The organism is Bradyrhizobium archetypum (genome assembly GCF_013114835.1).
GTDB lineage: Bacteria > Pseudomonadota > Alphaproteobacteria > Rhizobiales > Xanthobacteraceae > Bradyrhizobium > Bradyrhizobium archetypum.
This window is the reverse complement of the sequence record NZ_JAAVLW010000002.1, coordinates 1-57,671: the sequence shown is the minus strand read 5'-3', so window position 1 is coordinate 57,671 and position 57,671 is coordinate 1. Positions and strand designations below refer to the sequence as shown.

Sequence of the window (57,671 nt, the reverse complement as noted above, 5' to 3'; positions counted from 1 at the left end):
CCGCTTGTCCGGCACCTGGTCGGCGAGCCGGTAACGCGGCTCCAAAGTGGCGTAGATGAAGCCCAGCGCGCCGACGAAGAGCAGCGCGATCAGGCTGAACATGCCGGGACGGCTCACCATGCGCACCGCAATCCAGTAGCAGAAATTGCGTAACGCCTGCACGCCGGCGTCGGCGCTCTGGAACTTGACGGCAAAAATCTTCTCGTTGCGGACGAACAGCACGCCGAATACGGGCACCAGCGACAATACGGCAACCAGCGCGATGATGGTGGCGGCAAGGCCGGCCTCACCGAATTTGCGGATCAGTTCGGAATCGGAGAACTGCAGCGCGATGAAGGAGATTCCGGCGGTTCCGTGCGTGAGCACGCAAGCCGGGCCCACCACCCGCACGGCGTTGGTGAAGGCGGTGATCTTGTCCTGCCCCGCAATCAGCCGGTCGCGCGCCGCAAACGTGAGCTGCATCGAGTCCGAGAAGCTGATCACCATGATGAGCGGTGTCATCACGTTCAGAAACATGTTGAGATTGAAGTTGGCCCAGCCAAGGCCGCCGAGCGCAAGCAGGATCGCAATGATCGGCGGGAACGCCGCCACCACCATGAACGATATCTTGCGGAAGAAAATAATCGCGATGATGCAGCCGGCCAGAATGCCGAGAATGTTGTAGGTCAGCCCGTCGCGCTTGACCGCGTTGCGGATCTCGAGCTGCATGACGGGAACGCCGGAAAGCTGCGCGTTGAGGCCGCTGCCGGAGAGATCCTCGGCCATGATCTTCCTGATCTCGCCGACCACCGTGCCGAGGTCGTTGGAGGAAACGACCTTTGGCTCCAGCGACAATACGATCAGCGCCAGTGTGCCGTCCTCCGACAACAGCTTGCCGCGAATGATCTCGTTGGATTTGACGGTCTCGGCGAATTTGTCATAGGCCGCGCCCTGCGGCAGCTCCGGCGGGAACAACGCTGCCGGCAGCTTGCCCGGCTCCGGCGCCTGTCGCGCGGAAAACAGCGAGACCAGACCGCGCACGCCCTCGACCAGTTGCAGGTCCGTGACCATGTCGCGAAGCTTTTCGAGATTCTCGCGGGCCAGGAGCGTCTTGCCCTCGACGACGACCAGCACGTCGAATTCGGTCGCAGGAAACCGCTTGGTCACGGCTTCGTATTGCCGGTAGTCCTTGGAATCGGAACGGAACAACTGGCTCAGCGAATCGTCGATTTTGATCCGCTCGATGCCGAAAAGCGCGGCCACGATCAGCACGGCGAGGACGATCATGGACACGATCGGCGCCCTGACCGCGATCAGGCCCATGCGCTCCAGCCCGAAGGCGATGCTCTTGCCCGGCGGCGGCTCCTCAATGGCTTGGACGTGGACGTGACTTTCGGAGTTCTTGTCGAGCATACCCTGTCCAGTTCTCACGTCGGCCTGTTTGTGCAGCTTAGTCTTATGCAGTTTGACGGCGCGATTGCGGCTTTGAGAACCCTGTCCGATCGGCACTAGCCATTGAAATCACGCGGTAAATTAACGGGCGCCGTTTTACAGGGCCGAACCCCATCCGGCAAGCATGCGCACCAGTGCAAATCGGCCCGAAGATGACGAAAATGCGCGTTAAGTCTCTGATTTGCCACACCGGCAGGCGCCGCTTGGTAGCGTTCCGGCTGGCAACGGCAACGCCGGCCGTAACGGCGCGGCGCAGCGACGGCCGGTCAATTTTCCGGGAAGCGGTGGAAGCCTGAGAAAATTGCGCCAGAAGTATCACCGCGATCAGTCTGTTTTCTCGTCCGCCTCCATCGCGGCGCGGAGTGCTGCGCTGAATGCAGCGTCGAACAGGCCGCGGTACTGGGCCGCATTGACGTTGGAAATGTGCGCGGTGTCGCGGAAATTGGCCTGCCCGTCCCGCACCAGGTAGCAATATCCCTGCTCGCAGACGACCGACAACGGATCCACCATCACGAGATGCGGATTATCGCGGTACCGACCAAGCACGCGCGCGATTTCGTTCCGGAAGGTGCTCATAGTCAGATCGGGACCGGCCTCGACCTTCCATTCGCCGATAGCCCTCCCTGCGCGGATCTGATTTTCGATCCACCGCTGCGGCAGGTCGAAGCCGATGTTCAGTAACGGCATGATCAGCACGACAGTCTTGCCCGCCGAAAGCAGCCTGTCCGCGAGCGCTGAAATTTCAGCCGCATTGCTCCAGTTGCTGCCGAGCACGACGATGCTCGGCTCCGCCTGCGCCAGCACGAAATCAAGCGTGCTGCGATTGAATTGCCGGCACGGCGGCTGATCGCTCGCATTGACGGCCGCATCATCGACAAAGGCCCTGCACCCGCTTTGCGTTGCGATCAGGCCGTGGATGCCGCTATCGAGCGCCGCCTGCGAAATCGGTTCGAGGTACTGGTTGGCAAAGGAATCGCCCCACAGGATCGCGGCCGGCCGGCCCGCGGCTGGCGCGCTGCCGAAACTGCAATAGGTCTCGGTGGCTTTCTTGGTGGAATTGGCATTCCTGAAACATTCATCGCGCGGCGTGTTGGTTCTTCGCGCGAGTTCAGCCGGCAACAGGTAGTCCGGCAGCCTCCCCGCGAAGCCATGATTCAGGAACGCGAGCGACACGAACCCGGCGAATACCGCAAATGAGACGCCCGAAGCGGTCAGCAGCCGCCGCGGTGTCCAGAATTCGCGCTGCGTTCGCACCGGCTGCTCGACGTAGCGGTAAGAGAGCGCGCCTGTTACCAGCGAGGCCAGGATCATCGTCGTCTTCTGCGCACCGCCGACCTCGTAGCCGCGCACCGCCAGCCAGCTCAGCGCGAATACCCAGATCGGCCAGTGCCACAGATAGATCGAGTAGGACCAGTCGCCGATGCGCTGAACCGGCGATAATCCGAGCAGGCTCCCCTCGCCTGCTCCCTGCCGCGCCGCGACGATCATCGCTGCGCCCAGGATCGGCAGGATGGTGAGCATGCCGGGCCAGCGCGCTTCGGGCAAAGGATAGACGGTGCAGCCCGTAACCAGCGCCCAGCCGGCGAGCGCGACGAGCGGCGATTCCAGCCATGACGCTTTCGCGCCTTCGGATCGGCGGCGGATTTCCGCGGCGGCGATCAATCCTCCCGCCAGCGGCTCCCAGGCTCGGGCGCGAAGGGAGAAGAATGACGATCCCATCGCATCATGCTGGCTCGCCGATAAACACCAGGCGAGCGACAGCGCGGCGAAGATTTGCAGCGCGAGTGTCACGGCGCTGAATGACGATTTGGTGCGGGAAGCCAGCCGCCAGACCAGCCACGCGATCAGCGGCATCCAGATGTAGAACTGCCACTCCAGCGAAAGCGACCAGGTGTGCAGCAAGGGCTTGGTCTGCGCGGCCATCGCGAAATAGCCGTTGTCGCTGTTGAAGGCGAAATTCGACACGAAGGCCAGCGCCGACAGCGCCTGCAGCAAATGCTTAAGATATTCGCCCGGCAAGGTCACGAACCAGCCGATGACGACGGAGACTGCGACTGCAACCGCCAGCGCGGGGTAGATCCGGCGCATCCGCATCATGGCGAAGGTCCATAGCGAAAAGCGGTCGAGCTTCAGGTCGTTCAGCACTTTCGTCGTCATGAGATAGCCGGTGATCACCAGGAAGATGTCGACGCCGACGAATCCTCCGGCAAATCCCGGTATCTGAAAGTGGAAGCCGACGACGGCGATCACCGACAGCGCACGAAGCGCGTTGATGTCCAGCCGGAACCCGTCCGGGCTCGCATGCTTGCCCCGCCCGTCTGTTGCCCCCGTCTTCTCCATCGCCTGTCTCTGCCCGCTCCGCGCCCGCTTATATCAGGCGCGAATTGGCGCACAGTGGCGACGCGGCCACAGGTTGGAACGTTTTCGACTTTCAATCGACCGGCTTGGCGGCGATGAGCGCCGTTCCGCTTTCGTCCTTCAGCGCCACGCCGGTGACCTGGCGCGCAATCCCCTCACGCACCAGCCAGGCGATCTTGAAGGCGGCTTCATCGTAACCGAGGCCGGCACCGTGGATGTTGGAGACGCAGTTGCGCTTCTCGTCGGTGAGGCCGATACGCGGCGCAAAGGTCAGGTAGGCACCGAGGCTGTCGGGCGCCGACAGGCCGGGCCGCTCGCCGATCAGCATCACCACCATCCGCGCGCCGAGCACCGCGCCGATCTCGTCGCCGAGCGCCACGCGCGCACCTGAGGCGACCACGACATCGCCGAAACGAACGCTCGCCTCCCTCAGGCGCCGGAGGAGATGGCGAACCAGTTCAACCGCATGACCATTGACGGCCGCCGGCGATAGCCCGTCGCCGATCACGACCACAAGCTCGCTTGCGCCACCACTTCGCTTCTCCAGCGCACGCCGCGAATCCGGATCGAGCATGCGTCCGAGATCAGGACGGCGCAGATAGTCGCGCCGGTCATGCGCCTGACTGGAAACCTCGCTCACCTCGAGGCCGAGACCGGCCAGTTCGGTGACGAGGCGCTTCGCGTCGAATGCGGCGTGAACGGCATCGCGCGCGCGTGCATGGTCGAGCGTGAAGGCGAGCAGCGCGTCGGTCGGCAAACTCGCGCCGGAGCGGCCGAGCCCGACGCGCGCCGGCGTCAGCTCCCGCAAGGCTTCGAGCGGGCGGGATGGCGGCGCCGGCGTTTTCATGGCTTGCTACTCGGCAGGGACCGAGGCCTCGCGCAGGCGGATCGAGTAGTTCGAGGCGTTCTGCTGGCCACCGGACGCCGCACGCGCGAACTTGATCAGGTGATGCGCGATCGTGGCTGAACCGATCAGCCCCTCGAGATCGCCGCGCCTGAGCCGCCCGATCGCGAACTTCCAGAACACGCGCCTGTAGTCGCTGAGCACGCCGACCTGCCAGAAGATGTTGCGCAGCATGATCAGCGCGCGCCTGATGTTGGGCCAGGTCTTCATTTCGGGCGCGACCGGTACCTTGATGCGGTTGGCGTAGGTGTAGTCGCATTGATACTGGTAACGCGCATAGAGCTTCTCGGGCTCGTAGGCGATCTCCATGCACCGTTTCCAGGAACTGATGACCTGGTCGTAGGGCATCAGGAATTCGACGTTGGAGTCGCGGCTGTCGTCGTCGTTGATCAGGCGGCCTTCGCGCTCCAGCCGGTCCCACAGCGGCGTCTTCGGCAGCGCCTGCAGCAGATTGATCGTCAGCAGCGGAATCCGCGAGTCATCGACGAACTTGAGCAGCGCATCCGCGGTGCCCGGCTTGTCGGTGTCGAGCCCCATAATGATGCCGGAGACGACCTCCATTCCGTAGGAATTGATGGTGTGGATGCCTTCGAGAATCGGGACCATCATGTTGTGGTCCTTGTGCATTGCGTGCAGCGCATCGGGATCCGGCGTCTCGATGCCGCAGAACACGGTGACAAACTGCGCCTCACGCATCTTCTCGAGGATCTCGGGCCGCTTGGCGATATTCAACGTCGCCTCGCAGGCGAGCCGCACGACATAGCCCGTCCTCTTTTGCCATTCGACCAGATGCGGCAGCAGTTCCGACGCGGCCTTTCGGTTGCCGATAAAATTGTCATCGACGAAATAGATCGTGTCGGTCATGCCGCATTCGCGCAGCCTGTCCAGTTCGGCGACGATCTGCTGCGGCGTCTTGAGGCGCGGGTTGCGTCCATAGAGTCCGGGGATATCGCAGAACTCGCACTGGTAGGGACAGCCGCTCGAAAACTGGATGCTGCCGAGCAGATATTTCTTCACTTCCGCCAGCTCATAAGCCGGAATCGGAAACTCGGTCATCGCCAGCCGATCCTTGGTGGTCAGCACTACCTGCTGCGCGGGCCGCGACGGATCGCGCGCCAGCCGCGCGATCAGCTCATTGGTGGCGTCGCCGAGTTCGCCGACATGCAGATAATCGAACGAGGGATAATAGTCCGGACAGGCGCTCACCGACGGCCCGCCGATCGCCACCGCGAGATCGAAGGCATGCGCGCGGCGGCAGATGTCGTTCATCTGCTGGCGCTGGATGTGCATGCCGCTGACGAACACCGCTTCCGCCCATTCGAAGTCTTCCTTGCTGGCGGGGCGGATGTTTTCGTCGATGAAGCGGACCGGCCAGTTCGCAGGAAGATAGGCCGCGATCAGCAATAGGCCCTGCGGCGGCATGAACGCCTGCACGCCGTCGGTCAGGGAATAGGCGTGCTCGAATGTACCGAAGGAAGACGTATAGCGCGGGAAGACGCACAGGATACGCCGTACCGTTGCAATGCCTTCAGCTCTCATCAAATTTCCTCAAGGCTGACACGAATTTAAGCACGACATTGAAAGCTGGGCCAGAAGTTCTTCCATATTATGACAATGACTCCTTGTGACAGTGACTTCTAACTCGTTGTGGGTTCAATTGGTTTCAGGAAAATGCGGGAAGCCGCCGGTTCTGGGGTCGGCCGGAATCAGGCGATCAGCCGGGAGGCAAATTCGGGGAGCAGACCCGCGTTGCTCGCAAGCCGGAAATCGCCATCCGCGAGGCCGGAGCGAACCAGCCAGTCGTCGAACTCCGGCGCCCGCTTCAATCCGAAGAGGTCCCGGATATAGAGCGCGTCGTGAAATGAGGTCGACTGATAGTTCAGCATGACGTCGTCGGCGCCCGGCACGCCCATGATGAAGGTGACGCCGGCGGCGGCCAACAGCGTCAGGAGATTGTCCATATCGTCCTGGTCGGCCTCGGCATGGTTGGTGTAGCAGACGTCGACGCCGAGCGGCAGGCCGAGCAGCTTACCACAGAAATGATCCTCCAGCCCGGCGCGGATGATTTCCTTGCCGTCATAGAGATATTCCGGGCCAATGAAACCGACCACGCTGTTGACGAGCAGCGGATCAAAAGCGCGCGCCACCGCGTAGGCCCGTGCCTCGCATGTCTGCTGGTCGAGATTGTGATGGGCGTTGGCCGACAGCGCCGAGCCCTGCCCGGTCTCGAAATACATCACATTGTCGCCGACCGTGCCGCGGCGCAGCGACAGTCCAGCCTCGCGCGCCGCGCGCAACAGCGCGAGATCGACGCCAAAGCTGCGGTTCGCGGCCTCGGTTCCCGCAATCGACTGGAATACCAGGTCGACCGGCGCGCCCTGCCCGATCAATCCAAGCGTCGTGGTCACATGGGTGAGCACGCAGCCTTGCGTCGGGACCTGCAGCCGCGTGATGATGCTGTCGAGCAGCCGCAGCAATTCTCCGATCACGGCCGGATCGTCGCTGGCCGGATTGATGCCGATGCAGGCATCGCCCGAGCCCAGCAGGATGCCGTCGAGGATCGATGCGGTAATGCCCTGGGTATCATCGAAGGGATGGTTGGGCTGCAGCCGCACGCTCATCCGCCCCTTGAGGCCGATCGTGTTGCGAAAGGCCGTGGTCACCGCGCATTTGCTGGCAACCAGGATCAGATCCTGGTTGCGCATCAGTTTCGAGACGCCGGCGGCCATTTCCGGCGTGATCCCGCGCGAAACCTTTGCCAACGACTCGCTTGTTGCCGCATCGGACAGCAGCCAGTCGCGGAAGCCGCCGACGGTCAGCGAGGAGATGGGCGCAAACGCCTGCGCCGCATGGCTATCGATGATCAGCCGGGTGACCTCGTCGTCCTCGTAGGGGATCACGGCCTCATTGAGAAATTGCTTGAGCGGCACGTTGGCGAGCGCCATCCGTGCCGCGATCATCTGTTCAGCGGTCTCGGCCGCGACGCCTGCGAGGCGGTCGCCCGACCGCGGCGGCGTCGCCTTGGCGAGCAGTTCGCGCAAGTCACCAAACAGGTAGGACGTTGCACCGATGGCGTGGCGGTAGACCATGCTGACTTTCCCGCGCCTGTATCCGCGCCCGGTTGTCTCGCTAGTCTATGCCGTGCGGACAGCCAAAGCTACAGGCCGCGATCCATGACAATATTGGCATCATCCGTACGGCGGACAGGACGGCTATCTGCGTCCCGCCTCCGACTAATCCAGCGTACCGAAATGGCGGATCGCAAAGCTTATTTCGTAGGCGACCGCGCCGAGCGCAAACAGCATGTGGAACTTTGGATTGCGCGTTCTCGCGGCGACAGCCGACATCAGGATGAACGCACCGGTCGCGACGAGATAGTCCAGTCCCAGCGATCGCAGATGCGCTTCACCCTTGATCCAGGTATCGACCACATCCAGCGCTTCCGTGAACGCCGCAAAGCCGAAGAACCAGCGGCGACGGGAGAGAAAATAGTCCTCGTATCCCTTATAGTCGTCCAGATCCTGAGGGAACAGCAGAACGCTGAGAAAATAGTACATCGAGGCGTACACGCAAACGAAGAAGTAAAGTCCATACGTCCAGTGCTGGATGGAGCTGAGCCGAAACTCCCACCACCAGAACGTAACCACATTCAACAGCGCCCAGGTGACCCAGCCGAGATGCACGGGCCAGATCGGGTAGCGACTGGGGTGCTGGACCAAAGCCGCGATGCCGCTGACCAAACGCGTAACACTGAGCCCAAGGATCAGGGCGATCAGGACACGCACGTGAAGATAGAGATCAAGATTGCCAGGCAAGGCAGCGCTTTGAGTCATGGGCCCCAATTCTCGCGCATAAGCGAGGCGATGCAGCGCCTTGCAGCAACCACCTGTCCTGCGCGCATGATGACGATGGCTTTGCGATTGCGTCTTGCCGGTCGCCGTTGGCCACCATCTAACTTGATTCGCTACAGCGGTCCGATGCGAATTGCGTTGGTTCTGAATGGTTGCGGCCGGCGGGACGAAGCACGTCGGGTTGCGAGCAGGCTGCGACGGATCAAGCGAACGCTGCATTCAAGATCGGACGGATGGCCCCCACAGGAGACGCTGGTTCCGCTTTAGACCGCCGCCGGGACCGGGCGTCGCCGCCAAAAATCGGCCACCTTCAATTGCAGTGGCATACCGAAGCTCGTTGCAGTCGCGCCGGTCTGCCGAAACTTGCCGGCAACGCAACCCATTCCAATGTTGTAATTATATGAAACTACAGATCATTTAGACTTAGTTGCAGCACCGTAAATTTCGCGCATTAAGACATTCTCCATCAAAATTCAGCACACTTTGCCTATGCTGGCGGCATTCACCGGTTACACACCGGCGCGCCGATGCGGCTGACCCGTAAAAACCCTATTCGCTCTCTGGTGGCGCCATGGCATCCCAGTTTTCGCTCGCAGCCAAGCTGTATTCGATCTTCGCGCTGTTCGCGCTGCTGGTCGCCGCCATCACGGCCTTGTCGGATTACAACACCCGGCAGAATGCCGAACTCACCGAAGCGGTCTCGGTCGCCAGCCGCGCCGCGCTCAATGTCGAGCGCATCAATTCGCTGGTCTATGCGGTCGTGATGGAATCGCGCGGCATCTACATGTCGAGCGAGCCGGCGGTGGTGAAGAAATACGGCGACGGACTGCTCAAGTTCAACGAGCGCATCCTCGATGTCGTGAAGAACTGGGAAGCGCTGGTCCAGGCCGACGACGCCCAGCAGTTCGCCACATTCAAGAAGCGCATCGAACAGTTCGTCGATTTTCGCAAGGAGCTGGTTCGCCGCGGCGTCGAAATCAATGGGGCTGCGGGGCGTGAATGGGGCGACAACGACGCCAACCGCCAAGTGCGCACCGCGCTGAACAAGGATCTCGAGGCACTTTCGAAGGTTTATGCCGAGCGCAGCAAGAAGCTGGCGCAACAGACCGACACCAACCACACCATGGCCTTTGTGCTGACGTGCCTCGGGGTCATGGCGCTGGCGGTGGTCGTGATCGGCGTCCTGATCATCGCACGCTCGATCGCGCGGCCGCTGTCGGCCATCACCTCGACCATCAAGCAGGTCGCCGATGGCGCTGAGGGCATCGAGGTTCCGCATACCGGACGTGCCGACGAGATCGGGGCGCTGGCCCGCGCCATCAAGATTTTCCAGGAGGCGATGGATCGCAACCGCAACCTCAATTCGCAGGTGCTGGAGGACTCCAAGGCGCGCGACGAGCGCACCCGCCACATCGAGGCCTCGGTCGATGCCTTCCGCGAAGCGATCGGCGGCGTGGTCCGCGCCGTCACCGACAATGCCACGGTGATGCGCGACACCGCCAAGACCATCGCCAGCGTTTCATCTGACGCCAGCGGGCGCGCCGTGGCGGCCTCGGGCGCGACCGAGCAGGCTTCCAGCAACGTCTCCGCCGTCGCCAGCGCCGCCGAAGAGCTCTCCGCCTCCGTCGAGGAAATCGGCCGTCAAGTGCGTCAATCGGCCGGCGCCGTCGAGCAGGCGGGCCATCGCACCGAGAAGTCGGTCGCGGAAATTGAGGGGCTTGCGGCCGCCACCCAGCGCATCGACGGCGTGCTCAGCCTGATCCAGGCGATCGCCGAGCAGACCAATCTTCTGGCGCTCAACGCGACCATCGAAGCGGCGCGCGCAGGCGATGCCGGCCGCGGCTTCGCCGTGGTCGCCCACGAGGTCAAGGCGCTGGCCGAGCAGACCGCGAAGGCGACCGCCGAGATCGGCCAGAATGTCGGCCTGATCCAGACCTCGACCAAAACCTCCGTCGAGGCCGTTCGCGAGATCGGCAACGCGGTGCGCGAGATCAACGAGGTAACCTCCATCATCGCCAGCGCGATCGAACAGCAGGATTCGGCGACCCGCGAGATCTCGTCGAACGCACAACTGGCGGCACAGGGCAACGGAACGCTGGTGGTCAACATCAGTTCGCTGAGCGAGGCGATCGGCACGACCAGCACGGCGGCAGCCTCTGTCCTCACCGCCTCCAGCGAGCTGACGGCGACCGCCGAGACGCTATCACGCGAGGTCGAGAAATTCTTCCGCAATCTGCGCGCGGATTCGTCCGAACAGGTGCGCAAGACCGGGACGTGATTGAGCGAACGCCAAGCATCGCGGTCACCCTGAGGAGGCCGCAACACGGCCGTCCCGAAAGCCGACGGCCGCCAGCCGGGTCGTGCATCCTTCGACGCTCGTTGCGCTCGCACCTCAAGGTGACGAAAGAGTGAAGCTAGCGCTTTCCTCGTCATTGCGAGCCCAGCGAAGCAATCCACGTCTCCGCGTTGGATGGATGGATTGCTTCGCTGCGCTCGCAATGACGAGTGGAGGGAGCCTAACAAACTCACGGGATGATGGAATCACGTTTCTTCCTCACTCCACCACCAGCCTTCGTCACTCCACCAACACCACATCCACGGCGACATTAAGCTTCTGCTTGCGCGATCCGACGATGATGCCGTCGACCGGTGAGACGTCGGAAAAGTCGCGTCCTACCGCCAGAATAATGTGATCATTCGCAATAGTGACATCGTTGGTCGGATCGAAACCAATCCAGCCAATCTCGGCGCCGCACCACACCGATACCCAGGCGTGGGTGGCGTCGGCGCCCTGCAGGCGCGGCTGGCCCGCCGGCGGGATGGTGCGCAGGTAGCCGCTGACATAGGCCGCCGGCAGTCCGAGCCCGCGCAGGCCCGCAATCATCACATGGGCAAAGTCCTGGCAGACGCCGTGACGCTTCTCGAATACTTCGCGCAGCGGCGTCGAAATCACCGTTGCCTTCGAATCATATCTGAAGTCATTGCGAATCCGGCGCATCAAATCGGCGGCGCCTGCGACAATGCCGCCGCGCGGCGGAAAGCTTGCGGCAGCATAAGCGGTGACGGGCGCCTGCACCGGCGCGAGCGAACTTGCGAAGACGTAGCCGACCGGCGAAGCAGGGCCGAGGCTGTTGGCTTCGAACGAGGCGTCGCGGATGTCTTCCCATGGCGGGCTCGGCAGGGAGCGGTCGAGCGCGTTGCGCGAGATCGAAACCCGCGACCTTGAATCGATCCGCAGGTTCCGGTGCGCGGTCTCGATCAGCACGCTCTCGGTATGCGTGCCGAAGAAATCCCGTCGCACCGCGCGCTCGGCCGGCCGGGGCCGGATCTCGACCGTATGGGATATCAATTGCTGTCCGTCGCCGCTGCGCGGCTCGAGCCGCAGCGAGCACCGCGCAAAACTTACCGGGCTTTCATAAGCGTAGGTTGTGACGTGACGGATGTCGTAGATCACGCAAGGCCCGTCAGCTTCTCCGGCCGGCTCGCATGCGGTCCGTGCGGGAAATAATGCAGGCCGATGGCGTCGGCTAGCGCGAGCAGGGACTGCTCGAGTGAGAACAGGGTTGCGACATCAAGCGCTGCGGCCTCCGCCGTTGTCAGCGTCGCCTGCAATGCAACAGCCAGCCGCTGCGGCCGCTCAATCAGGCCGTGCTCCTTCAGGCTCGGCAGCGCGGCGATATGGTCGTTGAGCGCTGCCACCTGAAACGCAACCGAGCGCGGATTGTAGGGGTCGAGCACTGCAAGATCGCGCACCGGCGCCAGTGCGGGTCCGACCAGATAGCGCGAACGATAAGTGATCTGGCAATCCACCAGCGTCAGCAGCATGTCGAGGTCTTCCTCGCCGGCTTCGTCATAGGCGAACTGCCGCGCGAATCGCGTGGTGTTGATGGCGCGCTCAACGCGGCGGCCCATGTCGAGGAAGCGCCAGCCGGCGGCGCGGTTCATATTCTCCTGCGCGAGGCCGGCGAGGCTCGCCAATTCCTGCAGCGTCAGTTCGGCGGCGCTGACGATGCTGTCGTCATCGTCGACCTGCAGCGCGAGGCGCTCCACCATCTCGGTGATGATCTGCCACGCATCCGGCGAAAGCCGCTCGCGCAACGAGCTCGCGGTCCGCTGCACTGATCGCACCAGCGAAAGCGCGGACCCGAACCTTTCCTCGCTCTGCAGCGCTTCGGCGATCACCCTTGCCGGATTGGTCCGCGTCGTTTGCGAGGTGGCGCCCCAGCTCACGAGAATGCGCTGGATGGGCTCGACCGAATGGGGCGCCGTGGCAGCGCCGCTAGCCGGATCGCGCGTCGAGGTGCCGAGCGCGCGGATCAGCCGCAGCGTCGCCTCGGCGCGCTCGAGATAGCGGCCAAGCCAGAACAGATTGTCCGCGGCGCGGCTCGGCACCACGCCGGCGATCCGCCTGATCCGTACGGTATCCGCGCCCGGCAACAGCGTCGCCGACGCTACCGCTTCGTCGGAGACCACCCAGACATCCGCCGACCGCGCGCCGTCACCCATCGACACCGCGCGGGCATCGGGTTGGTAGGCGATCCGGCAGAAGCCGCCCGGCAGGATGGTCCAGCCTTGCGGGGTGGCCGCGGCAAACACCCTGAGCACGAACGGCCGCGGCGCGAGCCGCCCGTCTTCCCACACCGGCGTCGTCGACAGCCGCACCAGTTCCTGACCGACATAGTCGATGCCGCGATCGGTGATCGCCTGCCGCAGCCGGTCGCGCTCTGCGGGCGGCAGCTCGCCGGCGACTACCGGTCCATGGTCGGAAAAGCCCGGAACGCCGCGGCCGTAGGCGCCCTCGATTACGAAATCCTCCAGCCGTGACAACACTTCCTCGCGGGCCGATTTCTGCCCGCACCACCAGGTCGCGATGTGCGGCATGATCAAATTCTCGCCGAGCAACCGCCGGCACAGGCTCGGCAGGAAGCCGAGCAGCGCCCTCGTCTCCAATACGCCCGAGCCCGGCATGTTGGCGACCACCACGCCGCCCTTGCGCAGCACGTCGATCAGGCCGGGCACGCCGAGATGCGAGGAAGCATCGAGCTCGAGCGGATCGAGGAAGTTGGAATCGACCCGGCGCAGCAGCACGTCGAGCCGCTTCAACCCGGCGACGGTGCGGATATGGATGCGGTCGCCGCTGACGGCGAGGTCGTCGCCTTCGACCAGAAGAAAACCGAGATAGCGCGCGAGCGTCGCGTGCTCGAAATAGGTTTCGCTGAAAGCGCCCGGCGTCAGTAGTCCAATCCGCGGCTCGTCCCGGTCCGCGCTGGCGCGAAGCGAGTCGCGGAACGCTTCGAAGAACGGCGCCACGCGTTCGACGTTCATCGACTTGTAGAGATTGGAAAAGGCACGCGACAGCACCAGACGATTTTCGAGGGCGTAGCCGGCACCCGATGGCGCCTGCGTGCGGTCCTTAAGCACCCACCAGCGTCCGTCGGGGCCACGGCCGACATCGGCCGCATAGAAATGCAGGTAACGGTTGCCCGGCGGTTTGACGCCGCAGACCGCCCGCAGATATTCGTTGCTTCCGGCAATCGCGGCCGCCGGTACCGCACCCTCGGTGATCAGCCGGCCATCGCCATAGAGATCGCGCAGCACCATTTCGAGCAATTGCGCGCGTTGCGCGATGCCCGCGGTGAGCTGCTGCCAATCGGCTTCGTCGATGATCAGCGGCAGATGGCTGAGCGGCCACAGCCGGTCGGCGGTCTCGCCCGGCGCGCGATAGGTGACGCCGGCTTCGCGCAGGTGGCGGTCGGCGGAGGCGAAGCGGCGCTCGATATCAACCGGCGAAAGCGCCGCAAAAGCATCGAAGAAGCGGGCCCAAACCGCCCGCGGCGCGCCATCAGATCCGATATATTCGTCGGGAATGCCGGGCAGCCGCGCATAGTCGCGGGTCCATTGCGCCATCCGGCGCTGGCCCGGACGGGCCCTGCTCTCCTGATTGTTCCCTTGGCCTGACATTCCGACTCCCCGAGACCGTCGCTTCCGATTAGATCAGGAGCGGCGTCCTCAAGTCGAGCGTCAAAGGGAATTCAATTGTGCGTTCCTCGGGCGGCGGGTCAATTCGGCCCGGGGTGTGGCCGTGATCCTGAAACCGCGCCAGCCGCCGCGCCTCCGCCTCATAGGAATTGACCGGCTTGGTGTCATAGTTGCGGCCGCCGGGATGGGCGACGTGGTAGACGCAGCCGCCGAGCGAGCGGCCGTTCCAGGTATCGAGCAGGTCGAATGTCAGGGGCGCATGGACTGGAATGGTCGGGTGCAGCCCCGAGGCCGGCTGCCACGCCTTGAAGCGGACGGCCGCGACCGCCTCGCCCGGACGGCCGGTCGGCGTCATCGGCAGCCGCCGGCCGTTGCAGGTCACGACATGGCGTCCCTCGACAAAGCCGGTCGCCTTGACCTGCAATCGTTCCACGGAAGAATCGACATAGCGCACGGTGCCGCCGGCCGAGCCTTCTTCGCCGAGCACATGCCAGGGCTCCAGCGCCTGGCGCAGTTCCAGCGCGACGCCACCATGGTGGACGCGACCGAACGCCGGAAAGCGGAATTCGAGCTGGGCCTGGTACCATTCCGGCGAGAACTCGTAACCGGATAGCCTGAGCTCATCCAGCACGCCTAGAAAATCCTCCCAGAGGAAATGCGGCAGCATGAAGCGGTCGTGCAGCGCGGTGCCCCAGCGCACGAATTTACCCTGCTGCGGCTCGCGCCAGAGCTTTGCGATCAGCGCGCGGATCAGGAGTTGCTGCGCCAGCGACATCCGCGGGTCCGGCGGCATTTCAAGCGCGCGGAATTCGACCAGCCCGAGACGGCCGGTCGGTCCATCGGGCGAATAGAGCTTGTCGATGCAGATTTCGGCGCGGTGGGTATTGCCGGTGATGTCGACCAGGATATGCCGGAACAGCCGGTCGGTCAGCCATAGCGGCGCCTCGATATCCGGCGGCGGGACATGCGCGAGCGCGATTTCGAGTTCATAGAGCCCGTCATGCCGCGCCTCGTCGATGCGCGGCGCCTGGCTGGTCGGGCCGATGAACATGCCGGAGAAGAAATAGGACAGCGATGGATGGCGCTGCCAGTACAGGACGAGACTCTTCAGCAGATCGGGACGCCGCAGGAACGGCGAATCCTGCGGCGTCGAGCCGCCGACCACGACATGGTTGCCGCCGCCGGTGCCGGTGTGACGGCCGTCGACCAGAAAGCGGTTGGCGCCGAGGCGGACTTTCGCGGCGTCTTCATAAAGGCCAAAGGTGATATCGACCGCCTCGCGCCAGCTCTGCGCCGGCTGGACGTTGATCTCGATCACGCCGGGATCGGGCGTGACCTTGATGATTTCGATGCGAGGATCATAAGGCGGTCCATAGCCCTCGACATGAACCGCGGTCTGCATCTCCTCGGCGGTCGCCTCCACTGCTGCGACGAGTTCGAGATAGTGTTCGACCTTCTCGACCGGCGGCATGAACACGCACAGCACGCCATCGCGGATCTCGACGGCCACCGCCGTGCGCACCGGCTTGGCTTTGCGCTTTGCCTTCGGCTCGTGCGCCAACTTCGACGCGCCCCCTGCTCCATGCTGCTCGTCCTCGGCCGCAAGCTCCAGCCGCGCTTCCATCGGGTCCTGTTCGACAACGTAAGGATATTCTTCCGGCGGAACGTGCGGCAACGACGCCATCGGCAGTCGTAGCCCGAGCGGGGAGTCGCCCGGGATCAGGAACAAATGGCTGCGCCGAAGCCGCCAGTGCTCGCTCATCCAGCCGGAGCTATCCGCGTCCACGTGCTGGATCGGCAGCACAAACCCTCTCGGCTTGTCGAGCCCCTGATCGAATACCCGCGCCATGCGTGATCGTTCTTCGGGATCGGCGAGCTTGGAATCGCTGGGGTCGACGTTGACAGGAAGTGCGGCCTCCTTTTGCAGCCAGTGCACGGGGTCTTCATAAGCCGGCATCAGATAATCACTATCGAGGCCGAGCCGCTTCGCGACACCTTCCATCATGCGCCGGGCGTCCGCGACATCGGCTTTGCGCGGGTTGTCGATCTTGGCGATCAGGTCGGCATTCTTCCAGACCGGCACGCCGTCCTTGCGCCAATAGAGACCGAAGGCCCAGCGCGGCAGGCTTTCGCCCGGATACCATTTGCCCTGCCCATAATGTAATAGCCCGCCCGGCGCAAAACGCGCACGCAGTTTGCGGATCAGCTCATCCGCCAGCGCCTGCTTGGTCGGGCCGATGGCGGCGATGTTCCATTCCGGCGATTCCAGGTCGTCGACGGACACGAAGGTCGGCTCGCCGCCCATGGTGAGGCGCACGTCATCACGCCTCAGATCGGCGTCGACCTGATCGCCGAGCGCATCGAGACGCGCCCAGGCTTCGTCGGAGAACGGTCGCGTGATCCGCGGCGCTTCGCGGATGCGCTTCACGCTCATCTCGACGCCGAAATCAACATTGGCGAAGCCGGCGCTGCCGGAGACCGGCGCCGCCGAGCGATAATGCGGCGTGGCGGCGACGGGAATGTGCCCCTCGCCCGTCAGCATGCCGGAGGTGACGTCGAACCCGATCCATCCTGCCCCGGGCAGATAGACCTCGGCCCAGGCGTGCAGATCGGTGAAATCATTCTCGACCTCGCGCGGGCCGTCGACCGGATCGATGTCTGGGCGCAATTGGATGAGATAGCCGGAGGCAAAGCGCGCGGCGAGGCCGAGATGCCGCAGGGCCTGGATCAACAGCCATGCGGAATCGCGGCACGATCCGGAGCCGCGCGCCAGCGTCTCCTCCGGCGTCTGAATGCCCGGCTCCATCCGGATAAGATATTTGACCTTCTTCGCAAGCTGCGCGTTGAGTTCGACCAGGAAATTGACTGAACTGTCGGCCTCCCGCGGCAGCTCCTTCAAGTACGCTGCGAACAGCGGCCCCTGCTCAGCAGTGACGAGATAGGGCGCCAGCTCGGTCTGGAGATCGGCGGGATACTGAAACGGAAAGGAATTGGCGTAAGGCTCGACAAAGAAATCGAAGGGATTGACCACCGTCATTTGCGCGGTGAAGTCGACTTCGATTCTGAGTTCGCTCGCCTTCTCCGGAAACACGAAGCGCGCGAGCCAATTGCCCTGCGGATCCTGCTGCCAGTTTACGAAATGGTTTGATGGCGTGACTTTAAGCGAATAGCTCAGGATGGGCGTGCGCGTATGCGGCGCCGGACGCAGCCGCACGGTTTGCGGGCCGAGATCGATCGGTCGGTCGTATTTGTAGTGCGTGACGTGATGCAGTGCGACGAAGATCGACACGGACCGGAGACTCCAGCGGCTTTTTTAAGCAGAACACCGGTTCCGGGTGGGATCAAGCACTAACAACGGGCACGGGGTGCCTGAAGTAAGGGCGACGCCGCCTCCCCGTCATTGCGAGGAGCGATAGCGACGAAGCAATCCATCGTCCCGCTTGCGGCGCTATGGATTGCTTCGTTGCGCTCGCAATGACGTCAAGGCAGCGTGCCTCCACTCACATCGTAGCCCCAAGCACCCACGGGGCGAACTCAGCGCTGCCGAAGTCGAAACTCTCGCTTTTCGTCGGCTGGCCCGACGCCGTTTTCAGCATCAGCTCGAAGATGCGCTGGCCGCATTGCTGCACGGTCTCCTCGCCGTCGAGGATGGTGCCGCAATTGACGTCCATGTCATCTTCCATGCGCTTGTACATCGGCGTGTTGGTGGCGAGCTTGATCGACGGCGCAGGCTTGCAGCCGAACACGCTGCCGCGGCCCGTGGTGAAGCAGACGAGGTTGGCGCCGCCCGCGACTTGGCCTGTCGCCGCAACCGGGTCGTAGCCGGGCGTGTCCATAAAGACAAAACCCTTCTTGGTGATGGGCTCGGCGTAATTGAGCACGTCGACCAGGTTGGTGCTGCCGGCCTTAGCCATCGCGCCGAGCGACTTCTCCAGGATCGTCGTGAGGCCGCCGGCCTTGTTACCGGGGCTCGGATTGGCGTTCATCTCGGCGCCTTCGCGCCTGGTGTATTCCTCCCACCAGCGCATCAGCCCGACGAGCTTCTCGCCGACCTCGCGGCTGACCGCGCGTCGGGTCAGGAGATGCTCGGCGCCATAGGTCTCCGGCGTTTCGGAAAGAATCACCGTGCCGCCGTGACGCACGAGCAGATCGCTCGCCGCTCCCAAGGCCGGGTTGGCCGACACGCCCGAGTAGCCGTCGGAGCCGCCGCATTGCAGGGCCACCGTCAATTCGCTCGCGGGCACGGGCTCGCGCTTCACTTTATTCGCATCCGTCAGCGCCTCCTTCACGAAGGCAATTCCGACCTCCACCGTCTTGCGGGTGCCGCCGACTTCCTGGATGTCCATTGCACGGAGCCGCCCGGCAAGCTTCTGCTCCTCCATCAGCCCGCCGATCTGGTTGACCTCGCAGCCAAGCCCCAGCACGATCACATGGGAGAAATTCGCGTGCCGCGCATAACCGCCGAGCGTCCGCCGCAACAACGCCAACGGCTCGTTCTGCGTCATGCCGCAGCCGGTCTTGTGGGTCAGCGCCACCACGCCGTCGACATTCGGGTAGTCGGCCAGCGGATTATCGCCGGTGAACGGATTCTTCTTGAACATGTCGGCCACGATGCCGGCGACATGGGCGCTGCAATTCACCGAGGTGAGGATGCCGATATAGTTGCGCGTCGCCACGCGGCCGTCGGCGCGGCGGATGCCGTCGAAGGTTGCCGGCAGATCGAAGTTCGGGACTGGCTTGACGTCGACCCCGTACGCATAGTCCTTGGCGAAATCGCCCATGCCGCAATTCTGCGTATGCACATGCTGGCCCGGCGCAATCGGCGCGATGGCAAAGCCGATGATCTGGCCGTAGCGGCGCACCGGCTCGCCCACGGCGATCGGCCTGATCGCGACCTTGTGGCCGGCCGGGATCCGCTCGGTCGTGGTGACGCCGTCCGCCACCACCATCCCCGGCGGCAGGCTCGCGCGCGCGATCAGCACGCCGTCGTCGGGATGTAGGCGGATAACGGGGGCCGGGGTGGTCATGGGGAAGTCTCCTGAAATCAGCGAATAGCGAATGGCGAGTAGCGAATAGTAGATACCGTTACGCCGCTCTCCATCCTCTATTCGCCATTCGCTACTCGCTATTCGCGTTGCTTACGCCTTGCCGGCTGAATCCTTGCGGGTCTGGTTGACCTGCATCCTGGCGTAGGTGGACATCAGGCCGACCTCGTTCGACAGCGTCACCAGTTTGAAGCCCATGTTGATCGCGCGCACCGCGCCTTCGGCGCCGGAGCAGTGGATGCCCGGATTGAGGCCGCGCTTGCCGCACTCCTTCACGATCTTCTCGTAGATCTGCAAAATCTCCGGCTCGTCGCGGTCGAGCTTCGGCACCAGGCCATAGGAGAAGCCAAGATCGGAGGGGCCGATATAGACGCCGTCGATACCCTCGACATCGAGGATCCCTTCCATGTTCTCCACCGCCGTCCTGGTCTCCATCATCGGCAGCAGCACGATCTCGTCATTCGCGGTCTTCTGGTACGAGCCGGCGGTGCCGTACATGCCGGCGCGGATCGGGCCGTTGGATCGGACGCCCTTCGGCGGATATTTGGCATAGGAGACGAGGTTCTTGGCTTCCTGCGGCGTGTTGACCATCGGGCAGATCACGCCATAGGCGCCGCCGTCGAGCACCTTGCCGATGATGCCGGGCTCGTTCCAGGGCACGCGGACCATCGGCGTCACCGGATGGGCATTCATCGCCTGGAAGCACTGGACCATCGAGAGGTAGTCCTGCACACCGTGCTGCATGTCGACGGTGACGCTGTCGAAGCCGCATTGCGCGATCACTTCGGCCGAAAAGCCGGACGGGATCGCGAGCCACGCGTTCACCACGGCCTTGCCGGAGGCCCATGCTTTTTTGACGTTGTTGGTTGTCATTGATCGCTTTTCCTTTGTGATCGTTGCAATTGCTGGATTCGTGGAGTGGATTAGCTGGTCGCGCGCTGGATCGCGGCCTCGCTGACGCCGACCTCGCGGGCGGTGTTCACGATCGCGGCCCAGGTATCGTCAGGCAGTGGCACGCCGTTCTTCGTCCGCTCGGCGCGCGTCTTGCGCTCGGGATCGCCTGGCACCAGCACGGACTCGACGCCGGCAATCGGCTTGGTCTGGCGGATAAAGTCGGTATAGCGTGAGACTTCGTCATCGAAGAAATTGCTTGTGTCGATCACCTTGGGATCGACATAAAAGGAGAGCATGCCGTTGGCGAATTGACGGCCGCCTGAAGTTGCGCCGGTGCCGGTCAGCGCGCCGCCGAGCAGTTCGCAGATGAAAGCGAGCCCCGAGCCCTTGTGCTCACCAAAGGCGCGGATCGCGCCCGTTCCCTTGGTGTGGTCGCGCGGCCCGTCCGGTGTGTAGGGACCGTAGAGCACGGACGGCTCCTCGCTCAGCGTGCCATCGGCGTCAACCAGCGCACCGGGCGGCAGCTTCTTGCCGCCGCGGCTGGCCACCAGCACCTTGCCCTCGGCGACAATGGAAGTGGCAAAATCGAGCACGATCGGATCCTGCTCCTGGCGCGGAATGCCGACGCAATAGGGCGCAGTCGAGAGCCGCTTCTGCACGCCGCCGAACGGCGCCACCAACAGCGAGCCCGCGGCGTTGACGAAGTGAACCGACACCAGCCCTTCGGCGGCGGCCATCTCGGCCCAGTCGCCGACGCGGCCGATATGCCCGGCATTGCGCAGCGCGATCGCCGACAGCCCGGCCTTCTTGCACTTCTCAATGCCGGTCCGCACCGCGAACGGCGTCACGGTCTGGCCGTAGCCGAACTTGCCATCGACTACCGCGAGCGACGGCGTATCGACAATGATCTCGGGGGTCTGGTTGGGAACGACATTGCCGGTCTTCTTCCAGCGGATATAGACCGGCACGCGGATCACGCCGTGGCTGTCATGGCCAGTGAGATTGGCGGTCGTCAGATAGGTCGCGATCCTTCTGGCTTCTTCGGGCGAGGATTCCGCATGCGAGAAAACCTCGGCAACGAAATCGATGAGATTGTTGACTTGTATGATGACCATATCTGGATTTTAGCCCTTGTCCTCGCGTCGGGAGGTCCGGTTGATCAGCGGCGAACCCCAAAACTCCCACGCCGGTTTTCATGACCGGCTTGGCTGGCACTTTGAGCTAAAAATCGCGCGCGTGTCTACCGCTTCAGTCGCATTTGACAAATGATTGCAATCATTTGCACGGCCGCTATGCATCGGGCCATTAGCATCATGCAAATTTGCGCTTACTCGTCGGCTTCGACCTCGCCCTCGCCTGCTACCTCCATCGCGGCGAGGCTGCGCTCCAGTTCGCCCAGCATGTCCTGCAGTTCGGCGAGCTTGCGCGCGCCATAGCGATGGGTGATCTCGGCGTAGATCGCCTCCGAGGTCGGCGCCACGGCCTCGATCAGCTTCAATCCCTTGGACGAAATCGACACCTCACCGCGCCGCAGATCGGCCTTGGCGATCCGCCGCTCGATCAGGTCGCGCGCTTCGAGATCGCGGAGAATGCGCGACAGGCTCGGTCCCAGCAGAAAGGCCACCCGCGCCAGCTCGGTTACCTCGATGGTGTCGACCGCGGTCAATGCGCGCAGGATCCGCCATTGCTGCTCGGTTAGGCCATGGCTGCGCAAGGAGGGACGGAACTGCCGCATCACCGCTTCACGGGCGCGCAAGAGCGACATCGGCAGCGAGCGGGAGAATTCGCGCATCGGCACGCGGCGGGGCTCGGGTGTTCCCTCCTGCTCCGAGCGCGATCCGTTCGGCGATTTCCTGCCTGCCATTTTCAGTGGTCCTGCCTTCGGGGAATCCTCGATCCAAGGGAAGGATAAAGTTTTGCGGCGCAACAAGCACCAAATCAGTTTGCGCCGGATAACTTAACATGTTAATCAAATTTCAGCACCTGCCTTTTGCTGATCGAGCCGGACGCCCATGGCCCTTTCCCGAGACAAAATCCGAAGTGCTGCCGAGCGGCTCGATCGCGCCGAAAAGACCCGCACGCAGATCCGCCAGCTTTCGCTCGAACATCCCGCCATAACGATCGAGGATGCCTACGCTATTCAGAAAGCCTGGGTCGAGATGAAGCTCGCGCGGGGACGCGTCGTGAAGGGCCACAAGATCGGCCTGACGTCGAAGGCGATGCAAAGCGCGCTTAATATCGACGAGCCCGACTCCGGCATCCTGCTCGACGACATGTTCTTTGCCGATGGTGGGCTGGTGCCGTCGGAGCGGTTTATCGCCACCCGCGTTGAGGCCGAACTGGCCTTTGTGATGAAGTCGCGGCTGGCCGGGCCGGACTGCACGATGTTCGATGTGCTCAACGCCACCGACTTCGTGGTTCCCGCGCTGGAGATTCTGGACACGCGGGTCGAGCGGATCGATCCGCAGACCAAGGCTAGCAGGAAGATCTTCGATACAATCGCTGACAATGCGGCGAATGCCGGCATCGTGCTCGGCGGGCGGCCGATCCGCCCGCTGGATGCCGATCTGCGCTGGATCGGCGCGCTCTGCTTCCGCAATGGCCAGCTCGAGGAAACCGGGCTTGCGGCCGGCGTTCTCAATCATCCCGCCACGCCGGTGGCCTGGCTTGCCAACAAGATCGCACCGAACGGACTGGCGCTGGAAGCCGGACAGGTGGTGCTGGCGGGGTCGTTCATCCGCCCGATCGAGGCCCGCAAGGGTGACACGATCCAGGCCGACTATGGCCCTTACGGCTCGGTGAGTTGCTACTTCGCCTGACGCTTCCAAGAGAGTTGGAGCCATCGCAACATGCCGCACTTCACGATTGAATATTCGGGCAATCTCGATCGCCATGTCGACATAGGCGCGGTGGTGGAACTGGTTCGCAAGGCGGCGGTCGAGACCGGCATCTTCCCGCTCGGCGGCATCAGAGTCCGTGCCATCAGATGCGAGCATTATGCGATCGCCGATGGCCGGCAGAATTATGGCTTCCTCGATATGGTGCTCCGCCTCGGCGAAGGCCGCGACCTCGCCATCCGCAAGAAGGCGGGCGAGCATATCTTCAACGCCTTGTCGGCCTATCTCGATCCGCTGTTTGCGAGCGAGAAGTTCGCGCTATCGTTCGACATGCAGATCAACGACAAGGAAACAAGCTGGAAACGCAACAACATCCACGAAGCTCTGAAGGTGGAGAGTATCAATGGATAAAGTGACACCTAAAGACGCCTTTCAGGCCAACCGCGACCGCGCAGCCCCCCTGCTCGCCAAGTTAAAGAGCGAGGGGATCGGGCACATGATCGACGGCAAGACTGTGCCGTCGGCATCTAGGCAGACGTTTGAGACCAAGTCGCCGGTCGACGGCGCGGTGCTGGCGTCCGTCGCGCGTGGCAATGCCGAAGACATTGACCGCGCTGCAGCCGCAGCCGCGACCGCCTTCAAATCCTGGCGCGAGGTCTCGGCGGCCACGCGGCGGAAGCTGCTGCATCGCGTCGCCGACGCGATCGAGGACCATGCCGACGATATCGCGGTGCTCGAATGCATCGACACCGGCCAGGCTCACCGCTTCATGGCCAAGGCCGCGATCCGGGCGGCAGAGAATTTCCGCTTCTTCGCCGACAAGTGCGGCGAAGCCCGCGACGGCCTCAACACGCCCTCCGAGGAGCACTGGAATATTTCGACCCGGGTGCCGATAGGGCCGGTCGGCGTGATCACGCCGTGGAACACGCCGTTCATGCTGTCGACCTGGAAGATTGCACCGGCGCTCGCGGCCGGCTGCACCGTCGTGCACAAGCCGGCGGAATGGTCGCCGGTCACGGCGGACCTGCTGGCGAAGCTTGCGAAACAGGCCGGCCTGCCCGACGGCGTGCTCAACACCGTCCACGGTTTTGGCGAGGAAGCCGGCAAGGCGCTGACCGAGCACCTCGCGATCAAGGCGATCGGCTTTGTCGGCGAGAGCACGACGGGTTCGGCGATCATGGCGCAGGGCGCCCCTACCCTGAAGCGCGTGCATTTCGAACTCGGCGGCAAGAATCCCGTGATCGTGTTCGAGGACGCCGATCTCGACCGCGCGCTCGATGCCGTCGTCTTCATGATTTATTCTCTGAACGGCGAGCGCTGCACTTCCTCCAGCCGGCTGCTGGTACAAGAGTCCATCGCCGGAAAATTCATCGAAAAGCTCGGCGCGCGGGTGAGGGCGCTGAAGATCGGCCATCCGCTCGATCCCGCCACCGAAATCGGGCCGCTGATCCATGAGCGGCATCTTGCCAAGGTCTGCAGCTATTTCGACATCGCACAGAAGGACGGCGCCACCATTGCAGTCGGCGGCCGGCCGCATGACGGTCCCGGCGGTGGCCATTACGTGCAGCCGACGCTCGTCACCGGCGCGCACTCGAAGATGCGGGTGGCGCAGGAGGAAGTGTTCGGCCCGTTCCTGACCGTGATCCCGTTCAACGACGAGAACGACGCGATCGAGATCGCCAACGGCGTGCAATATGGCCTGACCGGCTACGTCTGGACCGGCGACATGGGCCGCGCGCTGCGCGTCGCGGATGCTCTCGAAGCCGGCATGATCTGGCTGAACTCCGAAAACGTCCGCCACCTGCCCACCCCGTTCGGCGGCATGAAAGCCTCAGGCATCGGCCGCGACGGCGGTGACTACTCGTTCGACTTCTACATGGAAACCAAGCACGTCTCGCTCGCGCGCGGGACGCACAAGATTCAGAGATTGGGAATCTAATTCACCGTCGTTCCGGGGCGCGAAGCGAACCCGGAACCTCGGGATTCCGGGTTCGGTCCTGCGGACCGCCCCGCAGTGACAGCGAATCCGAGGAAACCACATGCCCGTTCCGACCCATATTTTCGACCCGCCTTTCAACATCATCCGCTGCAGCCATGCCGTGCTCGACGTTGTCGACCTCGGCAAAAGCCGAGCCTTCTACGAGAACACCGTCGGCCTCCATGTCGAGGACGCCGATGACAAGGCGGTGTACCTACGCGGCAGCGAGGAACATCAGCATCACTCGCTGGTGCTGCGGAAAGCCTCTACTGCCGCCTGCAGCCGGCTCGGCTTCAAGGTCGGCAATGACGGCGACCTCGACAAGGCTGCCAGCTTCTTTTCCGAGAACGGCATCGCTTACGGCTTCGTCGACCAGCCGTTCCAGGGCCGTACGCTGCAATTCACCGATCCCGCCGGCTTCCAGCTCGAGCTCTATGCATCGATGGAAAAACGCCCGCATCTGCTCCGGCGCTACGACCTCTACAAAGGCTGCCATCCGCAGCGGCTCGATCATTTCAACGTCTTTGCGCCGGAGGTGCAGAACACCGTCAACTTCTACGCACGGCTCGGCTTCCGGCTGACCGAATATGGTGAGGAGGACGGCCCGAACGGCCGCATTGCGGCTGCCTGGATGCATCGCAAGGGCAATGTCCATGACCTCGCCATCACCAATGGAAAGGGCCCTCGCCTGCACCATATCGCCTATTGGACGCCGACCGCGATGAACATCCTGCATCTCTGCGACGTCATGGCCTCCAGCGGCTATCTGAAGAACATCGAGCGCGGCCCTGGCCGCCACGGCATCTCGAACGCGTTCTTCCTCTATATCCGCGACCCCGACGGCCATCGCCTCGAACTCTACACCAGCGACTATTTCACCGGCGACCATGACCACGAGCCGCTGCGCTGGTCGCTGAAGGACCCGCGCCGGCAGACGCTGTGGGGCGCGCCCGCGCCACGCTCCTGGTTCGAGGAGGGTTCGCCTTTCGCCGGACAGGCGGTGCGCGAACCGGCCTTCGTCGCCGACGTCACGATTGCGGATTGATCGGATAGCGTATGGCTCATCCCCGCCTAGCCACCTACACCGTCAACGGCGCGCCGAAGTACGGCGCCGTGACCGACGCCGGCATCGTCGATCTCTCCGCGCGCTTCGGAAAGGAGTATCCGACACTGCGCGAGGTGATCGCGGCCGGCGCGCTGATGAAGCTCGCCGACGAAGGCGCGCGGCACGCGCCGGATCACGGGTTGGATGCGATCGCCTGGCAGCCGCCGATCCCCTCGCCGGAAAAGATCATCTGCATCGGCGTCAACTACCCGGATCGTAACGCCGAATACAAGGACGGGCAGGACGCGCCGAAATATCCGAGCATGTTCATGCGGACGCCGCGCTCCTTCGTCGGCCACAATGCGCCACTGGTCCGTCCGCGCGCTTCCACGCAGCTCGATTACGAGGGCGAAGTGGTGCTGGTCATCGGCAAGCCCGGCCGGCATATCAAGGAGGGTGACGCGCTGGACCACATCGCTGCCATCACGCTCTGCAACGAGGGCACGATCCGCGACTGGGTGCGGCACGCCAAGTTCAACGTCACGCAGGGCAAGAACTTCGATTCCACCGGCAGTCTCGGGCCGTGGATTGTGCCATACACCAGTGAGAGCCAGATCGCTGACATCCGTTTGACCACGAAGGTCAATGGCGAGACCCGGCAGGACGACCGCACCGGGCGGTTGATCTTCGGCTTCCGATACCTCATCAACTACCTCTCGACCTTCACCACGCTGGTGGCAGGCGACGTCATCGTGACGGGCACGCCGACCGGCGCCGGTGCGCGGTTCGACCCGCCGTGCTACCTCAAGCCTGGCGATGTCATCGAGATCGAAGCCGAGGGCGTCGGTGTGCTGAAGAACGGCGTGATCGACGAAGCCTAAACTGCAAGCGAGTGGATAGTGCAATGACCTCAACTTCCGGCGGCGAAGCAATCGTCAACGGCCTCGTCGCGCATGGCGTCGATACCGTGTTCGGCCTGCCCGGCGCGCAGATCTATGGCCTGTTCGACGCCTTCCATCAGGCGCAGTTGAAAGTGATCGGCGCACGGCACGAGCAGGCCTGCGGCTACATGGCCTTCGGCTATGCGCGCTCATCGGGCAAGCCGGGCGTATTCAGCGTGGTGCCCGGCCCCGGCGTGCTCAATGCGAGCGCGGCATTGCTCACCGCGTTCGGCTGCAACGAGCCGGTGCTCTGCCTTACCGGACAGGTGCCGACAGCGTTTCTCGGCAAGGGCCGCGGCCATCTGCACGAGATGCCGGATCAGCTCGCGACGTTGCGCACTTTCGTGAAATGGGCCGAGCGCATCGAGTATCCCGATGCGGCGCCTTCCGTGGTGTCGCGCGCGTTCCAGGAAATGCTGTCGGGACGCCGCGGCCCGGTATCGGTTGAGATGCCGTGGGACGTCTTTACGCAGCGCGCGCAGGTCGGCCCTTCAGAGGTGTTCGATCGCTTCCCCGCACCGCAGCCCGATCCCGACCGCATCAAGGCCGCCGCCACGCTGATCAAGGATGCGAAGCGGCCGATGATCTTTGTCGGCAGCGGCGCGATCCATGCACGTGAGGAAATCCTCGAACTTGCCGAGATGATCGACGCGCCGGTGGTGGCGTTCCGCAGCGGGCGCGGCATCGTCTCCAACGCGCACGAACTCGGACTGACCATGGCGGCGGCTTACAAGCTCTGGCCGAATACCGACTTGATGATCGCGATCGGAACCCGCGCCGAACTGCCGACATCCGGCTTCCGCTGGCCATATCAGCCGAAGGGACTGAAATCCGTCCGCATCGACATCGACCCGGCCGAGATGCGCCGGCTTGCATCCGATGTCGCTGTTGTCGCCGACGCCAAGGCCGGCACGGCCGATCTCGTCGCCGCCGTGAAGAAGGTGGGCTATGCGAGGACCAGCGGCCGGCGCGGCGAGATCCGCGAGGCGACCGCGGCGGCGCTTAGCGAGATCCAGAAGGTGCAGCCGCAGATGGCGTATCTCAACATCCTGCGCGAGGTGTTGCCGGCGAATACCATCGTGACCGACGAGCTGTCGCAGGTCGGCTTTGCCTCCTGGTACGGCTTTCCAGTCTATGAGCCGCGCACCTTCATCACCTCGGGCTATCAGGGCACGCTCGGCTCGGGCTTCCCGACCGCGCTCGGCGCCAAGGTTGCCAACCCCGACAGGCCGGTGGTCGCGATCACCGGCGATGGCGGCTTCATGTTCGGCGTGCAGGAACTGTCGACCGCCGTGCAGTTCAAGATCGGCGTGGTGACGCTGGTGTTCAACAACAACGCCTACGGCAATGTCCGCCGCGACCAGCGCCAGCATTTTGACGGCCGCGTGGTGGCTTCCGATCTGGTCAATCCGGATTTCGTGAGACTAGCGGAATCATTTGGCGTGGCGGCAGCGCGTGTTACTTCGCCGGATCAGTTCAAGCCCGCGCTGCAAAGGGCGCTGGCCGATGGCGGGCCGTATGTGATTTCGGTGGAAGTGCCGACGGATTCCGAAGTGAGCCCGTGGGCGTTCATTCACCCGCCGAAGCCGTGATTTAGGCACGCCGTTCCGGGGTTCTTCCCTTCTCCCCTTGTGGGAGAAGGAAGATCACCGCACCTTGCGGAATGTCAGATTGATCCGCTGCCGCCCCATGACGGGATGCTCGCCGTCGGCGAGCGGCGCGACGCCGTGGAAGAACAGCCGCGACGGGCCGCCCCAGACCACGACGTCGCCATGCTCAAGCCGATAGCGTGCAGTCTTGTCGGCACGCTTCGGGCCGCCAAACAGGAAGGTTGCCGGCAGCCCGAGCGAGACCGAGACGATGGGCGCACCAAAATCAAGCTCGTCCTTGTCCTGATGCAGCGACAGCTTCGCGCCTGATACATAGCGGTTGATCAGGCAGGCCTCCGGCCCGTAGCCGTCGAACCCGGCGTCCGCCGCAGCCTCGGCCGCTAGTCTGCGCAGCACAGGCGGCATCGCCGGCCACGGCTGTCCGGACCCCGGGTCGATGGCGTCATAGCGATAACCGGTGTGGTCCGACACCCAGCCGACACTGCCGCAATTGGTCATCGCGACCGACATGCGGTGCCCGCCCGGCGTGACCAGATGCCGGAACGGCGCCTGTTTGACGATCGAGCGCAGTGCCGGAAGCAGCTCGGCTTCGAACGGCCTGGCAAAACCGCGCAGCAGCACCGCGCCCTCCGCCATCGCCTCGCGCGATGCGCGCGTGTCGCCAACGCTCTCGAACAAATCCGCAGTCAATTCAGCCCGCACTCATTTGGCGTCGTGAAAGATCACGCCGAGGGTGTGGCGATGGCCGGAACGGATCCGGCTGACGCCGTGGCGCAGATTAACGCGATAGGGCCCGCGCGTCCCCTGCACCGGCCGATGATGCACAGCAAACGCTACGGCATCGCCCTGCCTCAGCGGCACGACCTCGGGTCGCGACTGCATTCGCGGCCGCTGTTCCGTCAGCACGAACTCACCGCCTTCGAAATCGCGCCCCGGTTCCGACAGCAGGATCGCGACCTGCAACGGAAACACGTGCTCGCCGTAGAGATCCTGATGCAGGCAGTTGTAGTCGCCTTCGCCATATTGCAGCAGCAGCGGCGTCGGCCGTGTCTGCCCGGCATCATGGCAGCGCTTCAGGAACGCTGCGTGCCGGTCAGGGTAACGGATGTCGATTCCCATCGTCTCGTTCCAGCGATTGGCAATGCCGCAAAGCCGCGCATAAAGCGCGGGCCGCAACTCCGCAATCAGCTTCGGCAGCGGATAGGCAAAGTATTTGTATTCGCCGCGGCCGAAGCCGTGGCTTCCCATCACGATTCGGCTGCGGAAATGCTTGTCGTCGGGATAGAGCGCCGCCAGCACGGCGCATTCGTCCGGCGACAATAATTCCTTCAGGACGGCGCAGCCCTGCGCGTCGAGCTCGGCATTTACCTGCGTCCAGTCGATGGCGTCGACGCGGCCGGCGATGTTGGGCGGATGGTCGATATTTCTGGCGGTTGCTCTCATGGCGGGCAGTCTCGCAGATGGCCTCGGAGCCAACCACCCGATTTCCGACGAGTTCCATCCCCGTCATTGCGAGCGCAGCGAAGCAATCCACACCTCAGTTCGGGAATAGCTGGATTGCTTCGTCGCTTCGCTCCTCGCAATGACGCGGTTAAAGCGGGCCGTCAGCCCAACACCGGCATCGTGATCACATCATAGCCGTGGCTGATCTTCCGCTTCAGCACGGGATCCTCCAGTTCGAACTCGAAGCGATCGGCTGGGCGGATGCCGCCCTTGGCCGCAAAGGTGCCACCGAACATGGCGCAGCCGTCTGGCAGGCCTTTGCCGCCGAAGCCGCGCGCGATCAGTTCCTTCACCGGCAGCATCGCATCCAGCGTGCCCTCCTGGTAGAGCACGCGGGCGCCGCCGATCGTGGCCCAGGAGCGCAGGATCAGCCGGTCCCAATGCGCGATGACTTCCTCCAGTTCCCACAGCACCGGGGCCACCGGCTTGTCGCACATCTGCTTGGAGACGGTGACGCTGTAACTCTCGACCTTGCGGTCGGTATGGTCGGAGCCGCAGCCGACGAAGATGCGGCCCTGCCAGCCGATCAGCACGAACTCGACCTCGCCGCTGGAGTTTTCGCCGGAAACCTCGATACGATCGTCCTGGGTGATCCGCCGCGCCGAACAGCGATAATAGATCGGCGTGGTCGCGGGGCGTGCGATGCCGATCGCTTCGAGCTCGGCGATGTGCTTGTCGCGCGCCACCGGATCGCGCCCGGTCCAGCCGGCAATCACCGCCTGATCGATCGCGAGCGTCAGCGGCGTCAGCATGCCCTTGTCGTCGACGTTGAAGGTCAGATCAAACACGGATGATGTCCTCCATTCCGGCTGCGAGTTCGAAGATGCGGCGGTCCGAACCGCCCGCAGCAGCCAGCATCAGCCCGACCGGCATCTCGCCTTCACGGTGCGCCGGCAGCGAGATCGCGCAGCCGTCGAGCATGTTGATCAGCGTGCAATTGCGCAAGGAGCGCAAATTCTGCGTGGCGAAGGCCTGATCGTCGGCGAGGTCGGCAATTTTGGGCGGCGTATTCGCGGTCGTCGGCAGCACCAGCGCGTCATAGGGCGCGATGCGCTGTTCGGTTCGCGCGATGAACGAGCGTCGCGCGCCTAGGATATCGATATAATCGGCCGCACCGATGCTTTCGCCGCGCAGGATGCGGACGCGGACACGGGGATCGTAGACGTCTCCCTTGTTCGCGAGCAAATAGCGGTGCCAGGCGTAGCTTTCGGCGGCGGCAAATCCGCCCTTGCTGTTCATCACCAGGACGTCATGGAACTCCGGCACCTCGATCCGCTCGATCAAGGCGCCCTGGCGCGACAGCGTCGTGAGCGCGCGCTCGAATGTTTTCGCAACCTCATCGTCGAGATCGTCGAGCGCAATGGTGGTCGGTACCGCGAGCCGCATGCCCTTGACCAGCCGCGGCCGTAACGATTGCACGGCTTCATCGGCCAGCACGGCATCGAGCGCCGCGCAGCAGGCAACGCTGCGCGCCAGCGGCCCGAAGCTGTCCAGCGAGGATGACAGCGGCACGCCACCATCGAGCGGCACGCGGCGCTGCGTCGGCTTATAGCCGACGATGCCATTATAGGCCGCCGGAATCCGGCAGGAGCCACCGGTATCGGTGCCGAGCGCGCCATAGGCCATGCGATCGGCGATCGATACCGCAGCCCCCGAGGACGAGCCACCGGGCACATGCCCGACGCTGCGATTGAAGGCGCTCTTCGGCGTGCCGTAATGCGGATTGATGCCGATGCCGGAATAGGCGAACTCGGTCATGTTGGTGCGGCCGATCACGATGAAGCCGGCCCGCCGCAGCCGCGCCACGACAGGCGCATCGGCTTCGGCCGGCGCGGAATCCTCAAGCGCCCGTGACCCTGCGCGCGTCACCTGCCCCTTGATGTCGAACAGATCCTTGATCGAGACGGGAATGCCGGCATAGGGCGACGGCGCCGCATTGGCTTTGCGTAAATGATCCATCGCATCGGCGGCTGATAGCGCGGCGTCCCTCTCGACGTGGATGAAGGTGCGCGCGCCCTCACCTGCAGGATCGGCAATGCGCGCGAGACATTCCTCGACTAGTCTGCGCGCGGTAGTGCGTCCGGCATTGAGATCGGCGGCGAGGCTCGCAAGCGTCGGATGGTCGGGCATGGCGCTCTTGTTTGACTGGACCGCTTCCGGAGTGGAAGCGATTTACCGTGGGGCGGACTATCTCCGATGACAGGCTGGCATACAAGCGCTCTCGGGCGCAGGAATGCGGCCATGCAGTCAACGCCGCCGCTGGACCGTTGACGGCGCACAGTCCATGTCGCATCAAGATTGCAACAGCTAAGCAAACGCTCGACTTCCCAAGGAGAAATTGCCGACATGGCCGAGCCCGCCCGCGCGAGACCGAAGCCTACACCCGAAACCCAACATTTCTGGGATGGAACGCAGGCCGGCGAATTGCGTCTGCAGCGTTGCGACGCCTGCGCCAATGTCTATTTCCCGCCGCGGCCGTTCTGCCCTTCCTGCGCCTCACGCAAGGTCAGCGTGTTCAAGGCGAGCGGCAAGGGCAAGCTTTACAGCTATGTCATTAACCACCGCCCGGCGGCGCCCGGCTTCACCCCGCCTTACGCCATCGCCGTCGTCGAACTCGACGAGGGCCCGCGCATGATGAGTAACATAATCGATTGCCCGCAGACGCCGGAGGCGCTGGAGCTCGATATGAAGCTCGAGGTCGCCTTCGAGAAGCTCGACGACAAGATCACCCTCCCGATGTTCCGTCCGGCGAAAGGGTAGGCATCATGCGAAAGAAACAAGTCGCCATCGTCGGCGCTGCCGAGACCACCGAACTCGGCGTCATCCCCAACATGTCGCAGATCCAGCTGCACGCCGATGCCGCACTCAACGCCATCGCGGACGCCGGGCTCAAACTGTCCGATATCGACGGTATCGCGACCGCTGTCGAAACGCCGCAGCAAATCGCGCACTACCTCGGCATCACACCGACCTGGGTCGACGGCACCTCCGTCGGCGGCTGCTCGTTCATGCTGCATGTCCGCCATGCCGCGGCCGCCATCGAGGCCGGCCTCTGCAAGACCGTGCTGATCACCCATGCCGAGAGCGGCAAGTCGATGATCGGCAAATTGCCGCGTTCGATCCCCGCCGATAGCCTGCAGGGCCAGTTCGAGGCGCCGTTCGGCGTGTACGGCCCGCCCAGCATGTTCCCGATTCCCGTGCTGCGCTTCATGAAGACCTACGGCATCACCCATGAGCAGCTTGCCATGGTCGCCGTCGTGCAGCGCGAATGGGCCGCGAAGAATCCGCGCGCGATGATGAAGGAGCCGATCACGGTCGCCGACGTGCTCAACTCGCGGATGATCGCCTACCCGTTCCGCCTGCTGCAATGCTGCCTCGTCACCGACGGCGGCGGCGCGCTCATTCTCACTTCGGCCGACCGCGCCAAGGACTTTCCGAACAAGCCGGTCTATATCCTGGGCACCGGCGAGAGCGTGGAAACGCCGATGGTCAGCCAGATGGAGACGTTCAACTCCTCGCGCGCCTTCAAGGTGGCAGGCCCCACCGCCTTCAAGGAGGCCGGCATCGCCCACAAGGACGTGGATCATGTGATGATCTATGATGCCTTTGCGCATCTGCCGCTGTATGGCCTCGGCGATCTCGGCTTCATGCCGCATGAAGAGACCGGCAAGTTCATTGCCGACGGCCACACCCGCCCCGGCGGCAAGCTGCCGCTCAATACCAATGGCGGCGGCCTCTCCTACATGCATTCGGGCATGTACGGCATGTACGCGCTGCAGGAGAGCGTGCGGCAGATGCGCGGCATCGCGCCGGCGCAGGTGCCGAATGCGAAGATCTCGGTCTGCCACGGCGTCGGCGGCATGTTCGCCGCCAGTGGCACGATCATCTTTACGAACGAACGCTAACCCCTCCGTCATTCCGGGGCGCGCGTCAGCGCGAACCCGGAATCTCGAGATTCCGGGTCTGGTGCTACGCACCATCCCGGAATGACGGAAATAACAGGAGCCTCCAATGGCAAAATCACTGCAAGACAAAGTCATCATCGTCACCGGCGCAGGCCGCGGCATCGGCCGGGAGATCGCGCTACTCTGTGCCGCGGAAGGCGCCAAGGTCGTGGTCAACGATCCCGGCAGCGCCGCCGACGGCGCCGGTTCGAGCGCGGCTCCCGCCGAGGAGGTGGTCGAAGAGATCAAGAAGCGCGGCGGCACCGCGGTCGCGAACTTCGAGTCGGTGGCCGAAGCGATCCCCGCCAGCAAGATCGTGAAGACTGCGACCGATCATTTCGGCCGGCTCGACGGCGTCGTCAACAATGCCGGCATCTTGCGCGACATGATCTTCCACAAGATGAGCGTGGAAGCGTTTGAGGCCGTCATCAAGGTGCATCTGATGGGCTCGTTCTACGTCTCTCATGCCGCAGCGCGGCTGTTCCGCGAACAGGAGAGCGGCTCCTTCGTGCATTTCACCTCGACCTCGGGCCTGATCGGCAATTTCGGCCAGGCCAACTACGCCGCGGCCAAGCTCGGCATCGTCGGCCTGTCGAAGTCGATCGCGCTCGATATGGGCCGTTTCAACGTGCGCTCGAACTGCGTCTCGCCGTTCGCGTGGACCCGCATGATCGGCACCATTCCGACCGAAACCGAGGCCGAGAAGGCGCGCGTGGCGAAAATCCAGCAGATGGGACCGGAGAAGATCGCGCCGGTCTGCGCCTATCTGCTCAGCGACGCCGCCAAGGACGTGACCGGACAGATCTTCGGCGTGCGCATGAACGAGATCTTCCTGTTCAGCCAGAATCGTCCACTGCGCTCGGTGCAGCGGAGCGAAGGCTGGACGCCGCAGACTATCGCCGAGCACGGCATGCCGGCGCTTGCGGGATCGTTCTACAAGCTCGACCGCTCCGCAGACATCTTCACTTGGGATCCGATCTGAGGAAGATCTGCACACGGCCGTCCCTGCGTTCGTATGCGTTCGCAAGGGACGACGACTATTTCGCCATCTCTGATTATTCCATCTTCAGCCGCCCGCTTTATGCCGGAATGCGGGCTGATGCTTTTCCTCCCAACAAAAATACACGGGAGGAAATCATGACAACCTCACTGACCATTTCCGATTCCCAGGAACCGGGCGGCGGTTTCGACCGCCGCAAGATCCTGACCGGCGCGGCGGCGCTTGCCGCCTCGGCCGTAACGATGAGGACGGCTTCTGCCGCCTCGGTGGCACCGCTCGGCCAGACCGGGGCGCCGACCACGGCAACGCAGCCGCTGCCGCTCGGCCCGCTGCCCGGCGCCCGCTATCCGGATGCTCGCCTGGAGTCCATGAAGAAGCCGAGGGTTTCGTTCGGGCCGACCGGTTTCCCCGCCTTCGCCGGCACCATGGCAGTCGAGCGGGTCGCGACCGGCTTCCGCTGGGCCGAAGGCCCGGTCTACTTCGCCGCCGGGCGCTACGTGCTGTTCTCCGACATTCCCAACAACCGCATCATGCGCTTCTCGGAGGATGACGGTCATCTCAGCGTCTATCGCCAGCCGTCGATGAACTCGAACGGCAACACGATCGATCGCGAGGGACGCCTGATCACTTGCGAACACAGCGGGCGTCGGGTCACCCGGACCGAGCTCGATGGCTCGATCACGATCATCGCCGACAAGTACAATGGCAAGAAACTGAACTCACCGAACGACGCGGTCGTCGCGGCCGACGGTTCGATCTGGTTCTGCGACCCAGCCTACGGTATCGGCGGCTATTACGAGGGCATCAAGGCCGACCCCGAACAGGAAAAGAAGAACGTCTACCGGGTGGATCCGAAATCCGGCGACATCAAGGTGGTGGTCGACGACTTCGTGGAGCCGAACGGCCTATGCTTCTCGCCTGACGAGAAGAAGCTCTATATCTGCGATACCGGCTTCACCGACGGGCCGGACAACCCGTCACATATCCGCGTGTTCGACGTGGATCTTGCGGCCGGAAAGCTTTCGAACAGCAAGGTCTTTGCGGACATGCCCAAGCCCAGCATTACCGACGGGCTGCGCTGCGACACCGCTGGACGCCTTTGGTGCTCCGTGGGCTGGGGCGATCCGAATGAGGACGGCGTGCGCTGCTACACGCCTGACGGCGATCTCCTCGGCAAGATCCACATCCCGGAAACGGTCGCCAACCTGTGCTTCGGCGGCCAGCAGCGCAATAGGCTCTACATCTGCGGCTCGTCATCGCTCTATGCCGTCTACACCAGTGCACAGGGCGCGCTGAAGCCGTGAGGGGTACGCCGTCATTCCGGAGCGACGCGAAAGCGTCGAACCCGGAATTTCGAGGTTCCGGGTTCGCGCTCACGCGCGCCCCCGGAACGACAGTGATCAAATCCACTTACCCGCTATTCCGCAGCCCCGCCGAGATCCCGTTGATCGTGAGCTGAATCCCGCGCAGCACCTGCTCGTCCGGACTATGCGAGCGATGCTCCTTCAGCAGCTCCACCTGCACGTGGTTGAGCGGGTCGAGATAGGGAAAGCGGTTACGGATCGAGCGTTCCAAAAGCGGATTGCCCTGCAGCAGCCGCTCGTGACCCATGATGTCGAGCAGCGTCTCGATCGAGGCATGCCATTCGCGCCGGATGCGCCCAAAAATGCTCTCGCGCAACTTCACGTCCGGCACCAGCTCGGCGTAGCGCGAGGCGATCGCGATCGAACTCTTGGCGAGCACCATGTCCATGTTTGACAGCAGCGTGCGGAAGAACGGCCATTCGCGGTAGAGCTCCTGCAGGAACGGCATGCCCTGCTCCGGATGCTCCGCGATCCAGGTTTCGACCGCCGAGCCGAAGCCATACCAGCCCGGCAGCATCAGCCGGCATTGCGCCCAACTGAACACCCAGGGTATGGCGCGAAGGTCCTCGATCTCGCGGGTCTTCTTGCGCGACGCCGGGCGGCTGCCGATGTTGAGCGTCGAGATTTCGGTGATGACGGTGGAGCCCCAGAAGTAATCGGCGAAGCCCTCGGTCTCATAGACCAGCCCGCGATACGCCTTGAACGCCAGCGCCGACAATTGCTCCATCGCGATCAAATATTCTTTGCGCGGCGCACTCTGCCTCGGATGCAGCAGGCTCGCCTCCAGGGTAGCGGCGGCGAGGATTTCCAGATTGCTACGGCCGACCTCAGGGTTGGAATATTTGCTGGAGATGATCTCGCCCTGCTCGGTGATGCGGATCTGGCCGTTCACCGCGCCGCCAGGCTGCGCGATGATGGCGTCATAGCTCGGCCCGCCGCCGCGGCCGACCGACCCGCCGCGGCCGTGGAACAAGCGCAGCCGGACGTGGTGGCGCTCGAACACCTCGACCAGCCCGATCTCGGCCTTGTAGAGCTCCCAGCCCGAGGTGACGAAGCCGCCATCCTTGTTGCTGTCGGAATAGCCGAGCATCACTTCCTGAATGCCGCCGCGGCTGTCCACCAACCGGCGGTAGTCGTGCAGTGACAGCATCCGGTCCATGATGGCGGAGGAGGCTTGCAGGTCCTCGATGGTCTCGAACAGCGGCACAATGTTGATGGCGCTGCGGCCAGACGGGTTGATGAGCCCGACCTCCTTCAGCAGCACCGCCACCTCCAGCATATCGGACATGCCCTTGCACATGGAGATGATGCACTGGTTGATCACGTCGGCGCCGAATCGCGCATGCGCCTCGGCGGCGGCGCGAAACACCGCGAGTTCGCCCTGCGTTTCCTCGCTGTATTTGACGAAGGCGGAGCTCAGCGGCCTGGCGCTGCGCAGTTCGCTCAATAGCAGGTTGAGGCGCGCCTCCTCGTTCAGCGCCATATAGGACATGCCAGGGATCGCCGCGTCGAGCAATTCGGTTACGGTGCGCTCGTGCACCGCGGAATTCTGCCTGATATCGAGCCGCGCGAGATGGAAGCCGAAGCAATCCACAGCGCGGCGCAGCAGCCGCAGCCGGCCGCGCGCGATCACGCCGGAATTATTGGCAATCAGCGAGCGATCGAGCACGTCGAGATCGGACTTGAACTCCTTCGCGCTTGTATAGGGCGCAGCCTCGCCGACCGGCGGGCGCCTGGTCTCGACGTCCAGCCGCGCCGCGGTCGCGGTCAGCCGTGCATAGATGCCCGAGACGGCCAGACGATAGGGTTCGCCGCGCCGATGCGGCGACGTGTCGGGCGAGCGCTCGGCCAGCGCGCGCAATTCGTCGGAAATGTCGGCAAGGTGCGCCGCCAGCGACAATTCCGAGCCGAGGACGTGCAATTCCTCGAGATAGAAGCTCATGATGCGGCTGGACTGCAGGCGCAGCGTGCCGCGCATGACGTCAGCGGTGACGAACGGGTTGCCGTCGCGGTCGCCGCCGATCCAGCTTCCCATCGTCAGGAACGAAGCCAGTTCGCCCGGCGTACCGCCCTCCTCCTGATTCAACCGGTCTTCCAGTGCGCAATGCAGCCGCGGCACTTCATGCAGGAAGGTATAGTCGTAGAAAGACAGACCGTTGCTGACCTCATCGAGCACGTTCAGCTTGGTCCGGCGCAACAGGTTGGTCTGCCACAGCGTCAGCACGGCGCGGCGCAACTGCTCGTCGCAGGCCTCGGCTTCTTCCGGCGTGAGCTGCATCCGCTCGCGGCGGTCGAGCAGCGCCGCGATTTCCATCTCGCGGTCGAGCGTGCTCTTGCGGCGGACTTCCGTTGGATGCGCGGTCAGGACCGGGCTGACGAGCGCATCCCTGAAAAAACGCCGCAGGTCGCCGGCGCTGAAACCGGCCGTCTTTGCATGCGCCAGCGTCTGCGTGAGCATGCTAGGCCGCGGTCCGCCGGCGCCGCGTCCGCGCATCTGGCGAATGTTGTTCTGGTCCTCGGCGATGTTGGCAAGATGCGAGAAATAGCTGAAGGCGCGGACGATCCGCACGGTGTCGCTGATCGACATGCTGTCGAGGATGGTCTCGAGCTCCCGCCGCGCCAGCTTGTCTTCATCCCGGTGGAACCGGATCGAGGTCTGCCTGATGCGTTCGACCAGGTCGAAGACCTCAGCGCCCTCCTGGTCGCGCACGGTGTCGCCGAGAATGCGCCCGAGCAGGCGGATATCCGTCCGCAGCCGGGCATCCTCCTCCTGCGCCAGCGCCTCATCGCTGCGGCTGGACCGGATCTCGGTCTGGGACGGGATGGTCTGGGAAGACATCGGCCTCGCACCCTCAGAAACGGTCCGGCTATCCCGAGTGTGCAATTTTTTTGCCGCAGTGCAAGATAAAGATGAAGACGCCCGACTGTCCCCCCGCAAACGCACGGGACCAGGGAGTGAGCCTCAATAGAACTTGTGAAAATGATGGATCGGGCCGTGGCCGCGCCCGACGCTGAACCCATCCGCGGCGGCGATCGCGGCGGTGACCCAGGCCTTGGCGTTGCGCACGGCGGTCTCCATGCCCTCGCCCTTCGCAAGCCCCGCGGCAATCGCCGAGGACAATGAGCAGCCGGTGCCGTGGGTATTTTTGGTGTCAATGCGCGGCGCGGCCAGCGCGATGGTGCCGCTGGCGGTGAAAAGATAGTCGATGCTCTCGGCGCCCTCGCCGTGCCCGCCCTTGATCAGCGCGGCCTCGCATCCAAATGCCAGCAATCGCCTGCCTTGATTTTCGATCGCGGCCCGCTCTTGCGCCATCGGCTCGTCGAGCAGGGCGGCGGCTTCCGGCAGATTCGGCGTGATCACCGACGCCAGCGGAACGAGCCTGGTTCGCAGCGCGTCGACCGCCTCTGTAGCGAGCAGGCGATCGCCCGAGGTCGCAACCATCACCGGATCGAGCACGACATGGCGCGGCGACCAGCGCTTGAGCCCGGCAGCGATCGCGTCGATGCTGGCCGGCTGCGCCACCATGCCGATCTTGACGGCGCCGACGCCGAGATCGGAAAACACCGCATCGATCTGCGCAGTGATGAATTCAGCGGGCACCTGGTGGATGCCACCGACGCCTTGCGTATTCTGCGCGGTCAGCGCAGTGATCACGGAAGCGCCGTAAACGCCGAGCGCGGCAAAACTCTTCAGGTCCGCTTGGATGCCGGCACCCCCTGAGGAATCAGAGCCAGCGATAGTCAGCGCGATCGGAGTTGTCACTGCAAAGCCTGCGCAGATCGTGTGTTGAGGACCATGAATTGTCGTAGCGCGCCATGGCACGAGCGGCAAGCTGGCTTGCCATACCCCCCGGTTTTTGGCCTATTGGGCCAATCTATTCGGAGACGACAGCGATGGTTCCCTTCTTCGTCCAGTTCAAATGCAAGCTCGGCCAGTCCTACGCCGTCGCCAATGCTCTCGCGGAGGCCGAAATCGCCTCGGAGATCTATTCCACCGCCGGCGACTATGATCTGCTGGTCAAGTTCTACGTCGACAAGGACACCGATATCGGCCACTTCGTCAACGAGAAGGTGCAGGTGATTCCGGGCATCCAGGACACCCACACCATCATCACCTTCAAGGCATTCGGCACGGGTTAGCAACGGCCCCCGCGACTGCCATCGCCATCGACTCCGCCTGGCGCGCGAGCTCAGGAGCCCGTCCTGTCCGACGTATCAGTCACCTTTGACCGGCTGAAGCTCTTCATTCAGCAGGCGCTCACTGCGGTAGGACGACGATAGCGTCACCAACACCGGGCAGGCGATCGCCGCGATCAATGTCGCAGCCTTCGGCGACGTTGCCGTCTTCAAGCGAAGCGTCGATGCGCTGGTGCGCGATTTCCGCAGCAGCCGGCGCACGCCGGGCGTCGAGCGCATCTGGGTGCCCGGCGAACGCAGCCATGAGACGCGGGCCAGGCGGGCAAGCCTTGGCATTCCCGTGGCAGCCGCGCTATTCCGCGGACTTGACGGGGTCGCCGACGATCTTGGAATACCGAGGCTGGTGAATTAGGCCGCGTCCCGGCGGGGGCGGAAGACTACGGCTGACGTTCGAACTCGCCCATTGGCGCTGGCGCGGCCCGGCGGCGCGAAGTTCGCCCGCCGCGTCCGCTTCCTTTCCCGATCGCAGGGGCTTCTCACGGCGGTGGATGGTTAACGGCGTTAACCATGGCAAGGTTTTGCCATATGAGGATCATCCTACCGCCTTGATATTTTTCATTATCTAGAGCGTCGTCAATCGGAAGCTCCGCGGCGGGGACGTTCCGAGGGGGAAACAGTCGCGAGTACCACCAATGGGGACGCTGTACGATTTGCTCGGAGCGCTTCCGAGTGATGACGCCGAGGAGTTGCGGAAGGCATTCCGCAAGGCCGCGAAGGCGACCCATCCCGACATGAATCCAGATAATCCTGACGCTGCGCTCAGGTTCAGGGAGCTGGTGCGCGCCTACGACATCTTGGTCGATCCCGAGCAGCGCGAGACCTACAATGAACTGCTCGCCATTGCGCTGCAGCCGGAGACCGCGCCGGCGACGCGCACCTATGAGACCATGCGCAAGGTCGCGTCCAACACGATGGCGGCCTCGCTCATCTTGGCGGTGCTGGTGGGCGGCTACACCCTGTTCGGACTTTTTTCAAAGCCAGTCGCAGCGGAAATGCCTGATGGCGCGCAAGAGGTCGCCGCGCTGCAGCCCGACGCTCCGGACGAAGCGCGTGCCCAGCGCGACAAGGACGTTTCGACCACTGGATCAACTGCCACGGCCGCCATCCCCGTGGCGAAGGAAACCGTCGCAGCGCCTATCGGCCGTTTCGAGCCGGTCCCGGCCTTCGCCACGTACAATCTGGGGGTCCAGTATTATCCCCGCTTCACCGCAGCCTATTTCGACGGCGGCTTCGTGCTGTACCGCACCGGAGCTTTCAATCGCCCGCTCACCGAGATCACCTCAGTCAAGCGCCCGACGGAATTGAAGCGGACCAAGAACGCCGCGCCACCGCCTCCACCCGTGCTGCGCAAGCCTCTGACGATCGTGCCCTCGCTGCCGGAAAGGCGGGAGGCGATGCAGGCCGCCCTGACGCCCTGACGGCGCGCAAAGCCCATATCGCCCGGGATATCAGCCTTCCTTCGCTTTCTTCGGCCGCGGCGGTCCTTCGACCGGCGCCAGCGACTTCACATATTCCGCGATGGCAGCGCGATCTTCCGGCGACAGTTGCGACGTGTTCTTGATCACGCGGACCATCGATCCACCGGCGGTATCGCCGTCGGGCGTCTGGCCGGTTTCGAGGAAATAGGCGATGTCATTGGCGCTCCACTCACCCAATCGCTTTTGCGTGATGTTGGGCACCCAGCCCTCGCCCTCCGGATTGGGGCCGCCGGCGAAGCGTTGCGCCTCGACGATGCTGCCAAGGAAATTGCGTGGGCTGTGACACTCGGCACAATGGCCCAGACCGTTGACGAGATAAGCGCCGCGATTCCATGACGCCGAACGCGAGGCGTCCGCCGTGTAGGGCTTGACGTCCATGAACAGCCATTTCCAGACGCCGACATTGCGGCGGATGTTGAATGGAAACGGCACGTCATGGTCGCGCAGCTTGCCGGTGACCGGCGGAAGCGTCTTCAGATAGGCAAAGAGGTCACGGACGTCGTCGATCGTTGCGTGCTGATAAGACACGTATGGAAAGGCAGGAAAATAATGCGCGCCGTCCGGCGAGGTCCCCTTCAGCACCGCCGTCACGAAATCCGCTTCGCTCCAGCGGCCAATGCCGTAGGTGGGATCAGGCGAGATGTTCGGAACGTGGAACGTCCCGAACGGCGACGGCATTGCAAGCCCGCCGCCCAGCTTCAGCCGATCGGACTGATTGGGAACGGCGTGACAGGAGGAACAGCCCCCGGCATTGAACGTTGCAGCACCATTGGCGAGATTCGGCGTGCGCGGCGCAAGGGAGACCGGATCAACGACCGCCGGCACCGTCAGCCACCAGTAGACGCCGGCGCCGGCAGCGCCGATCAAAATCAGGCCAGGGAGAATTCGTCGTAGCATTCACCGATCCGTCATCAAGCGTCGCAGTTCACTGGTCAGTATGAACGCACTTTGCGCCACAGGCTTCCACGAAATTTCGGGGCGGTTGTCGGCGTTTCGGGAATAAATTCGTGAAGTAGTTGTTTTGAGGCTGACACGGCCGTTTAACGTCAACAGGGAGAAACACCATGTCGAACAAGACCATGCTTGTCACGCTTGCGCTGGGCGCAACGATTGCTTTCGCCGGGTCCGCCGTTGCCGACAAGATGAAGGCCACGCTCGACGGCAAGTCCCAGGTGCCGCCCAACACCAGCGCGGCAACCGGCACCGCCGACATCGATTACGATCCCGCCAGCAAGAAGCTGAGTTGGAAGCTCTCCTATTCCGGCCTGTCCGGTCCTGCCACGGCCGCGCATTTCCACGGCCCTGCCGAGGCCGGCAAGAACGCCGGTGTCGCGGTCGCCATCCCCAACGCGACGCCGAGCCCGGTCGAGGGCACCGCGACGTTGACCGATGCGCAGGCCGCCGACCTCGTGGCCGGCAAGTACTACATCAACATTCACACCGCAGCCAATCCAGGCGGCGAAATCCGCGGTCAGGTAACCAAGTAGATCAACTCGCCAAGTAAATTTGCCGACCAAGTCGGTAAGGTTCGAACGCGAGCAAACAAGAAAGGACCAATAAAAAAGGCGGACGCTTCGCGGCGTCCGCCCTTTTTTGCGGTCAGAGCATGATCCGGAAAAATATGTAGCGCTTTTCCTCGCGACAAACGCGAAACGCGTTTGCGCGGAGATCATACAAGTTGGAATGCGATCAGCCCTTCTTGATCCGGTATGTCTCGTGGCAGCCACTGCACTGCTTGCCGATAACAGGCAGCTCCGCCTTTAGCGTGTCGAGATTTTTGATCTTGCCTTTGGCGTCGGCGACGACCTTGGCGAAGCTCTTGATTTGGGACTCGAAGCCGGCCTTGTCTTCCCAGATTTTCGGCGAGGGATCGTAATCACCCTCCAGCTTAAGACCTTTCATGCTGTCGGGGAACAGCGTCGGAAGGTTCTTGGCGGTGTCTTCGAATTGGGCCAGCGCGGCGTTGACAGTCGACTGGTCGTAGGGCTTTTCGCCCTTGACCATCGCCGACAGCGCGCCTGCGTTCTTGCCATTGTCCTTCATCATGCCCTGGGTCCGCTTGACCTGATCCTGCTGTGCAACGACCGCAGCGGCACTGAATGCAAGCACAGCTGCGACGACGACGATCCGCTTCATTGGCTAAATCCCCTTCAATTCGGGTTTGTACCGGCCCGAGATGGCGCGGACCGGCTGTTTGCAAACACCGCAGTCGGTGCATCATTCCGCGTGCGACAAAATATCAGAGATTATGCCGTTTCTGCGCCTCGCGGATCGCGATCCAGACCCGTTCGGCGGTGGCCGGCATGTCGATGTGGTCGATCTTGTACTCGCGATATAATCCCTCGATGATCGCATTGACCACTGCGGGACAGGAGCCGATCGCGCCCGCCTCGCCCGCGCCCTTGACGCCGAGCGGATTGGTCGTGCACGGCACGTTGTGCGTTTCGAAATGGAATGACGGCCCGTCGGAAGCCCGCGGCACCGCATAGTCCATGAAGGTGCCGGTGACGAGCTGGCCGTCGGTCGAGCTGTAGACCGCCTGCTCCATCAAGGCCTGACCGATGCCCTGCATCGCCCCGCCATGCACCTGGCCAGCCAGAAGCAGCGGATTGAGCGTCACGCCGAAATCGTCGACGATGACGTAGTTGACGATCCTGATGATGCCGGTTGCCGGATCGATCTCGACCTCGGCGAGATGCGTGCCATTCGGGTAGGTGCCGTCGGCCTGCGCGAAAGTTGCGCTCGCATTCAGTTTCGAAGGATCGACGCCGGGGCGCTTGGCGAGGTCGGCAAAGCTGATCGAGCGATCGGTGCCGGCGATACGCACGACGCCATTGCTGATCTCGAGGTCACCCGCGCTGGTCTCCAGCGCCTCGGCCGCGATCTCCTTCAGCTTGTTGCCAAGTCCGCGGGTGGCGCGCTCGACGCTGACGCCGCCGGTCGGGATCGAAGCCGAGCCGCCGGTGCCAAGACCGGTGGCGATCTTGTCGGTGTCGCCCTGCAGGACGTGGACGCGCTCCGGCGGCACGCCAAATTGCTCGGCGACCAGTTGCGCGTACGCCGTCTGGTGACCCTGCCCGCTCGACTGGGTGCCGATCAGGACGTTGATGTCGCCATTGGGATCGAGCGCGACATTGGCTGTCTCCTCGCCCATGGTGCCGCAGACCTCGACATAGCTGGCCATGCCGATGCCGCGCACGAGGCCGGCCTTCTTCGCCGCCTTGGCGCGCTTGGGAAACTCCTTCCAGCCCGCGACTTCCATCGCGCGCTTCATATGCGCGGTGAAGTCGCCGGAGTCGTAGACCTTCCCGGTCGCCGTCTTGTAGGGCATCGCCTTCGGCGGAATGAAGTTCTTGCGCCGGATCGCATCCGGCGTCATCCCCAGCTTGCGCGCCGCCGCATCGACCAGACGTTCGACCACATAGGCCGCTTCGGGACGCCCGGCGCCGCGATAGGCATCGACCGGCACGGTGTTGGTGAACACGGTGCGGACGCGGCAATGGAACGCCTGGATGTCGTAGAGCCCAGGCAGCATGCCGGCGCCACCATGCGGGATGTACGGCCCGAAGGTCGAGAGATAGGCGCCCATGTCGCCCATCAGATCGACATCCATGCCTAAGAACCTGCCATCCTCGGCCAGTGCCATCTTCGCGGTGGTGACGTTGTCGCGGCCTTGCGCATCGCCCATGAAGTGATCAGAGCGGTCGGCGGTCCATTTGATGGTCTTGCGCAGCTTGCGCGCGGCCACCGCGATCAACGCGTATTCACGATAGGGAAACAGCTTGGTGCCGAAGCCGCCGCCGACGTCGGGGCAGATCACCCGCATCTTTTCCATCGGAATCTTCAGCACCATGCCGCACAGGATTTCGCGCAGCCGATGGCTGCCCTGGCTGCCGATGGTCAGCGTCAGGTGATCGCGCTTGGCGTCGTACTCGGCGACCGCAGCGCGCGTTTCCATGAAGTTGGTGATGACGCGCGGATTGACGATCGATATTTCGGCGACCGCATGCGCCTTGGCAAAGGCAGCCTCAGCCGCTTTCTTGTCACCGATCGAGACGTCGAACAGAACGTTGCCGGGTTTATCCGGCCAGACCAGCGGCGCACCGGGCTTGACCGCATTGACGACGCCGACCACCGACGGCAGCGGCGTCCATTTGACGTCGATCGCCTCGATCGCATCGCGCGCCTGGTCGACGGTGTCGGCGACCACGAAGGCCACGGCGTCGCCGACATGGCGAACCTCGTCCTTGGCAAGGATCGGATATGGCGGGGCGGTGAAGGGATCGGTTTCCAGGTTGAACAGGCACGGCAGGTCACCGAGATCGGCGACGTCGGCCGCGGTCAGAATCAACGACACGCCCGGCATGCCGCGGGCCTTGGTGACATTGAGGGTGAACTTCGCGTGCGCATGCGGCGAGCGCAGCATCAGCGCGTGCAACGCCGGCTGGGGTGAATGATCGTCGGTATAGCGACCCTTGCCGCGAATGAGCGCGTCGTCTTCCTTGCGAAGAACGCTTTGACCGACGCCGAACTTGATGGGAGTTGCCATCGTATCTCCAATTGCCACTAGCGCGTAATGACCTTTGCTTGAAACGTCACCGCACTCACTTTTGTTTTGAGCATGATCCTTTCGGAGAACCCTTGCCCGCGTTTCCGGATCACGCACCTGGAAGTGTTCCATATTGCAGCGGTTCGCGAGCCAGCGCAAACCGCTTTAGGCCACGGTTACTCCGCGACGGCCCCGGCTTTTCCGCACATGCACAACAAGAAAAGTTGATGCCGCCGACTCTCAGACCGGCGGGAAGCAAACCGCTATTGTCCGCAGAGCTTATTGCGGGCGGCGTTTCGGACGAAAGGAGTGCCGATACCCAAGGCCGCAACAGCGATTGCTAAAAATTTCCTTTAATCACAGATGCTTAGCGCGGGGGACGACGATCGCGAATCAACACGAATAACCACCCCCTGCCGAACAGCACCAGAATCGAAAACCCGTAGACGAAGGCGCCGGCGACGATCAGCAGCAGCAGCGCGGTCTCGTCGCGGAACGCGTGCATTTGCGCGAAATAGAAGCTGGCGAACCGGGCGGTGCCCCACAGCGCGGCGGCAAGCACAATCCCGGCCGTGGCAAACTTGGCCAGCGACGTCATCCAGGTGCGGTCAAGCTCGAGATAACCTGCGCGCACCGCGAAGACGAGCACGAGCAACAGATTGACCCAGGCGCCGATGGCGGTGGCAAGCGCCAGGCCGATTTGGGCCAGCGCACCCATCAACACGACCTTGAGCGCCACGTTGACGGCAACGCCGGTCAGTGCCGCCTTGACCGGCGTCATGGTGTCCTGACGGGCGTAGAAGGCGGCCACCGCACTGCGGATCGTCACGAATGGAATGAGCCCGATTGCGTATGCGGCCAACGTGGCGCCCGCGGCCACGGCATCCGCCTTCGAAAACGCGCCGCGTGCAAACATCGCGCGCATGATGACGTCAGGCACGGTGAGGAAGGCGGCGACGAACGGCACCGAAAATAATAGCGAGAATTCGAACGCCCGCCGCTGCGCGGCGGAGGCGCCGGCGATATCGTTTGTCGTGAGGCGCCGCGACATTTCCGGCAACAGCACGGTGCCGATCGCAATCCCGATCACGCCGATCGGCAGTTGGTTGAGACGATCGGCGTAGTACAGCGCCGAAAGCGCGCCCGCCGGCAGAAACGTCGCGATGATGGTGTCGGCGAACAACGCGATCTGCGTTCCCATCGAGCCGATGGTGGCAGGCCCGAGTGCGCGGAAGAACGCGCGCACGTCCTCGTCGAATTTGATGGCAGAAAATTTCGGCAGGATGCCGGTCTTGGCGGCGTCGCCGGCCAGCAGCAGGAATTCGAGGATACCGGCGAGCAAGACGCCCCAGGCGGCGGCATAGCCCGCTCCCGGAAACAATGCCGCCAGCGCCAGCGTTGCCATCATCGACAGATTGAGGAAGATCGGCGCGGCGGCGGCGCTGGCGAAGCGATGCATCACGTTGAGCATGCCGCCATACAGCGTCACCAGTGTGATCAGGAGCAAATACGGAAACGTGATCCGCGTCAGCGAAATCGCCAGTTCGCCGCGCGCCGGATCGTCCTTGAACCCCGGCGCGAGAATGGCGATCACCTCCGGCATGAACCACCACGCCAGGACGAGCAGGATCACCTGCACCGCGAACAACAACGTGAAGATGCGGTCGGCGAACAGCCGCGCCGAGGCTTCGCCCTTGCCGTGCAGATGCGCATAGGCCGGCACGAAGGCAGCGTTGAAGGCGCCTTCGGCGAAGATCGCGCGAAAATGATTGGGCAGCCGCAGCGCCACGAAAAACGCATCCGCGACGGGGCCTGCGCCGAGAATCGCGGCAAGCATGATGTCGCGCGCGAATCCGGTCAGCCGCGAAAGCAGCGTATAACCGCCGACGGTGAAGATGCGTCCAAGCATGCGCCGCTTCTAGCGCATATTCGCTGCGCGGGGAAATCAGTCCCCTCGCAGCTTAGCCATGATGTTGACCGAATACCGGAAGGCCACTTTGCGCTAACGCGGCCTTCGGGTCGGGATCATGCAGAAAGCGCGCCGTGCACCGCCTTGATGATCCGCTCCTGCGCCGCCTCGTCGAGATAGGCATGTATCGGCAGGCTGATGACGTCGGCGGACAGGCTCTCGCACACCGCCAGTCCGCCATCCGCGACCGGGAAATCGCGATAGGCGGTCTGCTGATGCATCGATTTCGTGTAATAGATCGCGGTCGGAATCCCCTGCGCTTTCAGGTCGGCGGCGAAGCGATCACGGTCCGTGCCCTTGGGCAGGCGGATGGTGTAGCAAGCCCAGATCGAGCTGCGGCCGCTGGCAAGACGCGGCACGGTCACGACATTGCCGAACCCTCGCGCATAGCGCTCCGCGACCGCATTGCGCGCCGCGATCTCGTCCTCGAAGATTTTGAGCTTCTCGATCAGAATTGCGGCCTGCATGGTGTCGAGCCGCGCGGTGAGGCCGATGCGGACGTTGTCGTATTTGTCCGAGCCCTGCCCGTGGACGCGGATGCTGCGCAGGGTTTCGGCCAGTGCATCGTCGTCGGTGAAGATCGCGCCGCCGTCGCCGAAGCAGCCGAGCGGCTTTGCGGGAAAGAAGCTGGTGGTGGTCGCCAGACCGAAGGTGCCGAGCCGGCGCCCCTTGTAGCTGGCGCCAAAGCTCTGGGCAGCGTCGTTGAGCACGAACAGGCCCTCGGCTTCGGCGATAGCGCCGATCGCGTCCTGGTCGGCCGGCTGCCCGAACAGGTCGACCGGAATGATGGCGCGCGGATTCAAGCCACGCTGCCGCGCCGTCGCGATGCCGCGCTTGAGCGAGCCGGGGTCGATGTTGAAGGTCACTTCATCGACATCGACGAAGACGGGCGTGGCACCAGTCAGTACCACCACCTCGCCGGTCGCGCAAAAAGTGAAGGACGGACACAGCACGGCATCGCCCGGGCCGATATTTTTCGCCATCAGCACCATCAAGAGCGCGTCAGTGCCGCTGGCGCAGCTCACCACATGCTTGGCGCCGCAAAATTTTGCAAGCGCGGCTTCCAGCTCGGTGACCTCCGGTCCGTTGATGAACTGGCAGTGATCGAGCACGCGGGCAACGGCCTCGTCGATCGATTTGCCGAGCCGGCGGCGCTGCGCGGCGATATCGGCGAAGGGAACAGGTTCTGGACGCATGTGCTGGTTCATGGAGCCTTGCTCGGTTCTGGAAGGAAGTTCAGCCGGCGATGCGGCGCGGTCCCTTGCGCGCGGCGGAGGCCGCGGGCTTGGCGGGCTGCTCGAGGCAGCGAATGGCGATTTCAAGACTGGCGACGCCCTCGTCGCCGGAAACGGCAGGCACATCGCCGGTGCGCACGGCATCGAGGAATGCGACCAGCTCGGCGCGGAGCGGTTCGTCATGGCCGACCGGCAGATGCCGCATCGAGTAGCTGCCGTCAGGCTTGAAGCCGAAGCACTCGGTCACCTGCCGCGTCAGGAGATCGCCCATCACATATTTGCCGCGGGTTGCGACGGTGACGCTGCGCGCCTTGAACGGCGTCAGCCAGTTAGTGTTGATGTGGGCAAGTACGCCGGAGGCGGTGCGGAACTGCAAGAGCGCAATGTCCTCGCGCTCAGCGACCGCGCTGGAGAGCTGCGGCTGCACCTCGACGATATCGGACTCGGTGAACCAGCGGATCAGGTCGATATCGTGCACGGCCAGATCGATGACGACGCCGACATTGGACATCCGCGGCGGGAACGGGCCGACCCGGGTGATGCCGATCGAAAGAATGTCCTCGCCCGAGATCGCCTGCTTGATCGCGGCGACTGCCGGATTGAAGCGCTCGACATGGCCGACCATCAGCGTCACGCCGGCGCTCCTCGCGGCATTGACGATATCCTGGCCTTCCTCGACCGTGGAAGCGACCGGCTTCTCGACCAGGAGGTGGATGTTGCGGGTGATGCAGGCGAGCGCGATCTCGTGATGCAGATGGGTCGGCGCCGCGATCGTGATGGCGTCGACGCCCTGGCCGAACAGCTCGTCGAGCGTAGCGAAGGCGCGGCAACCGGCGAGCGCGGTGGCACGTGCACGGTGTTCCGGCAACGGATCGACGATGCCGACCAGCGTCACTCCCGGCAGGCCGGCCAGCACGCGGGCATGGTTGCTGCCCATCACGCCCGCGCCGACTACCCCCACGCGCAAGCCGCGCTTCGCATCGGTCTTCGCGTCAGATGCGGACCCTTTGGAACTCATGATGGATTGACCCCAAGCAGATTCAGCGCCGGTACTTTCCCCGGCGGTTCTCTAGCATGCCGTCACAGACGTGGCGAACGCGATCGACGGTTTTCGGACACGTTTTGATTCAAACAATTACAACCGTCGACCCGGTAAAATTACGGCCCGCTCAACTGCGCTGGTAGTCATCCTCGATACGGATGATGTCGTCCTCGCCGAAATAGCTGCCGGTCTGGACCTCGATCAGCTCAAGCTGAATCTTGCCTGGGTTCTCCAGCCGATGCACCGCGCCGATCGGGATGTAGATCGATTCGTTCTCGTGCACGGTCTTGACCAGTTCGTTGACCGTCACCTGCGCCGTTCCGCGCACCACGATCCAGTGCTCGGCGCGGTGGTGGTGCTTCTGCAGCGACAGCCGCCCGCCCGGCTTGACGATGATGCGCTTGACCTGATGCCGGTCGCCATTGTCGACCGACTGATAGGATCCCCAGGGCCTGTGCACCTTGATGTGATCCTCAGTCACCTGCGGCGCCGCCTTCTTCAGTTTTGCGACCAGCCGCTTCAGCCCGTTGGCATCTTTCTGCCTGCTCACCAATACGGCGTCCTGGGTCGCGACCACGACGAGGTCGTCGACGCCTTCAAGCGCGACCAGCGCGCGGTCGGTCGAGACGTTGCAATTGCGGGAATCCTCGAACACCGCCGGGCCGCGCGCGGCATTGCCCTCGCCGTCCTTGGCGGACAATTCCCACACCGCGTGCCAGGAGCCGACGTCCGACCAGCCGCACGCGACCGGCACGACGGCGGCCCGCGAGGTCTTTTCCATCACCGCATAATCGATCGAGATCGACTTCGCCGATCCGAACGCGGCCTCGTCGAGCTTGACGAATCCGAGGTCGGTGCCCGCTTTCGCCACGGCATCGGTGACGGCCTTGACGCTCTCCGCATCCACCTTGCGATACTCGTCCAGCAGCATGGCGGCGCGGAACATGAAGTTGCCGCTGTTCCATAGATAGCCCGATTTGACGTACTCAGCCGCAGTCGCCGGGTCAGGCTTCTCGACGAACTTCGCGACGGCGCGAACCTTGCCGGAAATAGCTTCGCCAGGATTGATATAGCCATATTCGGTGGCGGCGCGCTCCGGTTGCACGCCGAACGTCACGATGTGCCCGGCTTCCGCCGCAGCCAGCCCTTCGCGACAGGCGGCGAGGAATGCGGGCGTGTCGCGAACCACGTGATCGGCGGCGAGCGCCAGCACGATCGCATCCCTATCGCGCGCCGCAGCAAAGGCGGCGCCGGCCGCGATGGCCGGACCGGAATCGCGCCGCATCGGTTCGAGCAGCACGTCGGCCTCGAGCCCGATCTCCGCCAGTTGCTCGAGCACCATGAAGCGATAGGCGTTGTTAGTGATGACGACCGGCCGTTCGAACAGCGCCGCATCCGCGACCCGCAACAGCGTATCCTGGAACGTCGAGCGCGCCCCGAACAGGGGGAGGAACTGCTTGGGATGGACCTCGCGCGAGGCCGGCCACAGCCGCGTCCCCGCGCCGCCGCACATGATGAGGGGAATGATTCGTCGGTTCATCAGCGCCTCAAATCCTGTGGTAGTCGCGATACCAGGCGACGAAGTCGCGAAGCCCGTCCTCGATCGAGGTCTGCGGCCTGAAGCCGGTGTCGCGCATCAGTTCGGTTACATCGGCGAAGGTTTCGGTCACGTCTCCGGGCTGCATCGGCAACATCTCCCTGATCGCCGCGCGGCCCAATTCCCGCTCCAGAACAGCTACCACATGGGTCAGCTCTTCCGGATGATTATTGCCAACATTGTAAATTTTTGCCGGCGCCCCAGCGCCCTGCTCGCCGTCCCGCGGGGCCTGGTCGACCAGTTGCAATACAGCACGGGTCACGTCCTCGACATGGGTAAAGTCGCGCCGCATCCTGCCATGGTTAAAGAGCCGGATCGGGGTACCCTCCACAATCGCCTTGGTAAACAGATAAACCGCCATGTCCGGCCGTCCCCACGGCCCATAGATGGTGAAGAACCGCAGGCCCGTTACCGGAAGTCGGTAGAGATGGCTGTAGGAATGCGCGATCAGCTCATTGGCCTTTTTCGTGGCGGCATAAAGGCTGATCGGATGATCGGTCTTGTCGTCCACCGAAAATGGCATTTTGGCGTTTGCGCCGTAGACGGATGAGGACGAGGCATAGACCAGGTGGCCGCATCCATGATGCCGGCAGCCTTCCAGCACGTTGACGAACCCTGCGAGATTGGCGTCGACATAGGCGTGTGGATGATCGATCGAATAACGCACGCCGGGCTGGGCTGCGAGATGCACCACTTTTGCAAAGCGGTGTGTGGCGAACAGGCGTTCCATTGAAGCGCGATCGGCGAGATCGATCTGCTCGAACGCAAAGCCCTGCTCGCGGCGCAAGATCTCGAGCCGCGCGCACTTCAGCGCCGGATCATAGTAGTCGTTGAGATTATCGAGGCCGACCACGGCGTGGCCTTCAGCCAACAGCCGGCGAGCAACGTGGAGGCCGATGAAACCCGCGGCTCCGGTGACCAAAATGGATTGATCCGCCATCGTATCCTTCAGGCGCCGCTCAACGGCTGAAATATTTGTCCGGGCCTCTTTACCCGCGTTACCGAGGTTGCCGCAACACCTACCAGCCCCGCTATTGCCAGATCGGCCCGAAAACCATACCAAGGCGCCGAATTACATCGCTTTTTGCACCCCCTCTCAAATCCGGCACGGGCGAGATGCGCCGTATCCTGCTTTCGACATTGAAGATCCTGGTCTCGGCGGCGCTATTGTATTTCTCGCTGCGCAAGGTCGATCTCGCCGAGCTCGTCGCCCGCATTGACGTTTCCAGCCTGGGCTGGATCGGCATGGCGATCGCCGTGACGTTCCTGCAGATCTTCGTCGGCGTTCTGCGATGGCGCGAGATCAGCGCCGAATGCGGCGCGCCGCTGCCGACCCGGCAGGCGATGCGCTTCAACGTGATCGGAACCTTCTTCAACCAGACGCTGCCGTCCTCGATTGGCGGTGACGCGGTACGGCTCTGGCTGGTCGCCCGCAACGGCGCCGGCTGGCGCGCCGCCACCTATTCCATCTTCGTCGACCGCGCCATCGGCCTGATCGCGCTCGCGGTAGTCATCGTCGCGAGCCTGCCCTGGAGCTACCGCCTGATCACCGATCCGCATGGCAGGTCGGCGCTATTGTTGGTCGATTTCGCAGCGCTTGCCGGCGGTCTCGGGTTTCTTTTGCTCGGCAGGCTCAAATGGCCTTGGCTGAAGCACTGGTGGGGTACCCATCACATCCACGCCTGCTCGGTCATCGCCAACCGCGTGCTGTTCGGCCGCAGCCATGGCCCGAAAGTGGCGGTGCTGTCGTTGCTGGTGCACGTGCTCGCGGTCGTCATTGCCTGGTGCGTGGTGCAGTCGATCGCGGCTCCCGTCCTGTTCGGCCAGATCTTCCAGCTCGTTCCGCCCGTCATGCTGATCACCATGCTGCCGATTTCGATTGCCGGCTGGGGCGTCCGCGAGGCCACGATGGGTCTGGCATTCGGCTATGCCGGCCTGATGGCCAACGAGGGCGTCAACATCTCTCTGCTCTACGGCGCGGTATCGTTCATCGTCGGCGCGATCGGTGGCCTGGTCTGGATTTTCAGCGCCGAGAAAGCCGCGCAGGGCGTGACGCCGATCGAAGTTCCCAAATAACTCCCGAACAATTGCCACGCGGATAGAATGGCCAATTCGCAACTATTGCTGTCGTTTGCCGCAGTGGTGCCGGCTGCGCTGTTGTCGGCCGTTCTGACATGGGCGATCCGGCCGCTGATGATGCGGATCGCGATGGCGAAGCCGAATGCGCGATCCTCCCATCGGATTCCGACACCGCAGGGCGCCGGCATTGCGGTGATCGCAGCCACGATGATGGCGGCCGCTGTAGTCATCGCGCTTGCCGACACGGCGGAGATGAGAATTCCCGTCGCCGTGTTCGGCGCAACGCTGTTCATCGCGGCCGTCGGCTTCGCCGATGACGTCAACTCGATTCCCGTGGCGCCGCGGCTATTGCTGCAGGGGCTCGCCGTCTTGGCGGTAATCCTTGCCGCGCCGGAATCGTTGCGGATCGTTCCAGCCTGCCCGCTCTGGATCGAGCGCGGCCTATTGCTGCTAGCGGGCCTGTGGTTCGTGAACCTCGTCAACTTCATGGACGGGCTGGACCTCATGACGGCGGCCGAGATCGTGCCCGTCACCGGCGCGCTCATCGTGCTCGGCTGGCTCGTCGAACTCCCCACGGCCACGACGGTCGCCGCCGCGGCGCTGTTCGGCGCAATGCTCGGCTTCGCGCCCTTCAACCGGCCGGTGGCAAAGATCTTTCTCGGCGATGTCGGCAGCCTGCCGATCGGCTTGCTCGTCGGCTGGTGCCTGCTGCAGCTCGCCTGGCATCAGCACGTGACGGCCGCGCTATTGTTGCCGCTCTATTATCTCGCCGACGCAACCGTGACGCTGCTGCGGCGCATTGCCAGGGGCGAACCGTTCTGGGCGGGGCATCGCTCCCACTTCTATCAACGCGCCACCGACAACGGCTTTTCGGTTTGGCGCGTGGTGAGCGAGGTGTTCGCGCTCAACCTAGTGCTGGCAGCGCTGGCGATCGGCTCGGTCATGACCACGTCGACGCCAATCGCCACCCTGCTTTTTGTCGTCGGCAGCATCGCCACGGCGCTCCTGATGCACCGCTTCTCGCGTCGGCGGCCGTCCGCCGGCTAACTAATCCAACTTCTTCTGCGCGAGCTCGCGGATCAGTCCGCAATACTCGTCCATAGCGATTCTGAAATCGAACCGCTCGGAGATTTCGGCCGCGCGCTCGGCCCGTTGCGGGTCGATGGAAACGGCGGCACGACCGACGGTTTTCGCCAGTTCATCGGCATTGCCGGGTTCGACGACCCAGCCGACATCATGCTCGGTCACCGTCAACGCCGCCTCGGCATCCGCTTCGGAAACCAAGATAACCGGACGGCCGATCGCCAGGAGATTGTAGAACCGGCTCGGCACCGATACGCCGGCAACGTTCTTGCGATACGGAATGATCCAGGCGTCCGCGGCCGAAAGAAACGCCTCCAACTGCTCGTCCTCGACGCGGTCGACCAGGGTGACGTTGGGAAGTTTTGCCTTGGCCTGCAGGGCCTTCAACTGGTCGAAACCCACTCCCCACCCCGAAAGCAGGAAGTGGATATCGCTGTTGTCGCGCAAGAGGCGCGCGGCCTCGAACACGATGACGGGGTCATGAGTAAAGCCGAGATTGCCTGATAACCCGACGACGTAGCGGGCCAAAAGCGAACGGCGATAAGGATTATCCGGTGCGATGGCGCGAACGCCGGGCGGAAGCGTCGCCCAGTTCGGAATGAAGCGGATCTTGTCGCGCGTCATTCCACGGTAGCGCAGCAGCAACTTTTCAGTGTCGCGGCCGATGATGACGACGGCGTCGAGCGCGCGAAACATCGGCGCATTCAGGGCGTGCATCGCCTTCGCCAGCACCGACTTCGGTTTCAGCAGGCCTGCCATGACGAGGACGTCAGGATAGAGATCGTGCATGATGAGCACCGATCTCGCGCCTTTCAGTTTCGCGGCAGCGGCGAAGGCGTAAGGCAGCATGAAGGGCGCGGGCACGGTGACCGTGACGTCGCCGCGCCGCAGCTTCGCCAGCATCGCGACAAATGTCCGCGCGGTGAACAGCAGTTCCGCCAGGGCGCGCTTGAGCAGCCGGGCCTTGCCGGGCATCCGGTTCCTGACCTCGACGACCTCCGGCTTGCCGGCGGATGGCGCAATCGCAGAGCCTGCCGTTCCCGACAGCACCAGAACGTCGGCTTCCTGCGCCAGGCGCTCCGAAATGGCCGCCATGATCGCCGCCGTCGTGCTCGGGTCCGGCGGATAGTGCTGGCTGACGACGACGACTTTGCCGGATTCCTGCATGATGACTTTCGAAGCGGCCCGCATGGCCGGCGGACACCGAAAAAAGATCAGGCGGCGTGCGATCCGAATTCGGGCACGGCATCCTTGAGCACCGCGCGGATGGTGGAACGGTCGTCTCGCGCAATCGCCTCTTCCAGCGCCGCGAGCCATTTGCGCAACATTTGCATCGGCGGCTCGTTCGGCTTGGCCGCCATGATGCCCGCGACCCCGATCTCCACCGGCGGCTCCTCGCTGGCGAACAGGATTTCGTTCAGCCGCTCGCCCGGTCGCATGCCGGTGAACACGACTTCGATATCAATGCCGGGCTCGAGGCCGGACAGGCGGATCATCCGCTCGGCGAGCTCCACGATCTTGACCGGCTGTCCCATGTTGAGGACGTAGACGGAGACATCGGGCCGCGCCGGCGTCAGCGCGTGCGTCGCAGCCGTCAACACAAGATCGCAGGCTTCGCGGATGGTCATGAAGTACCGGACCATGTCGGGATGCGTCACCGTGACCGGGCCGCCGGCCTCGATCTGCGCCTTGAATTTCGGCACCACCGATCCGTTCGAGGCCAGCACGTTGCCGAACCGCACCGAGATCAGCCGCATA

Annotated in this window: 46 protein-coding genes (1 of these 46 running past the window's edge); 17 read left to right on the top strand and 29 right to left on the bottom strand. The window is 63.6% G+C overall.

The features are described from left to right. The 6 genes from HCN50_RS04785 to HCN50_RS04760 all read right to left on the bottom strand — a co-directional run. Positions 1–1,392, bottom strand: partial view of an efflux RND transporter permease subunit gene (locus HCN50_RS04785; protein WP_171708495.1) — the 5' portion only. Its footprint begins 999 nt before the window's first position; only the first 1,392 of its 2,391 coding nucleotides appear in the window; its start codon is at positions 1,390–1,392; its stop codon lies off the left edge, out of view. Between the two features lie 363 nt (positions 1,393–1,755). Next, on the bottom strand, positions 1,756–3,771 hold the full coding sequence (locus HCN50_RS04780; RefSeq protein WP_171708494.1) for an acyltransferase family protein: 2,016 nt from the start codon (positions 3,769–3,771) through the stop codon (positions 1,756–1,758). Positions 3,772–3,862: 91 nt separating this feature from the next. Continuing rightward, entirely contained in the window at positions 3,863–4,636 is a 774-nt protein-coding gene (eutC, locus tag HCN50_RS04775; protein WP_171708493.1) for an ethanolamine ammonia-lyase subunit EutC, read from the bottom strand. A 6-nt stretch (positions 4,637–4,642) separates the two neighbouring features. Further along, positions 4,643–6,232 (bottom strand): B12-binding domain-containing radical SAM protein, encoded by a 1,590-nt coding sequence (locus tag HCN50_RS04770; protein WP_171708492.1) that lies wholly within the window; start codon positions 6,230–6,232, stop codon positions 4,643–4,645. 167 nt (positions 6,233–6,399) lie between these two features. Beyond that, complete coding sequence (locus tag HCN50_RS04765; protein ID WP_171708491.1) at positions 6,400–7,782, bottom strand: ethanolamine ammonia-lyase subunit EutB; 1,383 nt, start codon at positions 7,780–7,782, stop codon at positions 6,400–6,402. Positions 7,783–7,926: 144 nt separating this feature from the next. Then, positions 7,927–8,763, bottom strand: a complete 837-nt coding sequence (locus HCN50_RS04760; RefSeq protein ID WP_171708490.1) for a hypothetical protein — start codon at positions 8,761–8,763, stop codon at positions 7,927–7,929. Between the two features lie 352 nt (positions 8,764–9,115). Between HCN50_RS04760 and HCN50_RS04755 the strand changes: the two genes are divergently transcribed. Next, positions 9,116–10,822: a methyl-accepting chemotaxis protein gene (locus HCN50_RS04755; protein WP_171708489.1), complete on the top strand. Its 1,707-nt coding sequence runs from the start codon at positions 9,116–9,118 to the stop codon at positions 10,820–10,822. A 297-nt stretch (positions 10,823–11,119) separates the two neighbouring features. On the opposite strand, the gene HCN50_RS04750 is transcribed toward HCN50_RS04755, so the two are convergent. The 7 genes from HCN50_RS04750 to hpaR form a co-directional block, all read right to left on the bottom strand. After that, entirely contained in the window at positions 11,120–11,998 is an 879-nt protein-coding gene (locus HCN50_RS04750) for a transglutaminase family protein (protein ID WP_171708488.1), read from the bottom strand. Beyond that, the gene (locus tag HCN50_RS04745; RefSeq protein ID WP_171708487.1) at positions 11,995–14,505 is read right to left on the bottom strand and encodes a circularly permuted type 2 ATP-grasp protein; all 2,511 of its coding nucleotides are present in this window, start codon (positions 14,503–14,505) and stop codon (positions 11,995–11,997) included. The genes HCN50_RS04750 and HCN50_RS04745 overlap by 4 nt, the downstream gene beginning before the upstream one ends. Before the next feature lie 28 nt (positions 14,506–14,533). Beyond that, a complete protein-coding gene (locus HCN50_RS04740) occupies positions 14,534–17,812 on the bottom strand; it encodes a transglutaminase family protein (RefSeq protein ID WP_171708486.1) in 3,279 nt (1,092 codons plus the stop codon). A gap of 211 nt (positions 17,813–18,023) precedes the next feature. Then, positions 18,024–19,550, bottom strand: a complete 1,527-nt coding sequence (locus HCN50_RS04735) for a D-arabinonate dehydratase (RefSeq protein WP_171708485.1) — start codon at positions 19,548–19,550, stop codon at positions 18,024–18,026. Positions 19,551–19,661: 111 nt separating this feature from the next. Further along, positions 19,662–20,441, bottom strand: coding sequence for an HpcH/HpaI aldolase family protein (locus HCN50_RS04730; RefSeq protein WP_171708484.1), 780 nt, complete (start codon positions 20,439–20,441; stop codon positions 19,662–19,664). A 50-nt stretch (positions 20,442–20,491) separates the two neighbouring features. Continuing rightward, a complete protein-coding gene (locus HCN50_RS04725) occupies positions 20,492–21,577 on the bottom strand; it encodes a malate/lactate/ureidoglycolate dehydrogenase (RefSeq protein ID WP_171708483.1) in 1,086 nt (361 codons plus the stop codon). A gap of 212 nt (positions 21,578–21,789) precedes the next feature. Continuing rightward, positions 21,790–22,326: a homoprotocatechuate degradation operon regulator HpaR gene (hpaR, locus tag HCN50_RS04720; RefSeq protein WP_171708482.1), complete on the bottom strand. Its 537-nt coding sequence runs from the start codon at positions 22,324–22,326 to the stop codon at positions 21,790–21,792. Between the two features lie 148 nt (positions 22,327–22,474). On the opposite strand from hpaR, the gene hpaH reads away from it, so the two are divergent. From hpaH to HCN50_RS04690, 6 genes are all read left to right on the top strand, one after another. Beyond that, entirely contained in the window at positions 22,475–23,281 is an 807-nt protein-coding gene (gene hpaH / locus HCN50_RS04715; RefSeq protein WP_171708481.1) for a 2-oxo-hept-4-ene-1,7-dioate hydratase, read from the top strand. Between the two features lie 30 nt (positions 23,282–23,311). Further along, positions 23,312–23,710 (top strand): 5-carboxymethyl-2-hydroxymuconate Delta-isomerase, encoded by a 399-nt coding sequence (locus tag HCN50_RS04710; protein ID WP_171708480.1) that lies wholly within the window; start codon positions 23,312–23,314, stop codon positions 23,708–23,710. Continuing rightward, complete coding sequence (gene hpaE, locus HCN50_RS04705; protein WP_171708479.1) at positions 23,703–25,238, top strand: 5-carboxymethyl-2-hydroxymuconate semialdehyde dehydrogenase; 1,536 nt, start codon at positions 23,703–23,705, stop codon at positions 25,236–25,238. Before HCN50_RS04710 ends, hpaE begins: the two co-directional genes overlap by 8 nt. A 100-nt stretch (positions 25,239–25,338) precedes the next feature. Further along, positions 25,339–26,322 (top strand): 3,4-dihydroxyphenylacetate 2,3-dioxygenase, encoded by a 984-nt coding sequence (gene hpaD, locus HCN50_RS04700; protein WP_171708478.1) that lies wholly within the window; start codon positions 25,339–25,341, stop codon positions 26,320–26,322. A gap of 11 nt (positions 26,323–26,333) precedes the next feature. Further along, complete coding sequence (locus HCN50_RS04695) at positions 26,334–27,203, top strand: fumarylacetoacetate hydrolase family protein (protein ID WP_171708477.1); 870 nt, start codon at positions 26,334–26,336, stop codon at positions 27,201–27,203. 23 nt (positions 27,204–27,226) lie between these two features. Further along, positions 27,227–28,855, top strand: a complete 1,629-nt coding sequence (locus tag HCN50_RS04690) for a thiamine pyrophosphate-dependent enzyme (RefSeq protein WP_171708476.1) — start codon at positions 27,227–27,229, stop codon at positions 28,853–28,855. 54 nt (positions 28,856–28,909) lie between these two features. Here HCN50_RS04690 and alkB read toward each other — a convergent pair whose 3' ends face one another. From alkB to HCN50_RS04670, 4 genes are all read right to left on the bottom strand, one after another. Continuing rightward, the gene (alkB, locus tag HCN50_RS04685) at positions 28,910–29,563 is read right to left on the bottom strand and encodes a DNA oxidative demethylase AlkB (RefSeq protein WP_171708475.1); all 654 of its coding nucleotides are present in this window, start codon (positions 29,561–29,563) and stop codon (positions 28,910–28,912) included. A 12-nt stretch (positions 29,564–29,575) separates the two neighbouring features. Next, positions 29,576–30,316 carry a 2OG-Fe(II) oxygenase gene (locus tag HCN50_RS04680; RefSeq protein ID WP_171708474.1) on the bottom strand — a complete coding sequence of 247 codons (741 nt, stop codon included), beginning with the start codon at positions 30,314–30,316 and terminating at the stop codon, positions 29,576–29,578. Between the two features lie 161 nt (positions 30,317–30,477). Continuing rightward, entirely contained in the window at positions 30,478–31,164 is a 687-nt protein-coding gene (locus HCN50_RS04675; RefSeq protein ID WP_171708473.1) for a DUF2848 domain-containing protein, read from the bottom strand. After that, positions 31,157–32,506 carry an amidase gene (locus HCN50_RS04670; protein WP_171708472.1) on the bottom strand — a complete coding sequence of 450 codons (1,350 nt, stop codon included), beginning with the start codon at positions 32,504–32,506 and terminating at the stop codon, positions 31,157–31,159. Before HCN50_RS04670 ends, HCN50_RS04675 begins: the two co-directional genes overlap by 8 nt. Positions 32,507–32,722: 216 nt before the next feature. Here HCN50_RS04670 and HCN50_RS04665 point away from each other — a divergent pair, with 216 nt between their 5' ends. From HCN50_RS04665 to HCN50_RS04650, 4 genes are all read left to right on the top strand, one after another. Next, the gene (locus HCN50_RS04665; protein WP_171708471.1) at positions 32,723–33,136 is read left to right on the top strand and encodes a Zn-ribbon domain-containing OB-fold protein; all 414 of its coding nucleotides are present in this window, start codon (positions 32,723–32,725) and stop codon (positions 33,134–33,136) included. Positions 33,137–33,141: 5 nt separating this feature from the next. Continuing rightward, positions 33,142–34,281, top strand: a complete 1,140-nt coding sequence (locus tag HCN50_RS04660; RefSeq protein WP_171708470.1) for a thiolase C-terminal domain-containing protein — start codon at positions 33,142–33,144, stop codon at positions 34,279–34,281. 106 nt (positions 34,282–34,387) lie between these two features. Next, positions 34,388–35,302, top strand: coding sequence for an SDR family oxidoreductase (locus HCN50_RS04655; protein WP_171708469.1), 915 nt, complete (start codon positions 34,388–34,390; stop codon positions 35,300–35,302). Between the two features lie 386 nt (positions 35,303–35,688). Then, positions 35,689–36,624, top strand: coding sequence for an SMP-30/gluconolactonase/LRE family protein (locus HCN50_RS04650; RefSeq protein ID WP_210264814.1), 936 nt, complete (start codon positions 35,689–35,691; stop codon positions 36,622–36,624). Positions 36,625–36,730: 106 nt separating this feature from the next. Here HCN50_RS04650 and ppc read toward each other — a convergent pair whose 3' ends face one another. After that, positions 36,731–39,523 carry a phosphoenolpyruvate carboxylase gene (gene ppc, locus HCN50_RS04645; protein WP_171708467.1) on the bottom strand — a complete coding sequence of 931 codons (2,793 nt, stop codon included), beginning with the start codon at positions 39,521–39,523 and terminating at the stop codon, positions 36,731–36,733. 123 nt (positions 39,524–39,646) lie between these two features. Next, the gene (thiD, locus tag HCN50_RS04640; RefSeq protein ID WP_171708466.1) at positions 39,647–40,447 is read right to left on the bottom strand and encodes a bifunctional hydroxymethylpyrimidine kinase/phosphomethylpyrimidine kinase; all 801 of its coding nucleotides are present in this window, start codon (positions 40,445–40,447) and stop codon (positions 39,647–39,649) included. 131 nt (positions 40,448–40,578) lie between these two features. Here thiD and HCN50_RS04635 point away from each other — a divergent pair, with 131 nt between their 5' ends. From HCN50_RS04635 to HCN50_RS04625, 3 genes are all read left to right on the top strand, one after another. Continuing rightward, complete coding sequence (locus HCN50_RS04635; protein ID WP_065730617.1) at positions 40,579–40,824, top strand: Lrp/AsnC ligand binding domain-containing protein; 246 nt, start codon at positions 40,579–40,581, stop codon at positions 40,822–40,824. 163 nt (positions 40,825–40,987) lie between these two features. Further along, on the top strand, positions 40,988–41,233 hold the full coding sequence (locus HCN50_RS34685; RefSeq protein WP_171709168.1) for an Ldh family oxidoreductase: 246 nt from the start codon (positions 40,988–40,990) through the stop codon (positions 41,231–41,233). Between the two features lie 280 nt (positions 41,234–41,513). Next, positions 41,514–42,299, top strand: a complete 786-nt coding sequence (locus HCN50_RS04625) for a J domain-containing protein (protein WP_171708465.1) — start codon at positions 41,514–41,516, stop codon at positions 42,297–42,299. 30 nt (positions 42,300–42,329) lie between these two features. On the opposite strand, the gene HCN50_RS04620 is transcribed toward HCN50_RS04625, so the two are convergent. Then, positions 42,330–43,256: a c-type cytochrome gene (locus HCN50_RS04620; RefSeq protein ID WP_171708464.1), complete on the bottom strand. Its 927-nt coding sequence runs from the start codon at positions 43,254–43,256 to the stop codon at positions 42,330–42,332. Between the two features lie 167 nt (positions 43,257–43,423). Here HCN50_RS04620 and HCN50_RS04615 point away from each other — a divergent pair, with 167 nt between their 5' ends. After that, on the top strand, positions 43,424–43,846 hold the full coding sequence (locus tag HCN50_RS04615) for a CHRD domain-containing protein (RefSeq protein ID WP_171708463.1): 423 nt from the start codon (positions 43,424–43,426) through the stop codon (positions 43,844–43,846). Positions 43,847–44,048: 202 nt separating this feature from the next. Here HCN50_RS04615 and HCN50_RS04610 read toward each other — a convergent pair whose 3' ends face one another. The 7 genes from HCN50_RS04610 to HCN50_RS04580 all read right to left on the bottom strand — a co-directional run bounded on the left by HCN50_RS04610 (position 44,049) and on the right by HCN50_RS04580 (position 53,691). After that, on the bottom strand, positions 44,049–44,495 hold the full coding sequence (locus HCN50_RS04610) for a c-type cytochrome (protein WP_171708462.1): 447 nt from the start codon (positions 44,493–44,495) through the stop codon (positions 44,049–44,051). Positions 44,496–44,598: 103 nt separating this feature from the next. After that, entirely contained in the window at positions 44,599–46,908 is a 2,310-nt protein-coding gene (locus tag HCN50_RS04605) for a xanthine dehydrogenase family protein molybdopterin-binding subunit (protein ID WP_171708461.1), read from the bottom strand. 367 nt (positions 46,909–47,275) lie between these two features. Further along, positions 47,276–48,817 carry a murein biosynthesis integral membrane protein MurJ gene (murJ, locus tag HCN50_RS04600; protein WP_171708460.1) on the bottom strand — a complete coding sequence of 514 codons (1,542 nt, stop codon included), beginning with the start codon at positions 48,815–48,817 and terminating at the stop codon, positions 47,276–47,278. A 116-nt stretch (positions 48,818–48,933) separates the two neighbouring features. After that, positions 48,934–50,085 (bottom strand): DegT/DnrJ/EryC1/StrS family aminotransferase, encoded by a 1,152-nt coding sequence (locus HCN50_RS04595; RefSeq protein ID WP_171708459.1) that lies wholly within the window; start codon positions 50,083–50,085, stop codon positions 48,934–48,936. Positions 50,086–50,113: 28 nt separating this feature from the next. Beyond that, positions 50,114–51,130, bottom strand: coding sequence for a Gfo/Idh/MocA family protein (locus HCN50_RS04590; protein WP_171708458.1), 1,017 nt, complete (start codon positions 51,128–51,130; stop codon positions 50,114–50,116). 151 nt (positions 51,131–51,281) lie between these two features. Next, positions 51,282–52,694, bottom strand: coding sequence for a mannose-1-phosphate guanylyltransferase/mannose-6-phosphate isomerase (locus HCN50_RS04585; RefSeq protein ID WP_171708457.1), 1,413 nt, complete (start codon positions 52,692–52,694; stop codon positions 51,282–51,284). Positions 52,695–52,701: 7 nt separating this feature from the next. After that, positions 52,702–53,691: an NAD-dependent epimerase gene (locus HCN50_RS04580; RefSeq protein ID WP_171708456.1), complete on the bottom strand. Its 990-nt coding sequence runs from the start codon at positions 53,689–53,691 to the stop codon at positions 52,702–52,704. Positions 53,692–53,867: 176 nt separating this feature from the next. On the opposite strand from HCN50_RS04580, the gene HCN50_RS04575 reads away from it, so the two are divergent. Together HCN50_RS04575 and HCN50_RS04570 are read left to right on the top strand one after the other, a co-directional pair. Continuing rightward, the gene (locus HCN50_RS04575) at positions 53,868–54,827 is read left to right on the top strand and encodes a lysylphosphatidylglycerol synthase transmembrane domain-containing protein (protein ID WP_171708455.1); all 960 of its coding nucleotides are present in this window, start codon (positions 53,868–53,870) and stop codon (positions 54,825–54,827) included. Between the two features lie 27 nt (positions 54,828–54,854). Beyond that, the gene (locus HCN50_RS04570; protein ID WP_171708454.1) at positions 54,855–55,877 is read left to right on the top strand and encodes an MraY family glycosyltransferase; all 1,023 of its coding nucleotides are present in this window, start codon (positions 54,855–54,857) and stop codon (positions 55,875–55,877) included. Here HCN50_RS04570 and HCN50_RS04565 read toward each other — a convergent pair whose 3' ends face one another. Both HCN50_RS04565 and HCN50_RS04560 read right to left on the bottom strand, forming a co-directional pair. Next, on the bottom strand, positions 55,878–57,080 hold the full coding sequence (locus HCN50_RS04565; RefSeq protein ID WP_235976780.1) for a glycosyltransferase family 4 protein: 1,203 nt from the start codon (positions 57,078–57,080) through the stop codon (positions 55,878–55,880). 47 nt (positions 57,081–57,127) lie between these two features. Next, positions 57,128–57,671 (bottom strand): polysaccharide biosynthesis protein (locus tag HCN50_RS04560; RefSeq protein ID WP_171708452.1); only part of this gene is annotated, 544 nt, incomplete at its 5' end.

Bases quoted from the DNA above. Each gene is read 5' to 3' on its own strand.
- HCN50_RS04680 (WP_171708474.1), bottom strand. From the start codon at position 30,316: ATGAGAGCAACCGCCAGAAATATCGACCATCCGCCCAACATCGCCGGC.
- HCN50_RS04575 (WP_171708455.1), top strand. From the start codon at position 53,868: ATGCGCCGTATCCTGCTTTCGACATTGAAGATCCTGGTCTCGGCGGCG.
- HCN50_RS04655 (WP_171708469.1), top strand. From the start codon at position 34,388: ATGGCAAAATCACTGCAAGACAAAGTCATCATCGTCACCGGCGCAGGC.
- HCN50_RS04635 (WP_065730617.1), top strand. From the start codon at position 40,579: ATGGTTCCCTTCTTCGTCCAGTTCAAATGCAAGCTCGGCCAGTCCTAC.
- hpaH (WP_171708481.1), top strand. From the start codon at position 22,475: ATGGCCCTTTCCCGAGACAAAATCCGAAGTGCTGCCGAGCGGCTCGAT.
- HCN50_RS04605 (WP_171708461.1), bottom strand. From the start codon at position 46,908: ATGGCAACTCCCATCAAGTTCGGCGTCGGTCAAAGCGTTCTTCGCAAG.
- HCN50_RS04595 (WP_171708459.1), bottom strand. From the start codon at position 50,085: ATGAACCAGCACATGCGTCCAGAACCTGTTCCCTTCGCCGATATCGCC.
- eutC (WP_171708493.1), bottom strand. From the start codon at position 4,636: ATGAAAACGCCGGCGCCGCCATCCCGCCCGCTCGAAGCCTTGCGGGAG.
- HCN50_RS04780 (WP_171708494.1), bottom strand. From the start codon at position 3,771: ATGGAGAAGACGGGGGCAACAGACGGGCGGGGCAAGCATGCGAGCCCG.
- HCN50_RS04755 (WP_171708489.1), top strand. From the start codon at position 9,116: ATGGCATCCCAGTTTTCGCTCGCAGCCAAGCTGTATTCGATCTTCGCG.
- HCN50_RS04735 (WP_171708485.1), bottom strand. From the start codon at position 19,550: ATGACCACCCCGGCCCCCGTTATCCGCCTACATCCCGACGACGGCGTG.
- HCN50_RS04695 (WP_171708477.1), top strand. From the start codon at position 26,334: ATGGCTCATCCCCGCCTAGCCACCTACACCGTCAACGGCGCGCCGAAG.
- HCN50_RS04760 (WP_171708490.1), bottom strand. From the start codon at position 8,763: ATGCAGCGTTCGCTTGATCCGTCGCAGCCTGCTCGCAACCCGACGTGC.
- HCN50_RS04690 (WP_171708476.1), top strand. From the start codon at position 27,227: ATGACCTCAACTTCCGGCGGCGAAGCAATCGTCAACGGCCTCGTCGCG.
- HCN50_RS04650 (WP_210264814.1), top strand. From the start codon at position 35,689: ATGAAGAAGCCGAGGGTTTCGTTCGGGCCGACCGGTTTCCCCGCCTTC.
- hpaD (WP_171708478.1), top strand. From the start codon at position 25,339: ATGCCCGTTCCGACCCATATTTTCGACCCGCCTTTCAACATCATCCGC.
- HCN50_RS04725 (WP_171708483.1), bottom strand. From the start codon at position 21,577: ATGGTCATCATACAAGTCAACAATCTCATCGATTTCGTTGCCGAGGTT.
- HCN50_RS04665 (WP_171708471.1), top strand. From the start codon at position 32,723: ATGGCCGAGCCCGCCCGCGCGAGACCGAAGCCTACACCCGAAACCCAA.
- HCN50_RS04590 (WP_171708458.1), bottom strand. From the start codon at position 51,130: ATGAGTTCCAAAGGGTCCGCATCTGACGCGAAGACCGATGCGAAGCGC.
- HCN50_RS04570 (WP_171708454.1), top strand. From the start codon at position 54,855: ATGGCCAATTCGCAACTATTGCTGTCGTTTGCCGCAGTGGTGCCGGCT.
- hpaE (WP_171708479.1), top strand. From the start codon at position 23,703: ATGGATAAAGTGACACCTAAAGACGCCTTTCAGGCCAACCGCGACCGC.
- murJ (WP_171708460.1), bottom strand. From the start codon at position 48,817: ATGCTTGGACGCATCTTCACCGTCGGCGGTTATACGCTGCTTTCGCGG.
- HCN50_RS04580 (WP_171708456.1), bottom strand. From the start codon at position 53,691: ATGGCGGATCAATCCATTTTGGTCACCGGAGCCGCGGGTTTCATCGGC.
- HCN50_RS04565 (WP_235976780.1), bottom strand. From the start codon at position 57,080: ATGCAGGAATCCGGCAAAGTCGTCGTCGTCAGCCAGCACTATCCGCCG.
- HCN50_RS04625 (WP_171708465.1), top strand. From the start codon at position 41,514: ATGGGGACGCTGTACGATTTGCTCGGAGCGCTTCCGAGTGATGACGCC.
- HCN50_RS04620 (WP_171708464.1), bottom strand. From the start codon at position 43,256: ATGCTACGACGAATTCTCCCTGGCCTGATTTTGATCGGCGCTGCCGGC.
- ppc (WP_171708467.1), bottom strand. From the start codon at position 39,523: ATGTCTTCCCAGACCATCCCGTCCCAGACCGAGATCCGGTCCAGCCGC.
- hpaR (WP_171708482.1), bottom strand. From the start codon at position 22,326: ATGGCAGGCAGGAAATCGCCGAACGGATCGCGCTCGGAGCAGGAGGGA.
- HCN50_RS04610 (WP_171708462.1), bottom strand. From the start codon at position 44,495: ATGAAGCGGATCGTCGTCGTCGCAGCTGTGCTTGCATTCAGTGCCGCT.
- HCN50_RS04745 (WP_171708487.1), bottom strand. From the start codon at position 14,505: ATGTCAGGCCAAGGGAACAATCAGGAGAGCAGGGCCCGTCCGGGCCAG.
- HCN50_RS04730 (WP_171708484.1), bottom strand. From the start codon at position 20,441: ATGACAACCAACAACGTCAAAAAAGCATGGGCCTCCGGCAAGGCCGTG.
- HCN50_RS04615 (WP_171708463.1), top strand. From the start codon at position 43,424: ATGTCGAACAAGACCATGCTTGTCACGCTTGCGCTGGGCGCAACGATT.
- HCN50_RS04765 (WP_171708491.1), bottom strand. From the start codon at position 7,782: ATGGTCTACCGCCACGCCATCGGTGCAACGTCCTACCTGTTTGGTGAC.
- HCN50_RS04710 (WP_171708480.1), top strand. From the start codon at position 23,312: ATGCCGCACTTCACGATTGAATATTCGGGCAATCTCGATCGCCATGTC.
- HCN50_RS04770 (WP_171708492.1), bottom strand. From the start codon at position 6,232: ATGAGAGCTGAAGGCATTGCAACGGTACGGCGTATCCTGTGCGTCTTC.
- HCN50_RS04670 (WP_171708472.1), bottom strand. From the start codon at position 32,506: ATGCCCGACCATCCGACGCTTGCGAGCCTCGCCGCCGATCTCAATGCC.
- HCN50_RS04660 (WP_171708470.1), top strand. From the start codon at position 33,142: ATGCGAAAGAAACAAGTCGCCATCGTCGGCGCTGCCGAGACCACCGAA.
- HCN50_RS04585 (WP_171708457.1), bottom strand. From the start codon at position 52,694: ATGAACCGACGAATCATTCCCCTCATCATGTGCGGCGGCGCGGGGACG.